The 56,938-nt window shown below is 59.4% G+C and carries 57 protein-coding genes (2 of these 57 only partly in view); 35 read left to right on the plus strand and 22 right to left on the minus strand.

Translation table 11 applies throughout. The features are described 5' to 3' along the window. The 15 genes from nuoG to C5748_RS18930 all read left to right on the plus strand — a co-directional run. On the plus strand, nt 1-1,575 hold the 3' portion of the coding sequence (gene nuoG, locus C5748_RS18860) for an NADH-quinone oxidoreductase subunit NuoG (protein ID WP_105743480.1). The gene continues 507 nt to the left of window position 1, outside the view; the window shows 1,575 of its 2,082 coding nt (coding positions 508-2,082); the start codon falls outside the window, past its left edge; the stop codon is at nt 1,573-1,575. Between the two features lie 24 nt (nt 1,576-1,599). Then, nucleotides 1,600-2,646: an NADH-quinone oxidoreductase subunit NuoH gene (gene nuoH / locus C5748_RS18865; protein WP_105743481.1), complete on the plus strand. Its 1,047-nt coding sequence runs from the start codon at nt 1,600-1,602 to the stop codon at nt 2,644-2,646. A gap of 11 nt (nt 2,647-2,657) precedes the next feature. Next, nucleotides 2,658-3,149: an NADH-quinone oxidoreductase subunit NuoI gene (gene nuoI / locus C5748_RS18870; protein ID WP_105743482.1), complete on the plus strand. Its 492-nt coding sequence runs from the start codon at nt 2,658-2,660 to the stop codon at nt 3,147-3,149. Between the two features lie 211 nt (nt 3,150-3,360). Next, complete coding sequence (locus tag C5748_RS18875; protein WP_105743483.1) at nt 3,361-3,981, plus strand: NADH-quinone oxidoreductase subunit J; 621 nt, start codon at nt 3,361-3,363, stop codon at nt 3,979-3,981. A 13-nt stretch (nt 3,982-3,994) separates the two neighbouring features. Beyond that, nucleotides 3,995-4,303: an NADH-quinone oxidoreductase subunit NuoK gene (gene nuoK, locus C5748_RS18880; RefSeq protein ID WP_105743484.1), complete on the plus strand. Its 309-nt coding sequence runs from the start codon at nt 3,995-3,997 to the stop codon at nt 4,301-4,303. A 7-nt stretch (nt 4,304-4,310) separates the two neighbouring features. Further along, nucleotides 4,311-6,302, plus strand: a complete 1,992-nt coding sequence (nuoL, locus tag C5748_RS18885; protein WP_105743485.1) for an NADH-quinone oxidoreductase subunit L — start codon at nt 4,311-4,313, stop codon at nt 6,300-6,302. Continuing rightward, complete coding sequence (locus C5748_RS18890; protein WP_105743486.1) at nt 6,302-7,810, plus strand: NADH-quinone oxidoreductase subunit M; 1,509 nt, start codon at nt 6,302-6,304, stop codon at nt 7,808-7,810. The genes nuoL and C5748_RS18890 overlap by 1 nt, the downstream gene beginning before the upstream one ends. Nucleotides 7,811-7,825: 15 nt before the next feature. Then, entirely contained in the window at nt 7,826-9,262 is a 1,437-nt protein-coding gene (gene nuoN / locus C5748_RS18895; RefSeq protein ID WP_105743487.1) for an NADH-quinone oxidoreductase subunit NuoN, read from the plus strand. A gap of 19 nt (nt 9,263-9,281) precedes the next feature. After that, nucleotides 9,282-10,082: a biotin--[acetyl-CoA-carboxylase] ligase gene (locus C5748_RS18900; protein WP_105743488.1), complete on the plus strand. Its 801-nt coding sequence runs from the start codon at nt 9,282-9,284 to the stop codon at nt 10,080-10,082. Nucleotides 10,083-10,368: 286 nt separating this feature from the next. Continuing rightward, the gene (locus tag C5748_RS18905) at nt 10,369-12,042 is read left to right on the plus strand and encodes a ribonuclease J (RefSeq protein ID WP_105743489.1); all 1,674 of its coding nucleotides are present in this window, start codon (nt 10,369-10,371) and stop codon (nt 12,040-12,042) included. Nucleotides 12,043-12,133: 91 nt separating this feature from the next. Beyond that, nucleotides 12,134-12,538 carry a methylmalonyl-CoA epimerase gene (gene mce / locus C5748_RS18910; protein ID WP_105743537.1) on the plus strand — a complete coding sequence of 135 codons (405 nt, stop codon included), beginning with the start codon at nt 12,134-12,136 and terminating at the stop codon, nt 12,536-12,538. Nucleotides 12,539-12,540: 2 nt separating this feature from the next. Further along, complete coding sequence (locus tag C5748_RS18915) at nt 12,541-12,810, plus strand: DUF1467 family protein (RefSeq protein WP_105743490.1); 270 nt, start codon at nt 12,541-12,543, stop codon at nt 12,808-12,810. A gap of 608 nt (nt 12,811-13,418) precedes the next feature. Then, on the plus strand, nt 13,419-14,747 hold the full coding sequence (gene proS / locus C5748_RS18920; RefSeq protein WP_105743491.1) for a proline--tRNA ligase: 1,329 nt from the start codon (nt 13,419-13,421) through the stop codon (nt 14,745-14,747). Further along, nucleotides 14,744-16,054, plus strand: a complete 1,311-nt coding sequence (locus C5748_RS18925; RefSeq protein WP_105743492.1) for a lipoprotein-releasing ABC transporter permease subunit — start codon at nt 14,744-14,746, stop codon at nt 16,052-16,054. Before proS ends, C5748_RS18925 begins: the two co-directional genes overlap by 4 nt. Continuing rightward, on the plus strand, nt 16,051-16,749 hold the full coding sequence (locus C5748_RS18930; protein ID WP_199194835.1) for an ABC transporter ATP-binding protein: 699 nt from the start codon (nt 16,051-16,053) through the stop codon (nt 16,747-16,749). The genes C5748_RS18925 and C5748_RS18930 overlap by 4 nt, the downstream gene beginning before the upstream one ends. A gap of 154 nt (nt 16,750-16,903) precedes the next feature. Here the strand turns inward: C5748_RS18930 and C5748_RS18935 are convergent, their stop codons facing one another. Further along, nucleotides 16,904-17,191: a GIY-YIG nuclease family protein gene (locus C5748_RS18935; RefSeq protein ID WP_105743493.1), complete on the minus strand. Its 288-nt coding sequence runs from the start codon at nt 17,189-17,191 to the stop codon at nt 16,904-16,906. Between the two features lie 662 nt (nt 17,192-17,853). Between C5748_RS18935 and dnaE the strand changes: the two genes are divergently transcribed. Further along, nucleotides 17,854-21,324: a DNA polymerase III subunit alpha gene (gene dnaE, locus C5748_RS18940; RefSeq protein ID WP_105743539.1), complete on the plus strand. Its 3,471-nt coding sequence runs from the start codon at nt 17,854-17,856 to the stop codon at nt 21,322-21,324. 50 nt (nt 21,325-21,374) lie between these two features. Here dnaE and C5748_RS18945 read toward each other — a convergent pair whose 3' ends face one another. After that, on the minus strand, nt 21,375-22,703 hold the full coding sequence (locus tag C5748_RS18945; protein WP_245581864.1) for a DNA polymerase IV: 1,329 nt from the start codon (nt 22,701-22,703) through the stop codon (nt 21,375-21,377). Between the two features lie 149 nt (nt 22,704-22,852). Beyond that, nucleotides 22,853-23,149 (minus strand): DUF3572 domain-containing protein, encoded by a 297-nt coding sequence (locus C5748_RS18950; RefSeq protein ID WP_105743494.1) that lies wholly within the window; start codon nt 23,147-23,149, stop codon nt 22,853-22,855. A gap of 247 nt (nt 23,150-23,396) precedes the next feature. Here C5748_RS18950 and C5748_RS18955 point away from each other — a divergent pair, with 247 nt between their 5' ends. Together C5748_RS18955 and C5748_RS18960 are read left to right on the plus strand one after the other, a co-directional pair. Next, complete coding sequence (locus C5748_RS18955; protein ID WP_068881829.1) at nt 23,397-23,768, plus strand: response regulator; 372 nt, start codon at nt 23,397-23,399, stop codon at nt 23,766-23,768. Between the two features lie 18 nt (nt 23,769-23,786). Beyond that, complete coding sequence (locus tag C5748_RS18960; RefSeq protein ID WP_105743495.1) at nt 23,787-25,160, plus strand: PleD family two-component system response regulator; 1,374 nt, start codon at nt 23,787-23,789, stop codon at nt 25,158-25,160. A gap of 485 nt (nt 25,161-25,645) precedes the next feature. Here the strand turns inward: C5748_RS18960 and C5748_RS29525 are convergent, their stop codons facing one another. The 7 genes from C5748_RS29525 to topA all read right to left on the minus strand — a co-directional run bounded on the left by C5748_RS29525 (nt 25,646) and on the right by topA (nt 33,607). Then, nucleotides 25,646-25,810, minus strand: a complete 165-nt coding sequence (locus C5748_RS29525; RefSeq protein WP_158259895.1) for a hypothetical protein — start codon at nt 25,808-25,810, stop codon at nt 25,646-25,648. Between the two features lie 181 nt (nt 25,811-25,991). Then, nucleotides 25,992-26,159 carry a 50S ribosomal protein L33 gene (gene rpmG / locus C5748_RS18970; RefSeq protein WP_105743497.1) on the minus strand — a complete coding sequence of 56 codons (168 nt, stop codon included), beginning with the start codon at nt 26,157-26,159 and terminating at the stop codon, nt 25,992-25,994. 101 nt (nt 26,160-26,260) lie between these two features. Further along, the gene (locus tag C5748_RS18975; RefSeq protein ID WP_105743498.1) at nt 26,261-27,451 is read right to left on the minus strand and encodes an MFS transporter; all 1,191 of its coding nucleotides are present in this window, start codon (nt 27,449-27,451) and stop codon (nt 26,261-26,263) included. Nucleotides 27,452-27,455: 4 nt separating this feature from the next. Further along, nucleotides 27,456-28,187: an NUDIX hydrolase gene (locus C5748_RS18980; protein ID WP_105743541.1), complete on the minus strand. Its 732-nt coding sequence runs from the start codon at nt 28,185-28,187 to the stop codon at nt 27,456-27,458. A gap of 48 nt (nt 28,188-28,235) precedes the next feature. Further along, nucleotides 28,236-28,667, minus strand: coding sequence for a DUF983 domain-containing protein (locus tag C5748_RS18985; protein ID WP_105743499.1), 432 nt, complete (start codon nt 28,665-28,667; stop codon nt 28,236-28,238). Continuing rightward, a complete protein-coding gene (gene rnr, locus C5748_RS18990) occupies nt 28,664-30,973 on the minus strand; it encodes a ribonuclease R (protein ID WP_425350276.1) in 2,310 nt (769 codons plus the stop codon). The genes C5748_RS18985 and rnr overlap by 4 nt, the downstream gene beginning before the upstream one ends. A 12-nt stretch (nt 30,974-30,985) precedes the next feature. Further along, on the minus strand, nt 30,986-33,607 hold the full coding sequence (gene topA / locus C5748_RS18995) for a type I DNA topoisomerase (RefSeq protein ID WP_105743500.1): 2,622 nt from the start codon (nt 33,605-33,607) through the stop codon (nt 30,986-30,988). A 268-nt stretch (nt 33,608-33,875) separates the two neighbouring features. On the opposite strand from topA, the gene C5748_RS19000 reads away from it, so the two are divergent. Then, complete coding sequence (locus tag C5748_RS19000; protein ID WP_105743501.1) at nt 33,876-34,076, plus strand: hypothetical protein; 201 nt, start codon at nt 33,876-33,878, stop codon at nt 34,074-34,076. On the opposite strand, the gene dprA is transcribed toward C5748_RS19000, so the two are convergent. The 4 genes from dprA to C5748_RS19020 all read right to left on the minus strand — a co-directional run bounded on the left by dprA (nt 34,044) and on the right by C5748_RS19020 (nt 38,246). Beyond that, complete coding sequence (gene dprA / locus C5748_RS19005) at nt 34,044-35,231, minus strand: DNA-processing protein DprA (RefSeq protein ID WP_105743502.1); 1,188 nt, start codon at nt 35,229-35,231, stop codon at nt 34,044-34,046. The genes C5748_RS19000 and dprA overlap by 33 nt on opposite strands. Continuing rightward, complete coding sequence (gene plsY / locus C5748_RS19010) at nt 35,228-35,827, minus strand: glycerol-3-phosphate 1-O-acyltransferase PlsY (protein WP_105743543.1); 600 nt, start codon at nt 35,825-35,827, stop codon at nt 35,228-35,230. The genes dprA and plsY overlap by 4 nt, the downstream gene beginning before the upstream one ends. 152 nt (nt 35,828-35,979) lie before the next feature. Further along, nucleotides 35,980-37,266: a dihydroorotase gene (locus C5748_RS19015; RefSeq protein ID WP_105743503.1), complete on the minus strand. Its 1,287-nt coding sequence runs from the start codon at nt 37,264-37,266 to the stop codon at nt 35,980-35,982. Further along, nucleotides 37,263-38,246 (minus strand): aspartate carbamoyltransferase catalytic subunit, encoded by a 984-nt coding sequence (locus tag C5748_RS19020; protein ID WP_105743504.1) that lies wholly within the window; start codon nt 38,244-38,246, stop codon nt 37,263-37,265. The genes C5748_RS19015 and C5748_RS19020 overlap by 4 nt, the downstream gene beginning before the upstream one ends. Nucleotides 38,247-38,462: 216 nt before the next feature. On the opposite strand from C5748_RS19020, the gene C5748_RS19025 reads away from it, so the two are divergent. Together C5748_RS19025 and C5748_RS19030 are read left to right on the plus strand one after the other, a co-directional pair. Continuing rightward, complete coding sequence (locus tag C5748_RS19025; RefSeq protein ID WP_199194836.1) at nt 38,463-40,091, plus strand: acyl-CoA dehydrogenase family protein; 1,629 nt, start codon at nt 38,463-38,465, stop codon at nt 40,089-40,091. A gap of 46 nt (nt 40,092-40,137) precedes the next feature. After that, entirely contained in the window at nt 40,138-40,530 is a 393-nt protein-coding gene (locus tag C5748_RS19030) for a DUF6105 family protein (protein ID WP_342588373.1), read from the plus strand. Here the strand turns inward: C5748_RS19030 and ruvX are convergent. Continuing rightward, a complete protein-coding gene (gene ruvX / locus C5748_RS19035; protein ID WP_105743546.1) occupies nt 40,521-41,006 on the minus strand; it encodes a Holliday junction resolvase RuvX in 486 nt (161 codons plus the stop codon). The two genes, C5748_RS19030 and ruvX, sit on opposite strands and share 10 nt — an antisense overlap. Before the next feature lie 102 nt (nt 41,007-41,108). On the opposite strand from ruvX, the gene C5748_RS19040 reads away from it, so the two are divergent. The 7 genes from C5748_RS19040 to C5748_RS19070 all read left to right on the plus strand — a co-directional run bounded on the left by C5748_RS19040 (nt 41,109) and on the right by C5748_RS19070 (nt 45,851). Then, entirely contained in the window at nt 41,109-41,816 is a 708-nt protein-coding gene (locus tag C5748_RS19040; protein ID WP_105743505.1) for a metal-dependent hydrolase, read from the plus strand. A gap of 147 nt (nt 41,817-41,963) precedes the next feature. Continuing rightward, nucleotides 41,964-42,251: an Asp-tRNA(Asn)/Glu-tRNA(Gln) amidotransferase subunit GatC gene (gene gatC, locus C5748_RS19045; RefSeq protein ID WP_105743506.1), complete on the plus strand. Its 288-nt coding sequence runs from the start codon at nt 41,964-41,966 to the stop codon at nt 42,249-42,251. A gap of 6 nt (nt 42,252-42,257) precedes the next feature. Continuing rightward, a complete protein-coding gene (locus tag C5748_RS19050) occupies nt 42,258-42,737 on the plus strand; it encodes a GNAT family N-acetyltransferase (protein WP_105743507.1) in 480 nt (159 codons plus the stop codon). A 12-nt stretch (nt 42,738-42,749) separates the two neighbouring features. After that, nucleotides 42,750-44,231: an Asp-tRNA(Asn)/Glu-tRNA(Gln) amidotransferase subunit GatA gene (gene gatA, locus C5748_RS19055; RefSeq protein WP_105743547.1), complete on the plus strand. Its 1,482-nt coding sequence runs from the start codon at nt 42,750-42,752 to the stop codon at nt 44,229-44,231. A gap of 124 nt (nt 44,232-44,355) precedes the next feature. Continuing rightward, nucleotides 44,356-44,862: a GNAT family N-acetyltransferase gene (locus C5748_RS19060; RefSeq protein ID WP_158259896.1), complete on the plus strand. Its 507-nt coding sequence runs from the start codon at nt 44,356-44,358 to the stop codon at nt 44,860-44,862. Nucleotides 44,863-44,944: 82 nt separating this feature from the next. Continuing rightward, entirely contained in the window at nt 44,945-45,127 is a 183-nt protein-coding gene (locus C5748_RS19065; protein ID WP_105743509.1) for a hypothetical protein, read from the plus strand. Nucleotides 45,128-45,521: 394 nt separating this feature from the next. After that, nucleotides 45,522-45,851, plus strand: coding sequence for a hypothetical protein (locus C5748_RS19070; RefSeq protein WP_105743510.1), 330 nt, complete (start codon nt 45,522-45,524; stop codon nt 45,849-45,851). 92 nt (nt 45,852-45,943) lie between these two features. Here C5748_RS19070 and C5748_RS19075 read toward each other — a convergent pair whose 3' ends face one another. From C5748_RS19075 to C5748_RS19085, 3 genes are all read right to left on the minus strand, one after another. Then, nucleotides 45,944-46,372 (minus strand): hypothetical protein, encoded by a 429-nt coding sequence (locus C5748_RS19075; protein ID WP_105743511.1) that lies wholly within the window; start codon nt 46,370-46,372, stop codon nt 45,944-45,946. 218 nt (nt 46,373-46,590) lie between these two features. Further along, nucleotides 46,591-48,123 carry an acyl-CoA carboxylase subunit beta gene (locus C5748_RS19080; RefSeq protein WP_105743512.1) on the minus strand — a complete coding sequence of 511 codons (1,533 nt, stop codon included), beginning with the start codon at nt 48,121-48,123 and terminating at the stop codon, nt 46,591-46,593. A gap of 140 nt (nt 48,124-48,263) precedes the next feature. Then, nucleotides 48,264-48,704: a VOC family protein gene (locus C5748_RS19085; protein WP_105743513.1), complete on the minus strand. Its 441-nt coding sequence runs from the start codon at nt 48,702-48,704 to the stop codon at nt 48,264-48,266. A gap of 285 nt (nt 48,705-48,989) precedes the next feature. Between C5748_RS19085 and C5748_RS19090 the strand changes: the two genes are divergently transcribed. From C5748_RS19090 to C5748_RS19110, 5 genes are all read left to right on the plus strand, one after another. After that, nucleotides 48,990-49,571, plus strand: coding sequence for a cold-shock protein (locus tag C5748_RS19090; protein WP_105743514.1), 582 nt, complete (start codon nt 48,990-48,992; stop codon nt 49,569-49,571). Nucleotides 49,572-49,714: 143 nt separating this feature from the next. Further along, nucleotides 49,715-50,194: a DUF192 domain-containing protein gene (locus tag C5748_RS19095; RefSeq protein WP_105743548.1), complete on the plus strand. Its 480-nt coding sequence runs from the start codon at nt 49,715-49,717 to the stop codon at nt 50,192-50,194. Between the two features lie 79 nt (nt 50,195-50,273). Then, nucleotides 50,274-51,005, plus strand: a complete 732-nt coding sequence (locus C5748_RS19100; RefSeq protein ID WP_425350279.1) for an alpha/beta fold hydrolase — start codon at nt 50,274-50,276, stop codon at nt 51,003-51,005. Between the two features lie 123 nt (nt 51,006-51,128). Continuing rightward, nucleotides 51,129-51,953 (plus strand): serine O-acetyltransferase, encoded by an 825-nt coding sequence (gene cysE, locus C5748_RS19105; RefSeq protein WP_105743516.1) that lies wholly within the window; start codon nt 51,129-51,131, stop codon nt 51,951-51,953. 104 nt (nt 51,954-52,057) lie between these two features. After that, entirely contained in the window at nt 52,058-52,267 is a 210-nt protein-coding gene (locus tag C5748_RS19110; protein ID WP_105743517.1) for a DUF3126 family protein, read from the plus strand. A 14-nt stretch (nt 52,268-52,281) separates the two neighbouring features. On the opposite strand, the gene C5748_RS19115 is transcribed toward C5748_RS19110, so the two are convergent. Further along, the gene (locus tag C5748_RS19115; RefSeq protein ID WP_105743518.1) at nt 52,282-53,007 is read right to left on the minus strand and encodes a hypothetical protein; all 726 of its coding nucleotides are present in this window, start codon (nt 53,005-53,007) and stop codon (nt 52,282-52,284) included. Between the two features lie 158 nt (nt 53,008-53,165). On the opposite strand from C5748_RS19115, the gene C5748_RS19120 reads away from it, so the two are divergent. Next, the gene (locus C5748_RS19120; RefSeq protein ID WP_105743519.1) at nt 53,166-53,693 is read left to right on the plus strand and encodes a gamma carbonic anhydrase family protein; all 528 of its coding nucleotides are present in this window, start codon (nt 53,166-53,168) and stop codon (nt 53,691-53,693) included. Nucleotides 53,694-53,793: 100 nt separating this feature from the next. Here the strand turns inward: C5748_RS19120 and C5748_RS19125 are convergent, their stop codons facing one another. The 3 genes from C5748_RS19125 to C5748_RS19135 form a co-directional block, all read right to left on the minus strand. Next, nucleotides 53,794-54,312, minus strand: a complete 519-nt coding sequence (locus tag C5748_RS19125; RefSeq protein ID WP_425350280.1) for a transglutaminase-like cysteine peptidase — start codon at nt 54,310-54,312, stop codon at nt 53,794-53,796. Nucleotides 54,313-54,677: 365 nt separating this feature from the next. Continuing rightward, nucleotides 54,678-55,283 carry a PilZ domain-containing protein gene (locus C5748_RS19130; protein ID WP_105743521.1) on the minus strand — a complete coding sequence of 202 codons (606 nt, stop codon included), beginning with the start codon at nt 55,281-55,283 and terminating at the stop codon, nt 54,678-54,680. Between the two features lie 100 nt (nt 55,284-55,383). Continuing rightward, nucleotides 55,384-56,028: a PAS domain-containing protein gene (locus C5748_RS19135; RefSeq protein ID WP_158259897.1), complete on the minus strand. Its 645-nt coding sequence runs from the start codon at nt 56,026-56,028 to the stop codon at nt 55,384-55,386. 508 nt (nt 56,029-56,536) lie between these two features. On the opposite strand from C5748_RS19135, the gene C5748_RS19145 reads away from it, so the two are divergent. After that, nucleotides 56,537-56,938 carry the 5' portion of a rhomboid family intramembrane serine protease gene (locus C5748_RS19145; protein ID WP_425350277.1) on the plus strand. Its footprint extends 345 nt past the window's final position, so the window shows 402 of its 747 coding nt (coding positions 1-402); it begins with the start codon at nt 56,537-56,539; its stop codon lies beyond the right edge, outside the window.

The following is a 56,938-nucleotide window of genomic DNA, read 5'->3' on the forward strand; positions in this document are numbered from 1 at the left end:
GGCATCTCGGAGCTCGGCCTCATCGGGCGTGGCGAGGATGCCGAGATCACCACCTATCTCGAGCACGCGATGACATCCGAACTTCAGGGCAATGTCATCGATCTTTGCCCGGTCGGCGCTCTGACCTCCAAGCCATACGCCTTCCAGGCTCGCCCGTGGGAACTCTCTAAGACCGAATCCATCGACGTGATGGACGCCGTCGGCTCCAATATCCGCGTCGATACGCGTGGCCGCGAAGTGATGCGCGTACTTCCGCGCGTCAACGAGGCGGTGAACGAGGAATGGATTTCCGACAAGACCCGCTTCATCTGGGACGGCCTGCGCACCCAGCGCCTGGACCGGCCCTATGTCCGCCGCAATGGCCGGCTGCAGGCGACAAGCTGGAATGAGGCCTTCGGCGCGATCAAACAGGCAATTTCCGCCACCTCCGGCGACAAGGTTGGCGCGATCGCCGGCGATCTCGCCAGCGTCGAGGAAATGTATGCGCTTAAAGGCCTTCTCGCCTCGCTCGGCTCCACCAATATCGATTGCCGGCAGGACGGTGTGGCGCTCGATCCGGCGCTTGGCCGCGCATCCTATATCTTCAACCCGACCATCGAAGGCATCGAGGATGCCGATGCGCTGCTGATCATCGGCTCCAACCCGCGCTTCGAGGCATCGGTGCTCAATGCTCGAATCCGCAAGCGCCAGCGTCAGGGCCATTTCCCGATCGGCCTCGTCGGCGAGGAAGCGGATCTGCGTTATGATTATGCCTATCTCGGCGCAGGGCTCGACACGCTACGTGGTCTGGCTGACGGCAAGGGCGAGTTCTATTCGATTCTGGAGAACGCCAAGCACCCGCTGATCCTGATCGGCCAGGGCGCACTCAAGGGCGAAAGCGGCACCGATGCATTGGTTCTCGCCGCAAAGCTCGCAACGAAGGTCGGTGCAGTCAGCGATGACTGGAACGGCTTTGCCGTCCTCCACACGGCTGCGGCGCGCGTCGGTGGCCTCGATATCGGCTTCGTGCCGGGCGAGGGCGGCAAGACGGCGGCGGAAATGATCGGCGGTCTCGACGTGCTGTTCCTGCTCGGCGCCGATGAGCTCGACCTTTCGGCCAAGGGCGATACCTTCACGGTCTATATCGGCACCCATGGCGATGCCGGTGCGCATGCAGCCGACGTCATCCTGCCCGGAGCGGCCTATACCGAAAAGTCCGGCACCTTCGTCAATACCGAAGGCCGCGTGCAGATGACCAGCCGCGCCGGCTTCGCACCGGGCGAGGCCAAGGAGGATTGGGCCATCCTGCGCGCGCTTTCCGACGTGCTGGGACACAAGCTTCCATTCGATTCGCTGGCCGCACTGCGTGCCTTGCTCTATGCGCAGTATCCGCATCTGGCCGCGATCGATGCGATCACGCGGGGCCAGGCGGACGATATTGTCGCAGTTGGGACGAAAAAGGCCAATCCGGGCAAGGGCGCATTTGCTTCCGTGATCAAAGACTTCTATCTGACGAACCCAATTGCGCGGGCATCGGCCGTCATGGCCGAATGTTCCGCGCTGGCCCAGGGCGGCTTCAGGCAGGCAGCCGAATAGGCAGGCAGGGAAAGAAACGAAAAAATGGACGGTATTTTCGCAACATACGTCTTGCCGGCGCTGATTATCGCGTTGAAGTCGGTCGTGCTGCTCGTCGTGCTGCTCATCGTCGTGGCTTATCTGCTCTATGCGGACCGCAAGATCTGGGCGGCCGTGCAGTTGCGCCGCGGTCCGAACGTCGTCGGTCCCTTCGGCCTGTTCCAGGCTTTCGCCGATCTTCTGAAATTCGTCGTCAAAGAGCCGATCATCCCGTCCGGCGCCAACAAGGCGGTGTTCCTGCTGGCGCCGCTCGTCTCCGCCGTCCTGGCGCTGGCGACATGGGCGGTCATCCCGGTCAATGCAGGCTGGGCCATCGCCAACATCAATGTCGGCATCCTCTATATCTTCGCCATCTCCTCGCTTGAGGTTTACGGCGTGATCATGGGCGGCTGGGCGTCGAACTCGAAATATCCGTTCCTCGGCGCGTTGCGCTCGGCGGCGCAGATGGTTTCCTATGAAGTCTCCATCGGCTTCGTCATCGTCACCGTGCTGCTCTGCGTCGGCTCACTCAACCTGACCGATATCGTCCTGTCGCAGAATGCCGGCCTCGGCACGATGATGGGTCTGCCAAGCTCGTTCCTCGACTGGCACTGGCTCGGCCTGTTCCCGATGTTCGTCATCTTCTTCATTTCCGCGCTTGCCGAGACCAACCGCCCGCCCTTCGATCTGGTCGAGGCGGAATCGGAACTCGTCGCCGGTCACATGATCGAATATTCCTCGACGCCGTTCCTGCTGTTCTTCCTCGGTGAATATGTCGCCATCACTCTGATGTGCGCGCTGACCACCATCCTCTTCCTTGGTGGCTGGCTGCCGCCCGTCGACGTGTGGTTCCTCAATTGGGTGCCGGGCGTGATCTGGTTCATGATCAAGCTGTGTTTCTGCTTCTTCATGTTCGCCATGGTAAAGGCTTTCGTGCCGCGCTACCGCTATGACCAGCTGATGCGTCTCGGCTGGAAGGTGTTTCTGCCGATCTCGCTGTTCATGGTGGTCGCCACCGCGACCTTCCTGAAGATCACCGGTCTGACCCCGTAAGGAGATTGAATATGGCTTCCCTCGCTCAAGCCGCCAAATCGCTCCTTCTACAGGAGTTCGTCGGCGCATTCTTCCTTTCGATGCGTCAGTTCTTCTCGCCCAAGGCGACGCTGAACTATCCCTTCGAAAAAGGGCCTGTCAGCCCGCGCTTCCGCGGTGAGCATGCGCTTCGCCGTTATCCGAACGGCGAAGAGCGCTGCATCGCCTGCAAGCTTTGCGAGGCGATCTGCCCGGCGCAGGCCATCACCATCGAGGCCGGTCCGAGCCGCAATGACGGCACCCGCCGCACGGTGCGCTACGACATCGACATGGTGAAGTGCATCTATTGCGGTTTCTGCCAGGAGGCCTGTCCGGTCGACGCCATCGTCGAGGGGCCGAACTTCGAATTCGCGACCGAAACGCGCGAGGAGCTTTATTACGACAAGGACAAGCTTCTGGCCAACGGCGATCGCTGGGAGCGCGAACTTGCGCGCAATATCGTCATGGATGCGCCGTACCGCTGAGGCGGCGGGGCAAATTCGGACAACTGTCATGAAGTCCGGTCATGTTGGCTGGACGGAACGGCGGTGAAAATCGAGCGAACGTCATGAACCGTTGGAGCCTTGAGCCAGGCGGGAATGACGTTGGAAACAACATCCGCGCATATCAGGCGCGGGCAAAAGGAACAGGGCAGGGCATCAGGCCTCTGCCATGGAAGGAAGTCGGGGAACCCCCATGCTGACAGGTCTAGCGGCGGCGTTTTTCTACCTATTCGCCTTTATCATGATCGGGAGTGCCTTCATGGTGATTGCCGCGCGCAATCCCGTGCATTCGGTGCTGTTCCTGATCCTTGCCTTCTTCAACGCAGCCGCTCTGTTCCTGCTGGCGGGCGCCGAGTTCCTGGCATTGATCCTTCTCGTCGTCTATGTCGGCGCAGTGGCGGTGCTGTTCCTCTTCGTCGTCATGATGCTCGATGTCGATTTTGCCGAATTGAAAAGCGGTGCGCTGCAATATGCGCCGATCGGTGCGCTGGTCGGCCTCATCCTGGCGGCGGAGCTGGTCGTCGTGCTGGGCGGATCGGTCTTCGCGCCGCAGCTGGGGCAGACCACGATGCAGCCGATCCCTGATATGGCGACGCGCAGCAACACCGCCGCGCTCGGCGATATTCTCTACACGAACTATGTCTTCTTCTTCCAGATCGCCGGCCTGATCCTTCTGGTCGCAATGATCGGTGCGATCGTGCTGACGCTGCGCCACAAGGAAGGCGTCAAGCGCCAGTCGGTTCCCGAGCAGGTCGCGCGGACGCCGGCGACGGCGATCGAGATCAAGAAGGTCGAAACGGGCAAGGGCATCTGACGGGAAACATATGATGGAAATCGGTATCGCACACTATCTGACCGTTTCGGCCGTTCTGTTCACGCTTGGCATCTTCGGTATTTTTCTCAACCGCAAGAACGTCATCGTCATCTTGATGTCCGTCGAACTGATCCTTCTCTCGGTGAACCTGAATTTCGTCGCCTTCTCCGCGGCGCTGGGTGATCTCGTCGGACAGATCTTCGCGCTTTTCGTTCTCACCGTGGCAGCCGCCGAAGCGGCCATCGGTCTTGCAATTCTCGTTGTTTTCTTCCGCAACCGTGGCTCGATCGCGGTGGAAGACGTCAATGTCATGAAAGGTTGACGGGCAAATGCTCTATTACGCGATCGTCTTCCTTCCGCTTCTGGGCTTTCTGTCTGCCGGACTTCTCGGCAAGCAGCTCGGCGTAAAGGCCTGCGAGTACATCACCTCCGGTTTCCTGGTGATCGCCGCAGCCCTTTCATGGGTGGCCTTCTTTCAGGTGGCGCTCGGCCATGGTGAAACGCTGCGCATTCCGGTCATGCACTGGGTGACATCGGGTGCGCTCTCCTTCGATTGGGCGTTCCGCATCGATACGCTGACCGCCGTGATGCTGGTGGTGGTGAACACCGTCTCCTCGCTGGTCCACATCTATTCGATCGGCTACATGCACCATGATCCGCATCGGCCGCGCTTCTTCGCCTATCTCTCGCTGTTCACCTTCGCCATGCTGATGCTGGTGACGTCGGACAATCTGATACAGATGTTCTTCGGCTGGGAGGGCGTCGGTCTCGCCTCCTACCTGCTGATCGGGTTCTGGTACAAGAAGCCGTCGGCCAATGCCGCCGCGATGAAGGCGTTCATCGTCAACCGTGTCGGCGACTTCGGCTTCCTGCTCGGCATCTTCGGCGTGTTCGTGCTGTTCAATGCCGTCAATTACGATACGATCTTCGCCGCCGCAACCAATTTCCTGCCTGCCGAAGGCAGCGCGGAGGCGGGCCAGACGGTTCTCAATTTCCTCGGCTATTCGCTCGACCGGCAGGGCGCGATCACCATCGTCTGCCTTCTCCTGTTCATGGGCGCGATGGGCAAGTCGGCGCAGTTCCTGCTGCACACCTGGCTTCCCGACGCGATGGAAGGCCCGACGCCGGTTTCCGCACTCATCCATGCCGCCACCATGGTGACGGCGGGCGTGTTCATGGTCGCGCGCATGTCGCCGCTGTTCGAGTTGTCGCAGACCGCGCTCATATTCGTGACGATCATCGGCGCGACGACCGCCTTCTTCGCGGCGACCGTCGGCCTGGTGCAGAACGACATCAAACGCGTCATCGCTTATTCGACCTGCTCGCAGCTGGGCTACATGTTCGTGGCGCTCGGTGTTGGTGCTTACGGTGCCGGCATCTTCCACCTGTTCACCCACGCCTTCTTCAAGGCGCTTCTGTTCCTTGGCGCAGGTTCCGTCATCCATGCCGTCTCCGACGAGCAGGACATGCGCCGCATGGGCGGCCTACGCAAGCTGATCCCCACCACCTACTGGATGATGATCGTCGGCACGGTCGCGCTGACCGGCCTCGGCATTCCCGGCACGTCCATCGGCACGGCAGGCTTCTTCTCCAAGGATGCGATCATCGAATCCTCCTATGCCTCGCACAGCCCGGCGGCGGGATACGCCTTCGTCATGCTGACGGTCGCCGCACTTTTCACCAGCTTCTATTCATGGCGCCTGATTTTCATGACCTTCCACGGCAAGCCGCGCGCCACCGCCGACGTCATGCACCATGTGCATGAATCGCCGCCGGTCATGCTGGTGCCGCTGTTCGTCCTGGCGCTCGGCGCGCTGGTCGCGGGCTTCCTCTTCCACGACTATTTCTTTGGCCATCACTATGTCGAGTTCTGGAAGGGTGCGCTGTTCACCGGACCGCATAACGAGATCCTGGAAGAATATCATCACGTGCCGTTCCTGGTGAAGATCGCGCCGTTCGTCGCGATGGTGGTCGGTTTCATCATCGCCTGGATCTTTTATATCCGCTCGCCGGAAACGCCGAAGCAACTGGCGCGCCGCCATCCCGGCCTCTACCAGTTCCTGCTCAACAAGTGGTATTTCGACGAGCTTTATAATTTCATCTTCGTCCGTCCCACCCTGTGGCTGGGCCGTGTCCTGTGGAAGGACGGCGATGGCAAGATTATCGACGGGCTCGGGCCGGATGGAATTTCCGCCCGCGTCGTCGATGTCACCAACCGGGTCGTCAAGCTGCAGTCCGGATATCTTTATCACTACGCATTCGCGATGCTTATCGGCGTCGCCGCGCTCGTCACTTGGATGATGCTCGGGAGCTCTTTCTGATGACCGACTGGCCCATTCTCTCAACGGTCACGTTTCTGCCGCTCGTTGGCGCGTTCCTGATCCTGCTGATCAAGGACGACAGCGAATCCGCGCGCCGCAACATCCGCAATGTCGCGCTTTTGACCACGGTGTTCGTGTTCATCCTTTCGCTTATCGTCTGGGCCTCGTTCGACAATGCGAATGCCGGTTTCCAGATGGTCGAAAAGCATGACTGGCTCGGATCCGGCATTTCCTACCATATGGGCGTCGACGGCATCTCCATGCTGTTCGTCGTGCTTTCCGCCTTTCTCATGCCGTTCTGCATTCTTGCGAGTTGGGCGTCGGTGAACGTTCGGGTCAAGGAATACATGATCGCGTTCCTGATCCTGGAAACGCTGATTATCGGCGTGTTCTGCGCGCTCGATATCGTGCTCTTCTATGTATTCTTCGAGGCAGGCCTCATCCCGATGTTCATCATCATCGGCGTGTGGGGCGGTAAGCGCCGCGTCTATGCGAGCTTCAAGTTCTTCCTCTATACGCTGCTCGGCTCCGTGCTGATGCTCATCGCCATCATGGCGATGTCCTGGCAGGCCGGCACGACGGATATCACGGAGCTTCTGAGGCATAATTTCCCGGCCTCCATGCAGACATGGCTGTGGCTTGCCTTCTTCGCATCCTTCGCGGTGAAGATGCCGATGTGGCCGGTCCACACATGGCTCCCCGACGCACACGTCGAAGCGCCCACGGCAGGTTCGGTGATCCTGGCGGGCGTGCTCCTGAAGCTTGGCGGCTATGGCTTCCTGCGCTTCTCGCTGCCGATGTTTCCGCTGGCCTCCGCCGAACTGGCGCCGCTCGTCTTCACGCTCTCGGCGGTTGCGATCATCTACACCTCGCTGGTGGCGCTGGTGCAGGAGGATATCAAGAAGCTCATCGCCTATTCCTCCGTCGCCCATATGGGCTTTGTGACGATGGGCATCTTCGCCGCCAACGAGCAGGGCGTGCAGGGCGCCATCTTCCAGATGCTGTCGCACGGCATCGTCTCTGCCGCACTGTTCCTTTGCGTCGGCGTCGTCTATGACCGCATGCACACGCGTGAGATCGCGGCCTATGGCGGCCTCGTCAACAACATGCCGAAATATGCCGTCGCCTTCCTGATCTTCACGATGGCGAACGTCGGTCTGCCAGGCACGTCGGGCTTCATCGGCGAGTTCCTGACCCTTTTCGGTGTGTTCCAGGTCAATAGCTGGGTGGCGTTCTTCGCAGCGTTCGGCGTGATCCTGTCGGCGGCTTACGCGCTGTGGCTCTATCGCCGGGTGATCTTCGGCTCGCTCGACAAGGAAAGCCTGAAGGCGCTGCTCGATCTTTCGCCGCGTGAGAAGGTCATCCTCTATCCGCTCGTGGCCCTCACCATTTTCTTCGGCGTCTATCCGGCCCCGGTCCTCAACGTGACCGCGACCGCCGTGAACGCGCTCGTCAATCAATACAACGCATCGCTGGCCGCAGCCGCCAGCCTTGCGCTGGCGCAGTAAAAGAGGCGAAGGCCGATGCAGACCGATCTGATTGCTCAACTGACGCTCATTGCTCCGGAGCTGTTCCTGGCACTGGGGGCGCTGACGCTTCTCATGGTGGGCGTATTCTCCGGCGAGCGGGCGAGCACGCTGGTGAACGGTCTTGCCGTTGCCGTGCTGATCGGCACGTTGGCGCTCGTGATCGTCTTTCCCGCCAACGGCAAGGCTTTCGGCGATGCGTTCATCAGCGATGGCTTCGGTCGCTTCATGAAGACGCTGACGCTCATCGGCTCGATCGTCACGCTCGTCATGTCCGTCGGCTTTGCCAAAGCCGAGAAATTCGACAGGTTCGAATTTCCGGTGCTGATCCTGCTTGCCACGCTCGGCATGCTGCTGATGGTTTCGGCCAACAATATGCTGACGGTCTATCTCGGCCTCGAATTGCAGTCGCTCTCGCTCTATGTGCTGGCAGCCATCAACCGCGACAGTGTCCGCTCGACGGAAGCCGGCCTCAAATATTTCGTGCTGGGAGCCCTGTCGTCCGGCATGCTGCTCTACGGCATTTCGCTGATCTATGGCTACACCGGCCACATCGGCTTCGAGCAGATCGCCGCATCGCTTTCGGGCGGTGAGCGCCAGCTCGGCCTTGTTTTCGGACTGGTCTTCCTGTTGGCCGGCCTGGCCTTCAAGATTTCCGCCGTGCCTTTCCATATGTGGACGCCCGACGTCTATGAAGGCGCGCCGACGCCGGTGACGGCATTCTTCGCCGCCGCGCCGAAGATGGCGGCGATGGCGCTCCTCGTGCGCGTGGTGATCGGCGCGTTCGAGCCGGTTACCAGGGACTGGCAGCAGGTAATCATCTTCATTTCGATCGCCTCCATGCTGCTTGGCGCATTCGCGGCGATCGGCCAACGCAATATCAAGCGCCTGATGGCCTATTCCTCGATCAGCCATATGGGCTACGCGCTTGTCGGTCTCGCCGCCGGCACTGCGGCCGGCGTGCGCGGCGTCGTGCTCTACATGCTCATCTATCTCGTGATGACGCTCGGGACCTTCGCCTTCATCCTCGCCATGCGCGGCAAGGACGGCAATGTCGAGCAGATCGATGAACTGGCGGGCCTGTCGCGGACCAATCCGGTGATGGCGACGATCATGACCATCTTCATGTTTTCGCTTGCCGGCATTCCGCCGCTCGCAGGCTTCTGGGCAAAATGGTACGTCTTCCTCGCCGCCGTCGAGGCAGGGCTTTATCCGCTTGCCGTGATCGGCATCGTCGCCTCCGTCGTCGGCGCTTTCTATTATCTTCGCCTGATCAAGCTCATGTGGTTCGATGAGCCGGCCGCCGGTTTCGTTCCGGTGGCAGGTGAATTGCGGCTCGTGCTTGGAGTATCGGGCGCATTCGTCCTGTTCTACGTTCTCATTGGCGGGCCGATCGGCGCGATAGCCGAAGCTGCATCGAAATCGTTCTTCTGACATGGCGGATATCTGAGCCATGGTGTTTTCGCTCTCTCCGCTGGCCGGCTTGAGCTCCTATCGCCTGGAGGCTTTCGACACCGTTGGCTCCACCAATGCGGTCGTGCTCGAACGGGCGCAGGCCGGCGATCCGGGAAAGCTCTGGGTCGTCTCGAAGCGCCAGGAAAGCGGGCGTGGACGGCGGGGCCGTGCCTGGGCGACGCCTGTCGGCAATCTTGCCGCGACGCTTCTTCTCGTTGAATCCTATGAGTTGAAGACGGCGGCAACACTCGGTTTTGTGGCGGGGCTGTCGCTCGCCGACGCGCTCGATGCCGTCTTCTCGCAGACCCCTTCGCTTAATTCCGCTCGCATCGGGCTCAAATGGCCGAACGATGTGCTGGTCGACGGCGCAAAGCTCTCGGGCATCCTGCTGGAATCGGCGCTCCTGCCGCAAGGCCGCTTTGCCGTCGCCGTCGGCATCGGCGTCAACATCGTTTCCCATCCTGAAGATCTACCTTATCCCGCCACGTCTCTACAGGCGTTGGGCAGCACCTGCGACGCCGAAACGCTGTTTCTTGCGCTCTCCGATAGCTGGCGGGAAAACAGTGCTCTTTGGAATGAGGGCCGGGGGCTTGGCGAAATCCGCTCGCGATGGCTTGAGCGCGCCGCCGGGCTTGGCGGCGAAGTGTCCGTGCGCGTGGAAGACCGTGTCGTTCGCGGCATATTCGAGACGATCGATGAGGACTGCCGGTTCGTCATCCGTGAGGAGGATGGCGGTCGCGTCCTGATTGCGGCAGGCGACGTGTATTTTGGCTCGGTGGCCTCCGCCAACGCGGTATAACCGGCTTCATACTGACACTTGCGTGCAAGAAGGGCTAGCGTAGCCCGCTAACCCGGTGATAAGCGTTCAGGCAACAAAGTAAGGTCCAGGAAAAGTGCGCAGCAGTTTTCCCGGGGAAAGCAGGCACTGCCTTTTCCGTCTGGACCTGCATGAATTGACAGAGAGCAAGTCCAGGAAAAGTGGGAACCGCTTTTCCGTTCTTGCGTAAGATAAACAGCTGGAGTGGTTCCGAAAAAATCGGGACTGCTCCGCAATGCAAATTTGTGAATATTTGCGAGGAGCCTGAATGCCTCATTCCAAATCCGCGGAACTCGTCTTTCTGCCGCTCGGTGGCGTCGGCGAAATCGGCATGAACCTCGCCCTGTATGGTTACGGGCCAGAAGACGATCGCGAATGGATCGTGGTGGATATGGGCGTAAGCTTCGCCGGACCGGAATTGCCGGGCGCCGATCTGATATTGCCCGATATCCGGTTTCTCGAAGCCGAACGCCACAATCTCCGGGGCATCATCATCACCCATGCGCACGAAGACCACTACGGCGCGCTGCTCGATCTATGGCCGCGCCTCAAGGTGCCGGTCTATGCATCGCCATTTACGGCCGGGCTCCTGGAAGCGAAGCGCCGCGGTGAGCACAACGCGCCGGAAATACCGGTTACGATCTATCGCGCCGGCGAGAAATTCTCCGTCGGCCCCTTCGAGATCGAGGCGATCCCCGTTACCCATTCGATCCCGGAGCCGGTATCCCTTGCGATCACCACGCCGCTCGGCACGGTGATCCACACGGGCGACTGGAAGAGCGACCCGGAACCTTCGTTGGGGCCGCTGCTTGATGAGGATCGTTTCCGCGAATTGGGAGACCAGGGCGTTCTGGCGCTCGTCTGCGATTCCACCAACGCCATGCGGGAAGGGGAATCACCCTCCGAGCGCCAGGTTGGCGAAAGTCTGCGCGAACTCATCGAGAACGCCCGCGGCCGTGTCGCGATCACTACCTTCGCCTCCAATGTCGGGCGCATACGGTCTATCGCCGAAGCCGCGCGGGACGCCGGCCGTCAGGTTCTGGTTCTCGGCCGCTCGATGAAGCGGGCGATCGAGGTTGCGGGCGACCTCGGCTATATGGAGGGACTGCCGGAATTTCTGTCGGAGGAAGATTATGGCTTCATCCCGCGCGAAAACGTGGTGATCGTCCTGACGGGCAGCCAGGGTGAATCGCGCGCGGCGCTGGCCAAGATCGCCCGCGACGAGATGCGCAACGTGGCGCTCGCGCCGGGCGATACGGTGATTTATTCCTCGCGCACCATTCCCGGCAACGAAAAGGCCATCATCGAGACGAAAAATCTTCTGATCGAGCAGGGCATCAAAATCATCACCGACGGCGACACCCTCGTCCATGTCTCCGGTCATCCGCGCCGCAATGAATTGAAGCGCATGTATTCCTGGGTAAGGCCGCAAATCCTGGTTCCGGTGCATGGCGAGGCCGCGCATCTGGTGGCGCAGGGATCGCTCGGCGCCTTATCGGGCATTCCCGAAGTGGCGCAGGTTCGAAATGGCGACATGCTGCGTCTGGCGCCGGGACAGGCAGAAATCATCGACGAGGCGCCTTTTGGCCGTGTCTTCAAGGATGGCAAGCTGATCGGCGATGAGGACGAGGTAGGGATAACCGATCGCCGCAAGCTTTCCTTTGTCGGTCATGTCGCGGTATCCGTGCTTGTCGACGGCCATTATAATATCGTCGGAGATCCCGATCTGGTGCCGATCGGCCTGCCGGAAGCCGACGCTCGGGGCGATCTGATGGAGGATATCCTGTTCGACGCGGCCGTGAGTGCGATTGAAAGCATTCCGCGCGCCCGCCGCAGGGATATCGAAGTTCTGCGGGAAGCGGTACGCCGTGCGGTACGCGCCGCTGCAAACGAATCCTGGGGCAAGAAGCCCATCGTGACGGTATTCCTGACGAAGGTGTAGGAGCAAGTCCAGGAAAAGTGTGAAGCGGTTTTCACGGGAAAAGCAGGAACTGCTTTTCCCGGGGGACTTGCGGCAAAACAAGAGAGAAGTCATGCTCGGTCGCCTCAATCATGTCGCAATCGCAGTGCCCGATCTTGGCAGCGCGAGCGCGCTTTACCGCACCGCGCTCGGCGTTGAGCCGACAAAGCCGCAGGCTCTGCCGGAGCATGGGGTCACGGTTGCATTCGTCAATGTCGGGAATACCAAGATCGAGCTGCTCGAACCTTTGGGAGAGGACTCGCCAATCCTGGCATTTCTGGATAAAAATCCGGCCGGCGGCATGCACCATCTCTGCTATGAGGTGGAGGATATAATAGCCGCGCGGGACCGCCTGAGAGAGCAGGGCGCGCGCATTTTGGGCGACGGTGAACCGAAGATCGGTGCGCATGGAAAGCCGGTGCTGTTTCTGCATCCGAAGGATTTTAACGGCACGCTCATTGAACTGGAACAGGTGTAATCATGTCCGTAGCGTCGGGAATAGCGATCTATTTCATTATCTGGTGGACGATGCTTTTCGCGCTTTTGCCGGTCGGAGTACGCACGCAAGCTGAGGAAAATGACATCACGCTTGGCACCACCGCCAGCGCGCCTGCCCAGCCGCGCATCTGGCTCGCGTTCTTTCGCACCACCATCGTTTCCACGATTATTTTCGCGACCTACTATTACGTCACGCAAATTCTCGGCTTTGGCCTGGACGATATTCCGCATTTCTTTCCTGATCTGAAGTAAACCGGATCGCCGTGCCGCCCTGCAGAACGGGTAAAGAGCGTCTCATCACTTTGAAATCCTGCGTGATTTTCTCCATAAAACCACTTCCGGTTTAAGGCGTTTCCGCCACAGGATATTCATTTGGCTGAGCATGGCTTGAGGGGAGTGCCTGAAATGCGGATTCCAGATATTCCGCTGCCGCAAGTTGCCTGCTTCCGGTCTTAGAAAATCGTGATTATCACCTGAATTTGCAAAAAAAAAGCAAGGCTTGCGCCTTGCAGTTGAATACGCGTCCGATCTCATATCCGTATAGTCGGCGGCTGCGGATTATCGCGCCGAGATCGCATCCTCCCAAGACTTTGACCGCGCAGGAAAGCAATTTTATAGCTGCTTTCTCTTTATGATTAAAAAAATAGCGGAGTGCTCATGGAATGTCACGCAAATTTTTTCAATTTTTCACATTGTGATGAATCGCAATGCAATGCCTCATCCATTTTGCCGGCTGACATTTGAAGTACAAGCTTTCAGCCGGGTTTCCAACCGCATGAGAAGCCGCTAAGAAACCCGTGGCTTTGCTCATGTTTTCGCCTGATTCTGCAAGCACTCAGGTCTCTTTGTTTGGTGGTCCCATGCGTCTTTCGCGTTACTTTTTGCCTATCCTCAAGGAAAATCCCAAAGAGGCGGAAATCGTCTCGCATCGGCTGATGCTGCGTTCAGGCATGATCCGCCAGCAAACGGCGGGAATTTATTCATGGTTGCCGCTCGGCCTGAAGGTTCTCAACAAGGTCAACGCAATCATTCGGGAAGAGCAGAACCGGGCAGGCGGCATCGAATTGCTCATGCCGACCGTCCAGCCCGCCGATCTGTGGCGCGAGAGCGGCCGTTATGACGATTACGGCAAGGAAATGCTGCGCATCAAGGATCGCCAGGACCGCGACATGCTATTCGGGCCGACCAACGAGGAAATGATCACCGACATTTTCCGTTCTTACGTGCGTTCCTACAAGAACCTGCCGCTCAATCTCTACCATATCCAGTGGAAGTTCCGCGACGAAGTCCGCCCGCGATTCGGCGTCATGCGCTCGCGCGAATTCCTGATGAAGGACGCCTATTCCTTCGACTTGGATTATGAGGGCGCCAAGGCTTCCTATAACCGGATGTTCGTCGCGTATCTGCGCACCTTCTCCCGCATCGGCCTGCAGGCGATCCCGATGCGGGCCGATACCGGCCCCATCGGCGGCGATCTCAGCCATGAGTTCATCATCCTGGCAGATACAGGCGAAAGCCAGGTATTTTGCGATCGCGCCTATCTCGATCTCGCCGTCCCCGGCGCGGACACGGATTTCCGAAATGATGCGGAGATATCCGGCGTCGTCGACCGTTGGACCAAGCTTTATGCTGCAACCGACGAAATGCACGACGAGGCCGCGTGGGACAAGATCGGGGATGCAGACCGGCTTGCCGCCAGAGGCATCGAGGTTGGCCATATCTTCCATTTCGGTACCAAATATTCCGAGCCCATGGGTGCCAAGGTCACCGGTCCGGACGGCAAGGATCATCTGGTTTCCATGGGATCCTACGGCATCGGTCCGTCGCGCCTCGTCGCCGCGACCATCGAGGCATCGCACGACGAAAACGGCATCATCTGGCCAAAGTCGATCGCGCCATTCGGCGCCGGCATCGTCAATATGAAGCCGGGTGATGCCGGTTGCGACGGCGTTTCGGAAAAGCTTTATGAGGCGCTGACCAATGCCGGGCTCGACCCGCTGCTCGACGACACCGACGAACGGCCCGGCGCGAAGTTCGCGACGATGGATCTGATCGGCCTGCCGGTTCAGATCATCGTCGGGCCGCGCGGCGTCGCGGCGGGTGAAGTCGAGATAAAGGACAGGGCGACGGGCACGCGCGAAACGCTTCCCCTCGATGCGGTGATCAATCGACTGGTGGGTTCGGTATGAGCGAAGCGACGGCTGCGGCCAGGCAGGGTGCCAAACAGGGTGCAAGACAAGGTTCCGGGCCCTTTTCCGCTTTCGAGCGGATGATCGCGTGGCGCTATCTTCGTTCACGTCGCCGCGACTCGTTCATCTCTGTCATCGCCGGCTTCTCCTTCACCGGCATCATGCTGGGCGTGGCGACGCTCATCATCGTCATGGCGGTGATGAACGGCTTCCGCGCCGAACTGCTTACCCGCATTCTAGGCATCAACGGCCATATCATCATGCAGCCGACGGAGCGGCCATTCGATGACTATGCCGATCTGATCAAGCGTATAGATGCCATTCCGGGCGTGTCCTATGCCATTCCGGTGGTCGAGGGGCAGGCCCTGGTGCAGGGCAATGCCGGTCCCGGCACGTTTGGCCTGGTGCGCGGCCTGCGCAGCGAGGATATCGCCAAGCTGAAGCTCGTGGCCGACAATGTGAAGCAGGGGACGTTCCAGGGCTTCGATGATAGCGGCGGCGTTGCCATCGGCACCCGCATGGCGCAAAATCTCGGGCTTTCGGTGGGCGATAATTTGACGATCATATCACCGGAGGGTGATGTCACGCCGTTCGGCGTCAATCCGCGCGTCAAATCCTATAAGGTCGTGGCGATTTTCGAGATCGGCATGTCGGAATACGATGCCTCGATCATCATCATGCCGCTCAGCCAGGCGCAGCTCTTCTTCAATCAGGAGGGTAAGGTCCAGTCGATCGAGGTTTTCGTCGACAACCCTGACAATGTCGATGCGCTGAAGAAGCCCATCGAGGAGGCGGCCGGACGCCCGCTGATGCTGACCGACTGGCGCCAGCGCAACCAGACCTTCTTTTCCGCCCTCGAGGTCGAGCGCAACGTGATGTTCATGATCCTGACGCTGATCGTGCTCGTCGCGGCCCTCAACATCATTTCCGGCCTGATCATGCTGGTCAAGGACAAGGGCCGTGACATCGCCATCCTGCGCACCATGGGCGCGACACGCAACGCCATCCTGCGCATCTTCCTGATGACCGGCGCTGCGATCGGCACGGCCGGCACGCTCGCAGGCGTCGTGCTCGGGGTCGTGGTCTGCCTCAATGTCGAGCGCATCCGCGAATTCTTTTCCTGGCTTTCGGGCACCACGCTTTTCAACCCGGAGCTCTATTTCCTGAGCCAGCTTCCGGCCGAGATGAACCCCGGCGAGACGATCTCCGTCATCGTGATGGCGTTGGTGCTGTCCTTCCTTGCGACACTCTTTCCGGCATGGCGCGCCGCCAGGCTCGATCCGGTCGAAGCCCTGAGGTATGAATGATGGCTGGAAAACCGGCTCTCGATCCCATTTTGAAACTCACCGGTGTCGGCCGCGCTTATCATGAAGCAGGGCGTGCGCTGGTCATCCTGAATGATGCCGATTTTTCGCTCGGTCGAGGCGAGATGGTGGCGCTCGTGGCGCCGTCGGGCGCGGGAAAATCGACGCTTCTGCACACCGCTGGACTGCTCGAACGCCCTGACACCGGCGATGTCGTCCTCGACGGACGGGACTGCAGCGCGCTTTCCGATGACGAACGCACCGCCATCCGCCGCAACGATGTCGGCTTTGTCTATCAGTTCCATCATCTTCTGCCGGAATTCACAGCACTCGAGAATGTGATGATACCCCAGATGCTACGCGGGCTGACGTCGGCCGCCGCCGCCGAGCGGGCGCAGCAGCTTCTCGATTACATGAAGGTCGGCCCGCGCGCCACGCATCGCCCGTCGGAGCTTTCCGGCGGCGAGCAACAACGCGTGGCGATCGCCCGCGCCGTCGCCAATGCCCCCCTGGTGCTTCTCGCCGACGAGCCGACCGGCAATCTCGATCCGGTAACGGCTTCTTACGTGTTCGAGGCGCTGGAGGCGCTGGTGAGGCAATCAGGCCTTTCCGCGCTGATCGCGACCCATAATCACGAACTGGCCGGCCGCATGGACCGCCGTGTGACGCTGAAGGATGGCAAGGTCGCCAACGTCTGAATTGCCGGGAGATTCGTGCCTGCCTGGTGACTGTTCCACTGGCTGGGTTCCGCCGGGGCGACCAAGCTCCTTCCGCTCCTCAGCCATGGGTCCTCGGGTCAAGCCCGAGGATAAGATCCGGAATGGCAAGAACGGCCAAACGGCGCAAAGCTTTCTACCACCCAATCCCGCGATAAAGCTCCGCCCAGTCCGGGTTGATGCTTTCGATGAGGTCGATTTTCCACCGCCGGTTCCAGCGTTTCAATGTCCGCTCGCGCCTGATGGCGTCGCGGATGTCGTCGTGCTCCTCGTACCAAACGAGACGGGCACAGCCATATTCCGAGGTGAATCCGGGTGTGATGCCGTTCTTGTGTTCCCATACCCGATGCGAAAGGTCGTTGGTGACGCCGATATAGATCGTCCCGCCCTTCTTGCTCGCCATCATATAGACATATCGGCTCATTGCATGATGGTCGGTCGAAGATGTCCTGCCGTCAAGCCTGGGTTGGATGGGGTGGATGGGCGTCCGGCGTTCCGGAATGGATCATCGGATCAAGTCCGATGATGACGAAGGGGTGTTTGCTACGAGGGTGACAGGCGAGATGGCATTCGCTTGCGACCAGCACCAGCGCTTAATTGCAGCAACATAAAACCCGTCATCATCGGACTTGATCCGATGATCCATTCCGGAACAGCAAAACCAACCACAACCATCGCCAGACGGAGGCCGTGGCAGCCATCTCGTTGTGCTTCAAATCCCCGTTAACCCATCGCAAACCATAAGCGAAAAACAGCGGGGGAAAACTTGGTTGACATTGGAACAGAAATAGAACAAAAAATAAACAGATGAGAACAAAGAGGAGTTTTAGCCATGACCGATCTTGTCCACGACGTTTTGTCCTTCGTTTCAGTCAGCCTGTTCATCGCCACTTTCGCCATCTGGGTCAGCGCGATCTGAGGTTTCCCATCCGGTAGACTTGTTGACCGCCGATCATCAGGCGCGGCTTTATCTGGACATGCCGCGCGTGATCCCTAAGACTGCTATGAAGGCGGCCGAGAGTCGTCTCATGCACAGTCGGGGAATGAACATTGGCGGACGGTATAGCGCAAGCGGGCAGGGTTGAGCTGAAAGCGGCTTCCGGAAACACCGGTCCGCGCTTCATCCACCTTAGGGTTCATTCCGCTTATTCGCTGTTGGAAGGCGCCCTGCAGGTCGGCAAGATCGTCAGCCACGCGGTCGGTGATAACGCGCCGGCGATAGCGATGACCGACACCAACAATCTTTTCGGGGCGCTGGAGTTCGCCCAGAAAGCCGTCAAGGATGGCGTTCAACCGATCGTCGGCTGCCAACTCGACATGAGTTTCGGTGATAGCGGCGACGACAGCCGCAACGCCAGCAGGCGCGATGCGCTGGGTCTCGCGCCGATCGTGCTGATAGCCGCTACCGAGGAAGGCTATACCAATCTGGTGCGGCTTGTGAGCCGCGCCTATCTACAAACGCCATCAGGCGATCCCGTGCATATCGACGCCGGCTGGCTGGAAGGGCATTCTGAAGGCATCATTGCGCTGACCGGCGGGGCGCTCGGGCCGATTGGCCGGGCGCTTGCCGCCGAGCGGTCGGATCGTGCGCAGCAGCGCCTCCAGTACCTTCAATCACTGTTCGGCGACCGCCTTTATATCGAATTGCAACGTCCGGCCGGCTATGATCGCATGATTGAGGCGCGGATGGTCGAGCTTGCTTATGCAAATGCTCTGCCGCTGGTGGCGACCAATGAAGCCTTCTTCCTGAGGAGTGCCGATTACGAAGCGCATGATGCGCTGCTCGCCATCGCGGATGGACAGTTGCTTTCCTCCGACGAGCGCCGTCGCTTGACGCCGGATCATTATCTGAAGAGCCAAGCCGAGATGGCGGCACTCTTCGCCGATCTGCCCGAGGCGCTGGAGAATACCGTCGAGATCGCGCGACGTTGCTGCTGGTATCCGGAAACCCGTAAACCCATCCTGCCGCGCTTCACCGGCGACGCGGGTGCCCCCGAGGCGGCCCTGCAGGCGGAAGCCGACGAACTGGCACGCCAGGCGCGCGAAGGTCTCGAGCAGCGCATCGCAACTTTGGGGATGGCGGACGGTTATGCGCGCGAGCAATATGTCGAGCGGCTGGAATACGAGATATCGATCATCCAGCGGATGGGATTTCCCGGTTACTTCCTGATCGTTTCCGACTTCATCAAATGGGCGAAAGCGCAAGGGATACCCGTAGGCCCTGGCCGCGGGTCGGGCGCGGGCTCGCTCGTCGCCTATGCCCTGACCATCACCGACGTCGATCCCTTGCGCTTTTCGCTGCTGTTCGAGCGCTTTCTCAATCCCGACCGTGTGTCGATGCCGGATTTCGACATCGATTTCTGTCAGGACCGGCGCGACGAGGTCATCCGCTATGTGCAGGCCAAATACGGCCGCGACCAGGTGGCGCAGATCATCACCTTCGGTACGCTGCAGGCCCGCGCCGTGCTGCGCGATGTCGGTCGCGTCCTCGAAATGCCCTATGGCCAGGTGGATCGGCTCTGTAAGCTCGTGCCGCAGAACCCGGCCAATCCGGTAACGCTGGGGCAGGCGATCGAGGGCGAGCCGAAGATTGCCGAGGAGCGCGAGAAGGAACCCGTTGTCGGGCGTCTCCTCGATATCGGCCTGAAGCTCGAAGGGCTCTATCGTCACGCCTCGACCCACGCGGCGGGTATCGTCATCGGCGACCGGCCGCTGTCGGAACTGGTGCCGATGTACCGTGATCCGCGTTCGGACATGCCGGTCACCCAATACAACATGAAATGGGTCGAGCAGGCGGGGCTGGTCAAGTTCGACTTTCTCGGCCTCAAGACGCTGACCGTCCTGCAGATGGCGGTAGGGCTCGTCAGCCGCAAGAGTGTCGAGATCGATCTCTCCAACCTGCCGCTCGATGACGAGCCGACCTATCAGATGCTGTCGCGCGGCGAGACGGTCGGCGTGTTCCAGGTGGAAAGCGCGGGCATGCGCAAGGCGCTGATCGGTATGCGCCCGGACCGCATCGAGGATGTCATCGCGCTGGTAGCGCTTTATCGCCCGGGTCCGATGGAGAACATCCCGACCTATAACGCCCGCAAGCATGGTGAGGAGGAGATTGCCTCGATCCATCCCAAAATCGATCATCTGGTGAAGGAGACGCAGGGCGTCATCGTCTATCAGGAACAGGTGATGCAGATTGCACAGGAGCTTGCCGGCTATTCGCTCGGAGAAGCGGATCTCTTGCGCCGAGCCATGGGCAAGAAGATCCGCGAGGAAATGGACAAGCAGCGCATCCGCTTCGTCGAGGGCGCCATTGAGCGCGGCGTCGGCAAGGCGCAGGCGAACATGATCTTCGATCTGCTCGCGAAATTCGCCGATTACGGCTTCAACAAGTCGCACGCCGCCGCCTATGCCATCGTTTCCTACCAGACCGCTTATCTCAAGGCCCATTATCCGGTCGAGTTCCTCGCCGCGTCCATGACCTACGATATGTCCAATACGGACAAGCTCAACGACTTCCGTCGTGAAGCGGGCCGTCTCGGCATCGAAGTCGTACAGCCCTCGGTCCTGACCTCCTTCCGGGCGTTCGAAGTGGGTGAGAACCGGATTTTCTATTCGCTTGCCGCGATCAAGGGCGTTGGCGAAGCCGCGGTCGACCATATCGTCGAGAAACGGCAGGAAAAGCCCTATGAAAGCCTTGAGGATTTCTGCGAGCGTATCGATCCGCGCATCGTCAACCGCCGTGTTTTCGAAAGCCTGATCAACGCCGGCGCGTTCGATTGTTTCAAGCGGGACCGGGCGTCGATGATCGCCGGCCTCGACCGCATCATGGGCCATGCACAGCGCACGCAGGAAGATGCCGTCAGCGGTCAGGCGGATATTTTCGGCCTGGGCGGCGGTCCGAAGGAAAAGCTGCAGCTTCCCGCCGCAGCACCCTGGCTTCCCTCCGAAAAACTGCACCGTGAATTTCAGGCGGTCGGCTTCTATCTCTCGGCCCATCCGCTGGATGAATACCGTTCGGTCCTGCAAAAGATGCGCGTGCAGAGCTGGGCCGACTTCTCCATCGCCGTAAAGCGCGGCGCAAGCGCCGGGCGTCTCGCCGGTACGGTGACGAGCCGTCAGGAACGCAAGACGCGCACCGGCAACAAGATGGGCATCGTGCAGCTTTCCGACGCGACCGGGCAATTCGAGGCGGTGCTGTTCTCCGAAGGGCTCGCGCAATATCGCGACCTGCTCGAGTCAGGTAAATCGGTGGTGATTACGGTTGCGGCGGAGGACCGGCCCGAAGGCATCAGCCTGCGCATCCAGACCGTCCAGTCGCTGGAGGACGAGGCGTGCCGCATCCAGAAGGCATTGCGACTCTATTTGCGCTCGAGCGAGGCGTTGAAGCAGATCGTGCCGCATCTGACGACGCGCGGCGACGGCCAGGTCAGCCTCATCGTCATCAAGGAGAACGGCCTGCGCGAGGTGGAGATCGAACTTCCCGACCGCTACCGCGTCAGCCCGCAGATCGCCAGCGCCATGAAGGCGATCAAGGGCGTGGTCGATGTCGAGCTGCTTTAGGGCCTGAGCGATTCATCGCTGAAGAAGTGGGGTGGACCACAAGCGCCTACTCAGCCTTTCCCATTCCCCGGCGGACGTTCAGTGCGCCCCGTGCCGAAGGTATAGCCGGTTTCCACGGCCTTGTTGCCATATTTGGTTCGAAGCCTGTCGATCGCGCCTTCGGCGACCGCGCGCTTCGTCGCCTGATTGTCGACCAGATCGGGCGGGTCGGCTTTATCAGCATCCTCCAGATCGCTGACGCCGATGCCGATGAGGCGGAACTTCGTGCCGTCGAGCTCCTTTTCCAGAAGCTGCAATCCGGTGCGGAATATGCGGTCGGCAAGCTGTGACGGATCGGAAAGCTGCCGGTTGCGGGTTCTGCTTTTGAAATCTTGGCTCTTGAGCTTCAAGACGACGGTACGCCCGGCAATGCCGCCGGCTTTCAGCCGCCGCGACACCTTTTCCGAAAGCGAGCGCAAAATCGGCACGAGATCATTGGCAGAGGACAAATCCGTGTTGAAAGTGGTCTCGGACGACACGCTTTTCATCTCGCCTTCCGGCTCGACCCGCCGCACATCCATGCCGCGCGACAGCCGATAGAGCCTTTGCCCCATCGTGCCATAGACCCTCATCAGCGCTGCTTCCTCCATCTCCTGCAATTGTCCGATGGTGCGGATGCCATCGGCTTGCAGCGTCGCTGCGAAGGCCTTGCCGACGCCCCAGATCAGCGTCACCGATTTATCCCGCAGAAACGACAGCGCCTCCTTTTCGCCGATGATGGAGAAACCGCGTGGCTTTTCGAAATCGGAAGCGACTTTCGCCAGGAATTTGCAATAGGAGAGGCCGATGGAAATGGTGATGCCGATTTCGTCCTCGATGCGTCTGGCAAAGCGTGCCAGCACGCGGGCAGGCGGATCGCGGTGCAGCCTTTCCGTGCCTTTCAGATCGAGGAAGGCCTCGTCGATCGAAATCGGCTCGACCATCGGCGTCAGTTCCAGCATCAATTGCCGGATTTCTCGGCCGACCCGGACATATTTCTCCATATCAGGCTTGATGACGACCGCTTGCGGACAGGCTTCCAGCGCCTTGAACATCGGCATTGCCGAACGCACGCCATGGATTCGCGCGATATAGCAGGCCGTCGAGACGACACCGCGCTTGCCGCCGCCGATGATCAGCGGCTTGTCCCGCAGATCGGGATTATCGCGCTTTTCCACCGCCGCATAAAAGGCGTCGCAGTCGATATGCGCCAGCGACAGGCTGTAGAGCTCGTCATGATGCAGGAGCCGCGGGCTGCCGCAGGCATGGCAACGCCGCACCGCGGAATGTTGCAGCGTCAGGCAGTCTCGGCAGAATCCCGCGAGCGGATGATTGACAGAGCCCATGTGCACAGCGAACATAAGAGGAACATTTTGAATCATAGGGGAGCGACGCCATGGCGGCAAGTCAGATGCACGATCATGCACCATAGAAATCACCACAGCGCTGCTCAATCCGCAGCGCTGGCCATCAAAATCCGCCTAACGCTGATGCGGCTTGTCCTGTGAAGTCAGACCTGCCGATCGTATGAGTGGTCGCCGCCCGGCAAGGCATGAAGGGCACTTTGCAGTTCAGCGGGGTTGCTGCCGGTTTCCTCGCAGAAGCGTAACAGTGTGGGCTCATGCGCCAGGTAGAATTGCAGAACGCCGGCAAGGAACCCCGGCTCGCGCGCCGCGGTTCTGATGTCGCCAGCCTGAATGCCCGTCAGGGAAAGGAACCGCGGAAGTAGTTCATTGTCCTGCGCCAGGAAAGTCAGCGCCTGCACCGCCAGCGCCTGGGCTTGATCAGTCGTCATATCGGTTTTCATGGAGCGTTCCCGGCACTTGGGCGTTGGACATAGGGCATGGATGAAAGCGTCGAACTTTTAGGACTATGCAATCCGATCTGCAACTTTATAGTAGGCGCGGGAACATTGGCCGGTTCATTTGCCTTTCGTCAATCAAATCGACTTAGGATGCCAATAATCGGTTGGGCGGCATAAGCGAGATTATTGCCGTGCGCACGATGAACGGCAAGAGTTGCCATATGCGAGAAAGTTTCGCGGAAAGTTTTCAATGACGAAAAAAGTGATGATCGTTGAAGACAACGAGCTGAATATGAAGCTTTTCCGGGATCTCATAGAGGCAAGCGGATACGAGACCATTCGCACGCGCAACGGTCTGGAGGCGCTGGATCTCGCCCGGCAACACAAACCTGATCTGATCCTCATGGATATCCAGCTTCCCGAAGTTTCCGGGCTCGAGGTCACGAAATGGCTGAAGGAAGATGATGAACTGCATCGAATTCCAGTTATCGCGGTGACCGCATTCGCCATGAAGGGCGACGAGGAACGTATCCGTCAGGGCGGCTGTGAAGCCTATATCTCGAAACCCATCTCTGTTCCGCGGTTCATCGAAACCATTAAATCCTATCTTGGCGATGCCTGAAAGGTTGGGGGACCTTCTGTGACTGCTCGCATTCTTGTCGTCGATGACATTCATGCCAACGTGAAGCTGCTCGAAACGCGGCTTCTTGCGGAATATTACGATGTGGTTGCCGCTCTGAGCGGCCAGGAAGCGCTGGAGATCTGCCATAGCAGCAATGTCGATATCGTCCTTCTCGATGTCATGATGCCTGAAATGGACGGGTTCGAGGTCTGCCGCCGCCTCAAGGCCGATCCGAAGACGACCAATATTCCGGTCGTGATGGTGACTGCTCTCGACCGGCCGGAAGATCGCGTCCGCGGACTGGAGGCGGGTGCCGACGATTTTCTCACCAAACCGGTCAACGATCTGCAACTGTTGTCGCGGGTAAAGAGCCTGGCGCGGCTGAAGAACCTTTCGGACGAGCTTTTCCTTCGCGCGGCCACGGCGCGCGAGGCCGATATAGAGGGCCTGCTGCTAAGCCGCACGGAGGATATCAAGACACGGGCGAAGCTCCTCATCGTCGATGAAAATGAGGCGGCTGCATCGCGGCTGCGTGATCTGCTTTCAAGAGACAATGAGGTCGATATCGTTACCGAGCCTTCCGCTGCGCTGATCAGTGTCGTGGAGGGCGATTACGACTGCGTGATCGTCGCCACCGGCTTCACCACATATGATCCGTTGCGCTTGTGCTCGCAAATGCGGGCCATCGAGCGCACACGCCTGCTCCCGATCATTCTCATCGCAGAACATGATGAGGCCAGTCTCGTCGCCCGTGGGCTTGATTTGGGGGTGAACGACTATTTGATGCGCCCGCTGGATCGCAATGAACTGCTCGCCCGTGTACGGACCCAGGTCAAGCGCAAGCGCTATAACGACCTCCTGAGAAAGAGCCTGAGCCAGACGATCGAAATGGCGGTGACTGACAGTCTGACAGGACTGCATAACCGTCGCTATCTCGACAGCCATATGTCCATGCTGTTCACGCGTTCGATTTCGCGTGAGCGCCCTTTATCCGTGCTGATGACCGACATGGATCATTTCAAGTTGATCAATGACACCCATGGTCATGATGCAGGCGACGACGTCCTGCGCGATTTCGCCGGACGTCTGCATCGCAATATCCGCGGCATCGATCTGGCTTGCCGCTATGGCGGCGAGGAATTCGTTGTGGTCTTGCCGGATACCGATGCGCAGATGGCGGCGGTTGTTGCCGAGCGCATCCGCGAAACGGTCGCCTCCACGCCTTTTCTCATTCATAATGGCACGGCAAGTGTCGATGTCACGATCAGTGTCGGGCTGGCCTGCCTCCAACCCCGCAATGACAGCGTCGAGAAGCTTTTCAAGCGCGCCGACATAGCCCTTTATAAGGCAAAGAAAAACGGCCGCAATCGTGTGGTCGGGGCGGTCGCGTAGCTGCATAAATTCGTATATGCGCAGATATGCATTTACCAAAATATCCAATCTCTTGCCGGACAGTTAAGATTTAGTTGCATTTCTCTTCCAATTGCGCAAATTTCTTGGGAGCAAGAACGCGTGGCTGGCTTGGGGGCAGGCCATGCGCATAAATGCCCCATGATGCTCAGGTCCGCCGCATCTCCTGGGTCCGTGGGGTCGGTCGGTCGGCGTTGGCACACAGTGGAATCCTCGTACCGCTGCCTATTCGTCGACCGACCCCCTTTTCTTTTTGATTTCAATAGCTTGTTCTTTGTCGTTCGCATCCGCGGACAAAACAAAACGCCGCCCAGGAAGGGCGGCGCTGGTCAATGCTCATATCGGCAATTCGAGTTCTTGATCGCACAATCAACCATCCCATCACCGAAATCCCGGTAATGCGTTGCCGGTTCTTCACCGGTAGGCGACTATGCCAGGCCGCTAAAGAAGACCTATTCGGTCTTGATCTATTTTTTCACAGTCGACTGCGTATCTGCCGGCGTGCTCGTCGAAATGCTCGCCGTGGTCATTTTCTTGTCAACGGATGCCGATGTCGAATGGGCTGCGCAATCCGCTGCGGCGGCTGATACGGAAAGGCCAAAAGCGGCGGCAAGTACGAGAATTGTTTTCATCGTCTGTCTCCAGGCTTTGTTGGTACCAATTCAGGCTACCCGCAAACCCCGCATCCACCAAATCAACTTTTTGCGTCCATTTTCGCCGGACCGCCACAGGTTTAAAAAACAACGAAAAACACTGGCTGCAAACAAAAACGCCGCCCAGAAGGACGGCGTTCGTAAATCGCTGAAACCAGGATTACTTGATCTTGGTTTCCTTGAACTCGACGTGCTTTTTTGCAACCGGGTCGTATTTACGCTTCGTCATCTTGTCCGTCATCGTGCGGCTGTTCTTCGACGTGACGTAGAAGAAACCGGTGTCTGCGGTCGACAAAAGCTTGATCTTGATGGTCGTAGCCTTAGCCATTTTAAAGTACCTGCTCTTTTCTGATTGAAACCGCCAACGATTCCGGCGATTTCATCCGGCAGCGGAAATTCGGCGCGACACTACGGCTGCGGGCCAAAAAGTCAAGCCCGCTTCTTGTGCCCAAGCAGCCTGAACGCCGCGACAAGCATATAAAGTGCGAAAAATGTCCCGAGAATGACGGCAAAACCTTTCGGTCCCATCGCGTCCATGCCAATGCCGACGGCCTGGGGCCCCGCCAGCATCCCCAATGCATAGCAGAAAACGAAGGCGGCATTGGCGGAAGCGAGTTCGCGCCCGGTGAGCCGGGAGCCGAGATGCGCCAGGCCGACCGTGTAAAGCCCCGCCACCACGCCGCCCCAGACGAAGAGAAGCCCCGCCACCAGATACCAGTTGCCGATGATGAAAGGCAGAAGAATCATGCCGAAGAGGCCGATGAGGGCGCATATCAAAAGTAGATTGCGGCGATCGCCAACCCTGTCACTGATGATCCCAAGGGGTATCTGCAACAAGACATTGCCGAGGCCGATCATCGTCAGGAGCAGGGCGGCTTCGCTTTCCCCATAACCGATGCGGGTTCCGAAGACGGGGAAGAGCGCGAAACCACCAGTCTCGACCGCGCCGAACACGAAGACGGCGGCGGTCGCCGTAGGAACCGCGAAGATATAGGGGATGAACGGCACGTGGTCGCCATCGTCGAAATCGGGGCTGTCCTTCCAGGCCAGAAGTACTGGAATGGCCGCGAGATTGATGATGATGAAGCCGACGCCGAATGGCAGCATTCCGGCACTGCCGATCTGCGAGAATATCCACGGGCCAAGCGCAAATCCGAGCGAGAGCGTGGTGGCATAGATGCCGAGCACGAGCCCGCGTTTTTCCGGCGGGGCGGACGCATTGATCCAGTATTCCGAGAGCACGAATAGCACGGTGAGCGCGAAATGCAGCGCGATGCGCAACGCGAACCATGCCCATAATGCCTGAAAGAAATGAAACCCGAGAAAGGCGAAGCCGCCAAGGAGCAGCATGGCGAGAATTGTCCGCACCACGCCGAAACGTGCGGCAATCGGGGCCGCGAGAGGGGCCGCGGCGATCGAGGCAAGACCCGCGACAGCCGTATTGGCGCCGATGAGACTGGCTGAATAGCCGCGGCTTTCCAGAAGCACGCTCAGAAGCGGAATACCGAGACCGATCGCCATGCCGACGGCGCTGATCGTGGCGATGGCCGCGGCGAGCGAGCGCCAGGGCGCCCCGGATTGCTCTTCGCCCGAGTCGTCGCTTGAGGAGAGGGACGTCATGTCTTCAGATGATCTCACGGACATAGCGGCCATACCGCATTGCATATTGAACGACCGGAAGGCCAGGGGGCAGAGCAGGGCCGTCCTGCAATTGCGCTTCGATTTCCTTGAGGATAGTCAGCGTAATCGAAGGCACGTCGAGAGAACAGGCGTCAGTGAAGGAAAGCCAGCGCAATTCTTCCAGTTCGCCGGAAGGGCCGGTGCCCTCGGGCAGTTGAGCGGCGATGGCGTCGCGGAAAGCGATGAAGAAGCGGGTGTCGAAACGCCTCACATTTCCCGGTGGTGTGATGGCGCGTGCGACATAGCGGAGAACCGAGAGATCGGGCGTCAGGCTGCGGGCCGCAAATGCCTCCCAGTCTGGGTGGGCAGAACTTGGCTTCTGACCGCTCGCTGTCGACTTACCGAGGAAAAGCCCGGCCTCTTCATAAGTCTCGCGGATCGCGCAAAGGGCAAGCGCCCTTGCACGCCGCCGCGTGGCGCGGGCACCCATGCCGGCGAGGAGTTTTTGCTCGTCCTGGCTGACGAGCTCGGCGGCTGCGGCGATGCCGCCATCGGCTGGATCGGCCCGTCCGCCCGGAAAGACGAATTTCCCCGGCATGAAGACGTGGCCCATATTCCTGCGTCCCATCAGAACGCGAAAATCCTTGTCCTCGCGATCGATCAGGATCAGCGACGCCGCATCGCGTGGGCGCAAGGGAAACCGGTCGGAATTCGGCTTCACCTGCATTTCCTGCATCTGCTGCGGGGGGCTTTCGGGCGGCATTCCGGCTTTCGGACTATGTTACTACACGTGGTCTTCTTCGCCGCCGAACCCATGCATGTAATATGCCCATTGCAGCCCGATGGTGGCGCCCTTGAGCGGCTGCAGGAACAAAAGCGACAGGATGACGGTAACCGGCCCCCAGATCGCCATATGCGCCCACAGTGGTATATCGACGGCGGTTTCGACGCCCATGAACGCGCCGACGACGATATGACCGACGACGAAGATCGTCAGATAGGCCGGCAGGTCATCCGCGCGCTGGTGATGGAACTCCTCGCCGCATACCGCGCAGGCATCGACGGGTTTGACGAAGGCCCGGAACAGCTTGCCTTCGCCGCAATGCGGACAGCGGCCGCAAAACCCGCGCCACATGGCCTGCAAAAGCGGGCGGACGGGACGCGCAACCGCCGGGGCTGCGCCAAATATCTGCGGATTTTCGATTGACTGGTTCATGAACGTCCTCTCCGCTTAGCGCGGGGAATGCCCGATGGCTTTCCCCGCCCGCCACGCATCGCGCGGCTTGATTTATGGTGCGAACGCATCGATGCGGGCATCGGACGCGGTTCGGAAACCATCTCGAAGCGAAGCGATCCGGCTATCGGAAGCGCTTCGATCAATTTGACATCGACGATATCGCCGAGGCGATAGCCTTTTCCGCTGCGTTCACCGGCAAGTGCATGGTTCGCTTCGTCGTATAGATAATACTCGTTCCCCAGCGTTGAAATGGGAATGAAGCCGTCTGCGCCATATGTCGCAAGCGCGACGAAGAGCCCGGATTTCGTGACACCGGAAATCCTGCCCTGGAATTCGCTGTCGATCTGCGTCGCCAGATGATGGGCGATCAGGCGATCGACGGTGTCGCGTTCCGCCACCATCGCCCGCCGTTCCGTGGCCGAAATGAGTGCTGCGATCTCTTCGAGCCGCGCCTCCTCGTCAGGCGTGATCCCGCCTGGACCAAAGCCGAGAGCGCCGATCAGCGCGCGATGCACGATCAGATCCGCATAACGGCGGATCGGCGAGGTGAAATGCGCATAGCGGCTCAGATTGAGGCCGAAATGGCCGATATTGTCAGGGCTGTATGCGGCCTGGCTCTGCGAGCGCAGCACCACCTGGTTGACCAGATCCTGATGGTCGCTGCCTTCGACGCGCTTCAGGATCTGGTTGAACTGGCCGGGTTTGAGTTGAGCCCCCTTGGCCAGGCTGATATCCAGCGTGCGCAGGAATTCGCGCAATGATTCCTGCTTGGCCATCGACGGCGCATCATGGGTGCGGAAGATCAGCGACTGGCGCTTGCGCTCCAGCGTTTCCGCCGCTGCGACATTCGCCTGGATCATGAACTCCTCGATGAGCTTGTGCGCATCCAGGCGCGGCGGAATGACGACCTTGTCCACCTTGCCCTCAGGCGTGAGCAGGATCTTCTTTTCCGGCAGGTCGAGTTCCAGGGGTTCGCGCTCGTTGCGACCGCGCCTGAGCGTCGCATAGGCGTCCCACAGCGGCTTCAGTACCGCATCGAGGATCGGGCCGGTCTTGTCGTCGGGCGCACCGTCTATCGCCGCCTGTGCCTGTGGATAGGCAAGACGCGCGGCAGAGCGCATCATCACCCGGTGGAAGCTGTGCGAGCGCTTGCGCCCTTCGGCGGTGAAGATCATCCGGACGGCGAGGGCGGGGCGATCGACGAGCTCTTTCAGGGAGCAGAGATCGTTGGAGATCCGTTCGGGGAGCATCGGCACGACACGGTCGGGGAAATAGACGGAATTGCCCCGCTTCAGGGCCTCGCGGTCAAGCGCGGAGCCGGGCAGCACATAGGCCGCGACATCGGCAATGGCCACCGTGACGATATGACCGCCGGGATTGGAGGGATCGCTGTCCGGTTCGGCAAAAACCGCATCGTCATAATCCTTGGCATCGGCCGGATCGATGGTGACGAGCGGCAGGCTGCGCCAGTCCTCGCGATGCGCCATGGTGGCGGGCTTGGCCTCTTCCGCCTCCCGCAGCACCTCCTCCGGAAATATATGCGGGATCTCATGCGCATGGATGGCGATCATCGACAGCGCCTTTTCACTGTCGATCGAGCCAACGATCTGCCGCACGCTGGCATGGGCAAGACCGTGGCGCCCGGCGCGGGTGATCTCGACCTCGACCAGATCGCCGGGTTTAGCCTCGTTCAGCTGACCGCTGTCGACGACCAGCTCCGCCTGACGGCGTTCGACCGGCTCTATGCGCCACTCGCCGTCGCTGGTGCGGCGCAGCACGCCGAGCACCGCATCGCTCCGATGCTCCAGGCGCTTCATGATGCGTGCGGTATAGGCCGGCCCGGTCTTCTCTGGCGATGGAAAGATCTTGGCCAGAACCCGGTCGCCAATACCTGGCGCTGGGCCCGTGGCGCCGCGCGAGGGACGGATGAGAACCTCAGGCGCTTTTTCGCCCGTCGCTTCCCATTCGGCTGGCCTGGCGATCAATCCGCCACCCGCCTCGCGACCCGTAATGTCTAGGACGGCGACGTGCGGCAGCGCCCCCTTCCTCGCCAGTCGCTTGGCGCGTTTTTCGATCAGCCCTTCATCGGCAAGATCGCGCAGCATGTCTTTCAGGAAAATCCTGTTATCACCCTTCAGGTTGAAAGCCTTGGCTATGTCGCGCTTGCCGGCGCGATCGGGGTTCTCATTGATGAAGGTCAGGATATCGTCACGCGTCGGCAGATGCGTTTGGCGATCTTGGCTTGTCCGGCCAGGCTTGGGTGGTTTCGAAATCTGGCGCGCCAATCCCTTAATTCCTTATTCTGTTTTTGCGGTCTTCTTCGCCGTCTTGGTCGGGGCTTTCTTCGCCGGTGCCTTGGTGGTCTTGGTTGCTGTTTTGGCAGTCTTGGCGCGGGCCGGCTTCTTGGCCGAAGCGCCGCCCTTTTCCGCTATCAGCGCCAGCGCGTCCTCAAGCGTCACGCTGGCAGGCTCCTTGCCCTTCGGCAGCGTGGCGTTGATCTTGCCCCAATTGACATAGGGACCGTAGCGGCCGTCGCGTACCGTGATCGGGCCGCCATCGGGATGGTCGCCCAATGTCGCCAGCGCCGCGGGCGTGGAGCGCGTGCGCCCGCCCTTCGCCTGCTTGTCGGCAAGAACGGTCACGGCGCGGTTGATGCCGATCGAGAATACCTCCTCGGCATTCTCCACATTGGCGAATGTACCGTCATGCGTCACATAGGGACCATAGCGTCCGATACCAGCGGAAATCATCTTGCCGGTTTCCGGATGTTTTCCGATGTCGCGCGGCAAGGACAAGAGCGCCAGCGCCTTTTCATGATCGATCGTCTCGATCGACCATCCCTTGGGCAGGCTGGCGCGCTTCGCCTCCTTGCCTTCGCCCCGCTGGATATAGGGGCCGAAGCGGCCATTGCGCGCGGTGATCTCCTCGTCCGTATAGGGATCCTTGCCAAGCATTTTCGGCTCGTCGGCCGCCGATCCTTTGCCGCTGCCATTGGCATCGCCGCCGAGCTGGCGCGTGAATTTGCACTCCGGATAGTTCGAGCAGCCGACAAAAGCCCCGAATTTCCCGAGCTTCAGGGATAGCGTGCCGGTGCCGCAGGTGGGGCAGCTGCGCGGGTCGCTGCCATCCTCGCGCGGCGGGAAGGCGAGCGGGCTTAATTCCTCATTCAGCGCGTCGAGGACGTTGGTGACGCGCAATTCCTTGATGTTGCCGACGGCAGCGGAAAAATCGTTCCAGAAATCGCGCAGAACGTCTTTCCACAAGAGCTTGCCGTCCGAGATCAGGTCGAGCTTTTCCTCGAGATCCGCCGTGAAATCATATTCCACGTAACGGTCGAAGAAGCTTTCCAGAAATGCGATGACTAGGCGTCCCTTGGCTTCTGGAATGAGCTTGCGCTTGTCGATGGCCACATATTCGCGGTCGCGCAATGTGCTGAGCGTCGCGGTATAGGTGGAGGGCCGGCCGATGCCGAGTTCTTCCATCTTCTTGATGAGGGTTGCTTCGGAATAGCGCGGCGGCGGCTCCGTTGAATGTTGGGTGGCGTTGATCTTTTCGCGCGCAAGCGCTTCTCCGGCACGGACTTCCGGCAGGCGCGCGCCGTCCTCGTCGTCATCCTCGTCCTCCCGATGCTCGGTATAGGCGGCGATGAAGCCGTCGAATCGGGTGACGGAGCCGGTGGCGCGGAGCTGTGCCGTCTGCGCCCCGTTCGTTGCTTCGATCTCCACGGTCGTGCGCTCGATATCGGCAGACTGCATCTGGCTGGCGATCGCGCGTTTCCAGATCAGATCGTAGAGTTTTGCCTGGTCGTCCTCGAGATAACGGCGCATTTCCTTCGGATGACGGTCGAAATCCGTCGGGCGAATCGCCTCGTGCGCTTCCTGGGCATTTTTCGCCTTTGACGCATAGAAGCGCGGCTTCTCCGGCACATAATTGGCGCCGAAACCGCTGCCGATGGCGCTACGCGCGGCTTGTATGGCGTCAGGATCCATCTGCACGCCGTCGGTTCGCATATAGGTGATGAGGCCGGCTGTTTCGCCGCCGATATCGATGCCTTCGTAGAGACGCTGGGCGATCTGCATGGTGCGCGACGCGGAAAAACCGAGCTTGGCTGACGCCGCCTGCTGCAGGGTCGATGTCGTGAAGGGAGGGCCGGGATTGCGCTTTGTCGGCTTGGCCTCGACCGATGCCGCCTTGAACGCCGCCCCCTCCAGCATGGTGCGGATGGTGCCGGCCTGTTCGGCATTCCTGATATCGAGCTTGCCGAGCTTCTTGCCGTCGAAAACGGTCAGTCGTGCTTCGAAGCCATCGTCGCGCGGCGTCTTCAGAAGCGCTGCGATATTCCAATATTCCTCACGGACGAAGCGTTCGATCTCCGCCTCGCGGTCGCAGACGAGGCGCAGCGCAACCGATTGGACACGGCCCGCAGAGCGTGCGCCAGGCAGCTTACGCCAGAGCACGGGCGACAGCGTGAAGCCGACGAGGTAGTCGAGAGCGCGGCGCGCCAGATATGCATCGACAAGCGGCGCATCGATTTCACGCGGCTGGGCCATGGCATCCAGCACGGCCTTTTTCGTGATGGCGTTGAAAGCGACGCGTTGGACCGATTTCGAGCCGATCACCTTCTTCTGGCGCAGCACTTCAAGAACGTGCCATGAAATCGCTTCGCCTTCGCGATCGGGATCGGTTGCGAGAATGAGGCCGTCGCTTTCCTTCACCGCCTTGGCGATCTCGCTGAGGCGCTTGGAGGACGGCGTATCGACTTCCCATGACATGGCGAAATCTTCATCCGGACGAACCGAACCGTCCTTGGCAGGAAGATCGCGGACATGACCGAACGAGGCCAGGACCTTATAGTCCGAACCAAGATATTTATTGATTGTTTTTGCCTTGGCAGGCGATTCGACAACGACGAGTTTCATACTTTGACCCTAGTTTTCGGGCCCCTGTCGCTACACAAAAGCACATTCGATGGGGGTAAATTTGTTTCCCAAATGAACAGCCCATCTCGTTTGGTCAAGGGCAACGCGATATTTTTCGTGAAATACAACTTTTAGTTGCTTTTTATTGAAATGAAAGTGAAAGTAGTATTACTGATACATCATCAGCCGGTGAATGGCTGGATTTTGAAATCAATATTGGCATGTTGAAAATCATCATATTGCAATAGCAACTCTTTTCAGGTCTGCAATGAACGAGACAGATGTAAAACGCATTGAAGTCCTTTCATATGTCCAGCAAATGCTTGGAGAACTGCGCTGGATGGCCCATTCCATAGACTATCCGATGCTCGGATATTTCATCGAAATGGCCTACATCGAAAGCGAGGACGCGATCCGGAGCGAACGCGAAGCAAACTCAGACAGGCAGAAGCGAGACGGCGCCGCCTGAATGACGCGCTATGCGGCCGGCAAGATCGAGTTCGAGCAGAACCAGGAAAACCTGTGACGGGTGTAGGCCTGTATGACGGATGAGAGCATCCGGCTCGGTCGGCACGGGACTCAACGCGTCGATGATGCGATCCCGCTCCGGGTCGCTCAAAAGCGTCATCGGAGAAACTGTCGCCTCATCGAGCATATTGTCTCGTCCATCTGGCCCATCCGGCATGTTCAGCGGTAATTCGCCGACAGATGCTCCGCCTATCATGGGGCCGATCAGGGGGGTGAGTGCTTCTACGATGTCGTTGGCTTCGGTGACCAGGATTGCGCCATTCTTGAGAAGCCTGTTCGTTCCGGCCGAACGAGGATCGAGCGGCGAACCCGGGACGGCGAACAAAAGCCGCCCCATTTCACCCGCCAGCCGGGCGCTGATCAGCGAACCGGATCGGTCGGCCGCTTCGATGACGACAAGCCCAAGCGAGATACCGGCGATGATGCGGTTGCGGCGAGGGAAATCGCGGGCGCGAGGCTCCCAGCCCATCGGCATTTCGCTGATCAGCACGCCGTTCTTTTCCGGAATGGCATTGTAGAGATGCATGTTCTCAGGCGGATAGGGCTTGTCCAACCCGCCTGCGAGAACGGCGATGGTGCCGGTATCGAGGCTTGCCTCGTGGGCCGCGGCATCGATCCCGCGCGCCAGCCCGGATACGATCGCATAGCCGGCAGCGCCAAGCTCCCTGACCAGCCTGTGGGTGAAACGGCTGCCGGCAAGCGAGGAATTACGCGCGCCGACGATGGCGACAGGCGGGATATTGAAGAGATTGGCATCGCCCTTGATCGCGACAAGCGGCGGAGAGGTTTCATGATGGCGCAGATAGGGCGGATAGCCCGGTTCACCCATTCCGATGAAGCGCCCGCCGATTTTATCGATAAGCTCCATTTCGCGTTCGGCATCTTCGATCGAGGCCACGCGGATCGGTCGGTTTCCACCGCCGCGACGCATCAGTTCGGGCAACATTTGCAGCGCATCGCCGGCGGAGCCGAAATGCGAGATCAGATCGCGAAAGGTGACGGGGCCGACATTTTCGCTGCGTATCAGGCGCAGCCAATTCAGCCTCTGGCGATCGGACAGGCGAATTCCCTTTGGCGAATCCGCGGAACCGGTCATCCCTTGGCCCCGATCTTTCCTTCGGTGCCGCTCAGGAGACGGGAGATATTGGCTCGGTGCTTGATGAAGACGATGACGGTCATGACGACGAACAGAAGCGCAGTATCATGAAGACCGAAAAGATAGAGCGCGACCGGCACGGCTATGGCCGCGACGAGCGCTGAAAGCGAGGAATAGCGTGTCGCGAAAGCCACGGCCAGCCAGACCAGCGCGAAGACCAGCGCACCTTTCCAGGCAAGGCCGATGAGAACGCCGAGATAGGTGGCCACGCCCTTGCCGCCCTTGAAGCCGATCCAGATGGGGTAGAGATGGCCGAGAAATGCGCCGAAGCCGGCGGCAAGCGCGAATTCCGGTCCCCAGCGCCCGGCAATGAGAACGGTGGCGGCGCCTTTCAGCATGTCGAGAAGCAGCGTCGCCGCCGCGAGCTTCTTATTGCCCGTGCGCAGCACATTGGTGGCGCCTATATTGCCCGAGCCGATGGCGCGGACGTCGCCAAGGCCGGCAAGGCGGGTCAGGACGAGACCGAAAGGTATCGATCCCAGGAGATAGCCGAATATGAGTGCGGCAAGCAGAGCGGGCAGCCCCGCCTGCAGGATGGTCGGATCGATCACTATGCCTCTCCCCCTCGGCTCTAATGCTACTGCATAATTCCTTAAATCGGAATCGATTTGAGGATAAAATTATGCAGCATTTAAAAGTGTTAGAGCGTCCTTTGCGCGTCCAATTGGACGCCCGGCGCTCTACCGGCTCAGATGTTGAAGACGGTCTTTCCCGCCACCATAGTCTGCGTTACGCGGCCTTGGAAGCGTGCGCCCTCGAAACAGCTGTTCTTGGAGCGCGAATGCAAATCCTCCTCCTTCACGATCCAGGGCTCGTCGAGATCGACGATCGCCAGATCGGCGGGCGCTCCCGGCTTCAGCGTTCCCGCATCGAGGCCGAAAATCTTCGCAGGCTTGGTCGACAGCACCTCGATGATGCGAACGAGCGGCAGGCTTTCATTGTGATAAAGGCGCAGCGCCGCTGCCAGCAATGTTTCAAGACCGATTGCGCCGGCTTCGGCATCGGCGAAGGGCAGCCGCTTGGTGTCGACATCCTGCGGGTCATGTGCGGAGACGACGAGATCGATCACGCCTGTTCGTACTGCCTCGACCATCGCCAGCCGGTCCTCTTCCGTCCGCAATGGCGGCGATAGCCGGAAGAAGGTGCGGAATTCGCCGATGTCGTTTTCATTGAGCGAAAGATGATTGATTGAAATTCCTGCCGTTACCGGCACCCCCTGATCCTTGGCGCGCAGGATCGCATCGGCCGACATCGCCGTGGAGATCTGCGCGGCATGGTATTTGCTGCGCGTCAGCGCCGCCAGCCGCAGATCGCGTTCGAGCGGAATGATCTCCGCCTCGCGCGGAATGCCCGGCAGACCGAGCCAGCTTGCGAAAAGTCCCTCGTTCATCACCCCGTTCGCGGCGAGATAGGGATCGTGGGTCTCATGGGCGACGACCACGCCGAAATCGTGCGCGTAAGTCAGCGCCCGGCGCATCAAAAGCGTGTTGGCGATCGTCTTGCGGCCTTCGGTGATGGCGACGGCACCCGCTTCGCGCAGGAGACCGACCTCGGTCATCTCTTCACCGCGCAATCCCTTGGTGATCGCAGCCGCCGGATGGACATTGACGATCGCGGTGTCGCGGGCCGTGCGCTTGACGAATTCGACAAGCGCCACATCGTCGATGACAGGATCGGTATCGGGCATCATGACAATGGAGGTGACGCCGCCCGCCGCCGCCGCCTGGCTTGCCGAGGCGATGGTTTCGCGATGCTCCGCGCCGGGTTCCCCGATGAAGACGCGGGAATCGACCAGTCCCGGAATGATCGTCTTGCCGCTCAGGTCATACCGCTGCGCGCCCTCCGGCACACCCTGGTTGCGCGCATTCGCGCCGGCGGCGAGGATATTGCCGCCCTTGACGATGACGGTTCCGATCTCGTCGAGGCCGCGTGACGGATCGACGATGCGGGCGTTCTCGAAAATGATCGCGCTCATGCCCATCCTCCCGCTGTGGGACCGGACTGATCCTCATTGCGGCGCGGATCGAGCAGCGCCTCCATGATAGCCATGCGGACCGCCACGCCCATCTCGACCTGCTGCTGGATGACGCTTTGCGGACCGTCGGCGACATCGGAGGCGATCTCGACGCCGCGGTTCATCGGGCCGGGATGCATGACCAGTGCATCGGGCTTGGCTATCTTCAGTTTCTCGCGGTCAAGGCCGTAATAGCGGAAATATTCGCGCACCGAAGGCACGAAGGACCCGGCCATGCGTTCGCGTTGCAGGCGCAGCATCATCACGACATCGGCGTCCTTCAGCCCTTCTTCCATGGTATTGAAGACCTCGACCCCCATCTGGGCGATCCCCTGGGGAAGCAATGTCGAGGGCGCGACCACCCTGACGCGTGCGCCGAGCGCATTGAGAGCCAAGATGTTGGAGCGCGCCACGCGCGAGTGGAGCACATCGCCGCAGATCGCCACGATCAGCCGTTCGACCTTGCCCTTGGCGCGGCGGATCGTCAGCGCGTCGAGCAGCGCCTGGGTCGGGTGCTCATGTGCGCCGTCGCCCGCATTGACCACCGAGCAGCCGACCTTCTGCGCCAGAAGTGCCGCCGCACCCGCCGAAGCATGGCGGATGACGAGGATGTCGGGGCGCATGGCATTGAGCGTCATCGCCGTGTCGATGAGCGTCTCGCCCTTCTTCACCGATGAATTGCCGACCGACATGTTCATCACATCCGCGCCGAGCCGCTTGCCGGCCAGTTCGAAGGAGGATTGCGTGCGCGTCGATGATTCGAAGAAAAGGTTGATCTGGGTTCGCCCGCGTAAGCTGGTCTTTTTCTTCTCGGACTGGCGCGAAATCGCCACTTCCTGATCTGCGAGATCGAGAAGGCAGACGATATCCTGGGGCGAAAGGCCCTTGATGCCAAGCAGATGGCGGTGAGGGAAGATGGGGGAGGCGGGGTTTGATGTCATATCAAGAACCCCCTATAGGCCCGATGCGCAGGCCTCGCAAGCGGCGTATGCCGGCAAGATCCGGCTTTGGTGAAGAAATCGGTGGAGTTTGCGAGGCACGTTGCAAGAACGGGCTGCAGGAAGGCGAAAAATTTAGCAAATCCGGTTAGGAGGACTTACATTCATGCAGAATCGTCCTGCTATCGAACAGGGCAGCAAATCAAATGGAAACTGTCATTGAAAACGCATGAGGTCACCAATCAGACGCCGCCGATGACCGGCATCAATGCTTATCTCTGTGATCCGCTGCTGATGCAGATCGCCGCCCGGTTTCCAAAGGCGCTGCACAGCGATCTGGAGCAGGCGGGCCGCTTCGTCACGTCGGCCGAGGCGCAGGACTTGGCGCGTCTGGCCAATACGGAGTTGCCGAAATTGCGGACGCACGACCGGCAAGGCAGGCGTCTCGATCAGGTCGAGTACCATCCCGCCTATCATGCCTTGATGCGGCGTTCGATCGGTCAGGGCCTCCATTCCTCGGTATGGGAGGATGGGCAGACGGAAGCCGGACGCCGCCATCAGACGCGCGCCGCGCGGTTTTTCCTGGCGGCGCAGCTCGAGTGCGGCCATCTCTGCCCCATCACCATGACCAACGCATCGCTCGCGGCCCTCATGGCAAGCCCCAATCTCTATCGGGAATGGGCGCCGCTCGTTCTCACGCGCAAATATGATCCGAGCCAAAAGCCACCCGCCAAAAAGGCTGGTCTGACCCTCGGCATGGGCATGACCGAGAAGCAGGGCGGCACGGATGTACGTGCCAACACGACACGCGCCGAACGGGCCGGAAACGGCTTTTACCGCATCACCGGTCATAAATGGTTCCTTTCCGCGCCGATGTCGGATGCGTTCCTGGTGCTGGCGCAGGCAGCCGAGGGGTCTTCCTGCTTTCTCGTTCCGCGCATCCTGCCGGATGGCACCGCCAATGGCTTCCGCTTCCAGCGCCTGAAGGATAAGCTCGGCAACCGCTCCAACGCTTCATCGGAGGTGGAGTTCGAGGATGCGCTCGGACAGATGGTCGGCCAGCCGGGAGAGGGCGTCAAGACGATCATCGACATGGTGACGCTGACGAGGCTCGATTGCGCGATCGCTTCAGCCGGCCTGATGCGGGCCGGGCTGGCGGAAGCCGTGCATCATGCGCGCCATCGCCAGGTCTTTGGCGCACCTCTTCTCGACCAGCCGCTGATGCAGCGCGTCCTGGCCGACATGGCGCTCGATGTCGCGGGCGCGACGGCCCTTTCGCTGCGCCTGGCGCGGGCTTTCGACATGGCGGCAAGCGACCGCGGCGAGGCGGCTTTCGCCCGTGTGATGACGCCTGTCGTCAAATATTGGGTGGCAAAGATTGCGCCCTCGCTTCTCTATGAGGCGATGGAGTGCCTGGGCGGCAACGGCTATATCGAGGAAGGCAATCTCGCGCGCTATTACAGGGAAGCCCCCGTCAATGCCATATGGGAAGGCTCCGGCAATGTCATGGCGCTCGATGTGCGGCGCGTCCTAGTGCGCGCGCCGAAGCTTTTCGACGAGGTGCTCGCCTGGATTTCCAATCAATTGGGTCGAGGCGGACAGGGGACGGTGGATGTGCTGCGCGCCGCCATGAACGTGGCCGAGTCCGACGAGGGCGCCGCCCGTATCCTGACGGAACAGCTTGCGCTTGCCGCCGCCGGCGCCGAACTCCGCCAGCTTGGCGCGGACGATATTGCCGATGCGTTCATCGAAACCCGTCTCGCCGGGCAGTGGCGCACCACCTACGGCATGATCGACGCCCGCCACAACGCCAAAGCCATCATCAACTCGCTCTATCCTGCACCTTAAAATGGCCGGATAGTCGCATATCACTGCGGGCGGTTAACCCTAACAAATGGTTTCGATTGCCGTTCCGGCATCGACCGATCAAGGTGCCTTTGAAAGGATCCGCCCCCATGATTCCCGACCCGAACGCCTTGCCGAAGAGGAGACGAACGCCATGCGCTATCTCCTGATCTTCTGGGCAGGCCCGCTCGGTCTCTTCTGGGGATGGTATTTCCTGTCACTCAACGATATCAGTTTCGGCACGGCTTTTTTCAGCCGCCAGATGAACGATCTGGTCTTTGCGGTCTATGGCGATGTGCTGGGCATCGATCCTCAGACAATCCCGCCACTGGCTGCGCGGGCATGTGTGATCGATACACTGATCCTGTTCGCCATCATCGCCTTTCGCCGGCGGCGCGAAATCCTTGCCCGGTTTCAGGCGTGGCGGGAGCGCTATTCCTGATCTTCCTGTTGCCGAAGACTGTTCAGCCTGTCGAGCGCGCCTTGCAGGATGAAGGCGGCTGCAGCGGAATCGATCCGTTCCGCCCGCTTCTGCCGCGAGACATCCATGCCGATCAGCACCCGCTCTGCCGCGACGGTCGAAAGGCGCTCATCCCAGTAGACGAATGGCAGATCGGTCAGTTTTTCCATGTTGCGGACGAAAGCACGCGTCGCCTGCACGCGTGGTCCCTCGCTGCCATCCATGTTGACGGGCAGGCCGATGACGACCGCGCCGGTGTTTTCCGCCGTCAGCGCGGCCAGAAGCGTCTGCGCATCGATGGTGAATTTGGTCCGCCTTATCACCGGGCGGGGATTGGCGAAGGAAAGGCCGCGATCGGAAACGGCAAGGCCGATCGTCTTCGTACCGAGATCCAGCCCGGCAATGGTCTGGCCGGGCGCCAGAACGTTCTCGACAGAATCGATAGCCAGAACCGTCAATGCCTGCACTTCCTGTTTTGCGATCATGCGCTCTTGAATTGAGCCTTTCGCGCGTCATAACTGTCTGCACACGATATGGCGATACCTCAAGGAGCGAATTTCATGAAGATTACCTGGCTCGGCCATTCGGCCTTCCGCATCGACACATCGGATGCGGCGATCCTGATCGACCCCTTTCTGACCGGCAATCCGGGCGCAAAGGATATCGATCTCAAGACAGCCATCGAGGGGGTGACCCATATCGCACTGACCCATGGCCATGGCGACCATGTCGGCGACACGGTAAAAATCGCCAAGGAGACGGGCGCCACCGTGATAGCCAATGCCGATCTCGCCACCTGGCTGGCCCATCAGGGCGTCGAAAAGGTCGATCCGGGCAATACCGGCGGCACATTGTTCCACAATGCGTTTTCCGTCACTTTCGTCAATGCGCTGCATTCCTCCGCCATTCTTACTGAAGACGGCGTTTCGCATTCGCTCGGAAGCGCCAATGGCCTCGTATTCCATTTCGAGGATGAGCCGACGCTTTATCACATGGGCGACACGGACATTTTTTCGGACATGGCGCTGATCGACGAGCTGCACCGTCCGGAGATCGGCATCGTCCCCATCGGTGACCGTTTCACCATGGGAGGCGCGGTGGCGGCGCTAGCCTGCCAGCGTTATCTGAAATTCTCCACCGTTATCCCCTGCCACTATGGTTCCTTCCCGATTATCGACCAGACGGCGGATAAATTCGTCGCCGCGATGGAGGGCACGAGCAGTACCAAGATCGAGGTGCCGAAGGCCGGAGGAACAGTTTCGGTCTGAATACATTCTGAGGAGAAAACCGCACCGGGTAAACATGCAATTAATTGCATTTCTAATGCCTGCCCGGTATAGCCCCACGAGCTAAAGCCCAAACAAACCAGCAGTCTGGCGGTGCGCCTTGCGCCGGTCGGATTTCGGAGAACCAAGATGTCAGTTGATCTTTCAACCGTGAAGCGTGTGGCGCATCTCGCCCGCATCGCCGTCAGCGAGGAAGACGCGGAACGCATGACCGGCGAACTCAATGCTATTCTGGGCTTCGTTGAGCAGCTCAATGAGGTGGATGTGAGCGGCGTCGAGCCGATGACCTCCGTGACCCCGATCGCCATGCGCCTGCGTGAGGATGTGGTGTCGGACGGCAGCAAGGCGGCGGACATCGTTGCCAACGCCCCGCTCACCGAGGAGAATTTCTTCGTGGTTCCGAAGGTCGTGGAGTAAGCGGCCATGGCTGTTGCAGTGTCTGTGGAAACGCCGCTCCAGGACGATGTGCGCGGGCTGGTAGACAAGCTCAACGCCCATCTTCTGCCGCTGTCTCCGATCGAGTTCCAATTCAAGATGACCGTCGAGGAGATGGCCGGTCCTGAAACAACCGTGTTTATCGCGCGTGACGAAAACGGACGCGCGGTCGGCTGCGGCGCGCTGAAGGTCCATTCGCGGGAGGTTGGCGAGGTCAAGCGCATGTACACGCTGCCGGAAGTGCGCGGCCTGCGGGTCGGAACGGCGCTTCTCGAAGCGATCACGCGGCTTGCTCAGCGCAAGAGGCTTTCACGCCTGGTTCTCGAAACGGGTACCGGCTCCGGCTTCGCGTCCGCGTGGCGCCTTTACGAGCGCGCCGGCTTCACCCGCTGCAGGGTCGTGCTGGATTATCCCGACTCCGAACACGGTGCTTTTTTCGAAAAGCGCCTTTCTCCCTTGGCGCACTGACAGGATTTGATGATGACCGATCTGACCGCACTCACGATCTCCGAGGCGCGCGACCAGCTTAAAAGCAAGGTTTTCACCGCTTCGGAGCTGACTGATGCCTATCTGAAAGCCATCGAGGCGGCGAACGGTGCGCTGAACGCCTATGTCGCGGTGACGCATGAGAAGGCGCGGGAAATGGCCAGGGCTTCCGACGCACGGCTGGCGAAGGGCGAGGCGGGGGCGCTCGAGGGTATTCCGCTGGGCATCAAGGACCTCTTCGCCACCGAAGGCGTGCATACGCAGGCCTGTTCGCACATCCTCGATAATTTCAAGCCGCGCTATGAATCGACCGTAACGGCCAATCTATGGGCGGAAGGCGCAGTGATGCTCGGCAAGCTCAACATGGACGAGTTCGCCATGGGGTCATCCAATGAGACGTCTTTTTACGGCCCGGTCAAGAACCCGTGGCGCGCCAAGGGCTCGAATGCCGATTTGGTGCCCGGCGGTTCGTCGGGCGGTTCTGCCGCAGCCGTTGCCGCCCGGCTTTGCGCCGGCGCGACGGCGACCGATACCGGCGGTTCGATCCGCCAGCCTGCGGCATTCACCGGTACGGTCGGCATCAAGCCGACCTATGGCCGCGTCTCGCGCTGGGGTGTCGTCGCCTTCGCCTCCTCGCTCGATCAGGCAGGGCCGATCGCGCGCGACGTGCGCGACAGCGCCATCCTTCTGAAATCTATGGCGTCGGTCGATCTGAAGGATACGACCTGCGTCGACTTGGCCGTGCCGGATTACGAAGCTGCCATTGGTAAATCAATCAAGGGCATGAAGATCGGTATTCCCAAGGAATACCGCGTCGATGGAATGCCGGAAGAGATCGAAAGGCTCTGGCAGCAGGGTATCGCCTGGCTGAAGGACGCCGGCGCCGAAATCGTCGATATCTCGCTGCCGCACACCAAATACGCGCTGCCCGCCTATTATATCGTCGCGCCCGCCGAAGCGTCGTCCAATCTGGCGCGCTACGACGGCGTGCGCTACGGCCTGCGCGTGCCGGGCAAGGACATCGCCGAGATGTACGAAAAGACCCGTGCCGAAGGTTTCGGCCGCGAGGTCAAGCGTCGCATCATGATCGGCACCTATGTTCTCTCCGCCGGTTATTACGATGCCTATTATCTCAGGGCGCAGAAGGTTCGCACACTCATCAAGAAGGATTTCGAAGATGTCTTCCATGCGGGCGTCGATGCGATCCTGACGCCTGCTACACCGTCGGCTGCCTTCGGCGTTGCCGATGAAGACCTCGCGGCCGATCCTGTGAAGATGTATCTGAACGATATCTTCACGGTCACGGTGAACATGGCCGGCCTGCCCGGCATCGCGGTTCCTGCCGGGCTCAGCGGGCAGGGGCTGCCGCTCGGTCTGCAACTGATCGGACGGCCGTTTGGCGAAGAGACGCTTTTCCAGACGGCACATATCATCGAACAGGCCGCGGGCCGTTTCACGCCGCCAAGCTGGTGGTAGAGCATGATCCCGAAAAGTTGCAGACTTTTCGGATAAGATCATGCGGCTATAAAATGAGAGCATGATCCCGAACCAAAGGTCAGCGACAGCAAAAAGTTGCAGGCTTCCAGGTAAGATCATGCGCATGAAAGAAGATACAAAAATGCAGATCCGGCGGGCCGAAGCGGGTTATAGCGCGGCGATCGCATCCGTCGGATACCGCGCCTGGGCCTCCACGATCTTTGGTTTCGAACCGGAGCAGCCAGGAGTGCGTAAACGCGTGGAGAACGTGTTCCATGTTTTTGCCGATGAGTTCCCTTCCCGGATATTGCTGGCCGAATCCGCCGGCATCATCTGCGGCTGGGGCGCTCGCGATACGGGTACCGATTACATTTCCGATCTGTGGATCGATCCCGCTTGGCAGCGACAAGGCATCGGTCTTGCACTGATGGATGCGCTTTTGGCCGAGATCGTGCTCCTGGGCTATGCAAGCGCGCACATCGATACCCACGCCCGCAATCTTCCCGCCATCCGCCTCTACGAGCGATGCGGCTTTTATGTCGTATGGCGGGGACTGGAATGGTCCGACAGCCTTGGCCGGGAAGTCGGGAAGGTCAGGATGGAAGCGTCGTTGAACGAAAGGTTCCATTAAGGCCATTTGCATCAAGGAGGATTGTCTCTCATCATCTTTGACCTATTCTCATTTTGATCAGGCAAGCAGAAAGGGAAAAGACGTGTGGATCGAACTGACTGACGTCAATGGCGAGCGCATCACGATCAATTTTGATCATGTCGTATCGTATAATGCTTATGGCACCGGCGCACATATCGTGACCACGACTCCCGATCTGACGTTCTTCGTCAAGGAGGACATCGATACGATCCAGCAGAGGATCGGCATCAAGCCGACCGGCTGAAACGGCGCATCGTGCTTCCCGAAACCGATTCCGGTTTTGGGTCGATGCGGTGGCTGGACCACAGTGCGAAAAGGCCGCTTTCCCGGCCTTTCTGGAAATTACCCTCGACTCAGGGTAGTTTCATGTAGTGCCCGTTGTTCCGAATGCTCCATCGAGCCGATCGGGTGAGGCTAAAGAGTCAGTTGAAGTTATTGCGATCATTTCCGGGCGGGTGGGATGACAACAACCCTATCCGTGATGAGGTATTGGCATGCTCAACACAGACAAGACAGCTCTTCGGTTCTCATTTGAAATACCGCCCTTGCAGGCGAAACGCGTTATATTTCGATTACGGCAGCTGTCATTGCGGCGAAAACGAATACCCGATGGAGCCGATAACGAACAATTGAATGGCATGGGCTTCCTGCGGGCGCTTGTTTCACTTCCGGCATTGACGGCTCTGTTGCTTCTCCCGGCAATGCAATTTCAAGCCGAGGCGCATGACGCGCCTACCGGCTGGTCCTATCCCTATCAATGCTGTCACGATCTGGATTGCCGTCCGGTCAGCGCCAGATCGGTTGCCGAGCGCCCCGAGGGATATGTCATTACCGGGACGGGAGAGGTGGTCGGCTACCGCGACGTCCGCATCCGCCAGTCGCCTGACGGGCTGTTCCACTGGTGTTCGGTTTCAGGGAAATCGAATTCGCGGACCATCTGCCTGTTTGTTCCGCCACGATCATTCTGAGAAGCTTCGTGATATGCCTCACATCAAACGTTGCGGCTCGCCATCGGCGAGCCGCTAAAATCATGTATCGTCCTGTCTGTGAGCACCGTCTATCAGACGAATGAACCCCGCAACCTGGCGAGCATGCCGGGTCCGTCGATCGCGCCTCTGACGTGACGGGCGGCGGTCGCTGCCGAAACCGTTGCGCCATAATGGCAATAACAAACGATTTCGTGCATTTGCCGGTCCGTTATTTCAAAGAAACGCTTTGCTTCGCCATAGCTGTCGTCTTTCATGCCTTCGGCACGGAAAACGGCGTCTTCAAATGCAACCGAGATCGGAGAGCCGGCGCTACGCATCGTCTCCCGTGTCTCGACCGGTTGATATTCTGTACCGGGAAGCGTTGCCAGAAGCCTGCCCGGCTCTTTTTCAAGGAGCTCGGCCCAACGTTCGAGACGTTCGGTCCTGGTCATGACCGGACGGGCAATGTCGGGATTGGCTTTGGCAATGACTTGCATTTGCTCAAGCGTCTTGTGCTGCATAGTCACCTCCTGTTTCAGGATACGTGGTGCACAGCCCCCTTCGTCTCGCCCATAAAGAAGGGTACTCCAAGCTACCGACAAGTCCAGCATAAACAACATTCCGGCCGGTCACATTTTTTATGAACGGCTTCTTCATATTTGCGGAGCCAGCGCGGGGCAGGGTAGGCAGGAGCGATCGCGGCGGAAAGGCCGTTGCAGCCAAGCACGACTGAGGAGGGTCAGAGCGGAATATTGTCGTGCTTCTTCCAGGGGTTCTCCAGATCCTTGTTCCGCAGCATCCTCAGCGCCCGCGCGACGCGTCTGCGTGTCGAGTGTGGCATGATCACCTCGTCGACATAGCCGCGCTCGGCGGCAACGAAGGGCGACAGGAACCGGTCTTCATAGCGCTCGGTATGGGCGGTGATCTTTTCCGCATCGCCGATATCCTTGCGATAGATGATCTCGACGGCACCCTTGGCGCCCATCACGGCGATCTGCGCCGAGGGCCAGGCATAGTTGATGTCGCCGCGCAGATGTTTGGAGGCCATCACATCATAGGCGCCACCATAAGCCTTGCGCGTGATGATGGTGATTTTCGGCACCGTCGCCTCGGCATAAGCGAAAAGCAGCTTGGCGCCATGCTTGATGAGGCCGCCATATTCCTGTGCGGTTCCCGGCAGGAAGCCCGGCACGTCGACGAATGTCACGATCGGAATGTTGAAGCAGTCGCAGAAGCGCACGAACCGGCCGGCCTTGCGCGAGGCATCGCTATCGAGAACGCCTGCCAGCACCATCGGCTGGTTGGCAACGATGCCGACGGTTCGCCCTTCGATGCGGCCGAAGCCGCAGACGATATTCTTCGCGAAACTTTCCTGGATTTCGAAAAAGTCGCCTTCATCGACCGTCTTCCGGATCAATTCCTTGATGTCGTATGGCTTGTTGGCATTATCCGGCACCAGCCGGTCGAGCGAAAGATCCTGCTCCTCCGTGGATTGATAAAAGGCGACTTCCGGGATTTCCGACGTGTTCGAGGCCGGCAGGAAATCGATCAGCCGGCGCATCTGCAGGAGCGCCTCGACATCATTGTCATAAGCGCCATCGGCGATGGAGGATTTGGTCGTGTGGACCACTGCGCCGCCGAGCTGCTCCGCCGTGACACTCTCATTGGTGACGGTCTTGACCACCTCGGGGCCGGTCACGAACATGTAGGAGGTGTCGCGCACCATGAAGATGAAATCGGTCATGGCCGGCGAATAGACATCGCCGCCGGCGCACGGCCCCATGATCACCGAAATCTGCGGAATGACGCCGGAAGCGAGCACATTGCGCTGGAATATCTCCGCATAGCCGCCGAGCGCCGCCACACCTTCCTGGATGCGCGCACCGCCCGCATCGTAAAACCCGATCACCGGCGCCCGGTTGCGCAGCGCCATGTCCTGTATCTTCTGTACCTTTTCGGCGTGCGCTTCGGAAAGCGAACCGCCGAAAACGGTGAAATCCTTGGCGAAGACGAAGACGGTGCGTCCGTTGACCGTGCCCCAGCCGGTGACGACGCCGTCACCGGCGAACTTGGTTTTCTCCATGCCGAAATCGGTCGAGCGATGCTCGACGAACATGTCGAACTCCTCGAACGAGCCTTCGTCGAGAAAGACGTCGATGCGCTCGCGCGCCGTCAGCTTCCCCTTGCCGTGCTGCGCATCTATGCGGATCTGTCCGCCACCCTGCCTTGCGATTTCACGGCGGCGCTCCAGTTCGCTCAACACGTCTTTCATGGATTGGGCTCCTCTGGGGTAGGGGAATAGGGGAGTAAGGCAATAGCAGTGGAAGCTTATCGCTTCGCGGCCGCTTCCGCGACCCAATTTCTCCAACTGCCCTATTCCCCTATTCCCTTACTCCCCTACTGCCATAATCTTTACCAGCTTCCGGTATTCGGCATCGATACCCAGGGCTCCTGGGGTTCGAGGCTTCCGCCCTTCTGGATGAGCTCGATGGAAATGCCGTCGGGCGAGCGGACGAAGGCCATGTGGCCGTCGCGCGGCGGGCGGTTGATCGTCACGCCCTTGTCCTGCAGCTTTTGGCAGGTCGCATAGATATCGTCCACGAGATAGGCGAGGTGGCCAAAATTGCGGCCGCCTGTATATTCCTCCGGTTCCCAATTATAAGTCAGTTCAAGCTCCGGCGCGCGTTCGGAAACGGCGCGACCCTTGTCCTCCGGAGCCGCCAGGAAGATCAGCGTGAAGCGGCCCTTCTCGTTTTCTATGCGGCGGATTTCCTCCAGGCCAAACTTGTTGACGTAGAAATCCAGCGCTTCATCTATGTCGCGGACTCGGACCATGGTGTGCAGATAGCGCATGTCGGTTCCTGTTTCTGTTGGCAAACGTTTGCGGTTGAAATTTGAACGCGCCGAGGCAACTCGGCTGCGGCATTTTTTGATATGGTGGGGTTATTGAAATCGGCAAGCCTGTCAATGGCCTATCCCCATTCTTTAGCCTTTGAAAGTTGCTCGCGAAAAATAAAGTCTGTGGTAACTGGCCAATAAACGGAAGTAGGGACTTGCCCCTTTGCGCTATGGCAGTGTTATTCTCAAGTTGAGAATCAGTTTAGATTTGACCGAGGGTGAAAGGAGGGGACTGGCGCTATGGCAGACAAATCTGTGTCGAAGGACCAGTTCCTTGGCAGCGCCTCTTCTGAGGAGATTGTCGAGCTTATAGAGGTATCCGGTTCGATCAAATGGTTTGATGTCGCCAAGGGGTATGGCTTCATCGTGCCTGATCAGCCCGGACTTTCAGATATTCTGCTGCATGTCACATCCCTGCGCAGGGATGGTTTCCAGACCGCACTCGAAGGTGCACGGGTCGTCTGCGAGGTCAAGCACGGCGAGCGCGGGCTGCAATGCTTCCGCGTCGTCTCCATGGATAGCTCCACTGCCGTTCATCCCGCGCAGATGCCGCCGCAGCGGACCCACGTCAATGTCACGCCGTCGAGCGGGCTCGAACGCGTCATCGTCAAATGGTTCAACCGCACCAAGGGATTCGGTTTCCTGACGCGCGGTGAGGGCACGGAAGATATCTTCATCCACATGGAAACGCTGCGGCGTTTCGGTCTGACTGAACTACGGCCCGGCCAGGTGGTTCTCGTGCGCTATGGCAATGGTGAGAAAGGCCTGATGGCGGCGGAAGTTCATCCCGATATCGGAACGCAGTTTCCGGCGTCGCATTGACTTTGATGAAGGCACGGCGGCGAAAGATTTGCCGCTGTCCCGATATCCCAGGAGCATTGACATCCAAGGGGCATTGACGCGTGCGGATCGATAGGCGAAAGCTTCCGATCTGTTTTGCACGCGCCATCCCCGGGTCTTTGCCGATGCCAAATTTCCTCACCATCTTCCTGCTGCTCTTTCTCGTTTTCCCTGCTCGGGCTGAGATGGCTGCGCCGATGCGGCTGCCTGTGGACGACCATCAGCTCGTTTTCGAGACTGCGAAGGGCAAGGTCTCCCTGGATGCCGAAATAGCCGATACCGATGCGGAGCGGATGCGCGGGCTGATGAACAGGACCGATCTTCCCGAGAATCGCGCCATGCTTTTCGTCTTCGATCAGACGCGCATGGTGATGATGTGGATGAAGAATACGCCGCTGCCGCTCGACATGCTGTTCGTCACCCGCGACGGCGCCATCGCCACGATACGCGAAAATACCGAGCCGTTCTCGGAAGCGGTCATATCTTCGATCGTGCCGGTCAGCTTCGTCATCGAATTGCGCGCCGGAGCGGCAAAGCGGCTGGGCCTCGCCATGGGTGACATGGTGCGCCATCCCTCGATATGTGGGCAGTGCACGGCACAATAGCACGATCTTCAATCGCAATTTTCCAGAAGGGGCCTGAGTAGTGAGCACGCCTGAAGTTCAATATTTCGAGCATGACGGCATGCGTCTTGCCTATCGCGAAGAGGGCGAGGGCGATCCTGTCCTGCTCATCCATGGTTTTGCCTCGTCCTCCTATGTCAACTGGGTATCTCCCGGCTGGTTCCAGACACTGACGGAAGCGGGATATCGCGTCATCGCCATAGACGATCGCGGTCATGGCCAATCGGCAAAGAGCCATGATTCTGCCGATTACACGCCAAGCCTGATGGCCGGCGATGCGGCAGCACTTCTCGATCATCTCGGCATCGAGAAGGCCCATGTCATGGGCTACTCCATGGGCGCCCGTATCGCAGCGTTCATGGCGCTGGAGCATCCGCATCGCGTCCGCAGCCTGGTCTTCGGCGGCCTGGGCATCGGCATGGTCGATGGGGCCGGCGACTGGGACCCGATCCATGACGCGCTCCTTACCGACGATCCGGCAACGATTACCCATCCGCGCGGCTTGATGTTCCGCAAATTCGCCGACCAGACGAAAAGCGACCGCCTCGCACTTGCCGCCTGCGTGATCACCTCGAAGGAGACCTTGAGTGCGGATGCGATCCGCCGTATCACCCAGCCAACGCTGGTCGCGGTCGGAACGAAGGACGATATCGGTGGAAATCCCCACGATCTGGCGGCCCTGCTGCCGCATGGCCAGTCGTTGGATATTCCGGGCCGGGATCACATGCTCGCAGTGGGCGATAAGGTGTTCAAGCGGGCGGTTCTGGAATTCCTGAGCGAAAACCCCATTTGAACCCTCACCATAGCTTGACCGGATTGAAGGCTGCGTTTCAGCAAATTGACGTGTCAAGCAATGCGATTTGCTCTATGTTGCTCCAAAAGAGCAAGAACAACGGCGAAAGCTGGGAGTTTTGAAATGCCCGCACAGAATACCGCCAAGATGGTGAACGTCATCGATCAGGTGGATCCGATCTGGGATGCCATCCGTGTCGAGGCCGAAGAAGCCGCGTTGCGCGATCCGCTGCTGACCGCCTTCCTCTATTCTACGGTTCTCAATCAGGACAGCCTCGAAGCAGCAGTGGGCTACCGTATCGCCGAAAGGCTGGGACATGTGGATATCGACGCGGGCATTCTGTACCAGACATTCGCCGAGATGCACCGGGCACAGCCGGAATGGTCGCAGGTTCTTCGCGTCGATGTCCAGGCGGTCTATGATCGTGATCCGGCATGCAGCCGGTTTCTCGATCCTATCCTCTATCTGAAGGGCTTTCACGCCATCCAGACGCACCGTCTGGCGCACTGGCTCTGGAAGGAAGGCCGCCAGGATTTCGCCTATTATCTGCAGAGCCGCTCCTCCTCCGTGTTTCAGACGGATATTCATCCGGCCGCGCAACTGGGCGGTGGAATATTCCTAGACCATGCGACCGGGCTGGTCATCGGCGAGACGGCAATCATCGAGGATAATGTGTCGATATTGCACGGTGTCACGCTTGGCGGAACAGGCAAGGCGGGCGGCGATCGTCATCCGAAGATCAGGCATGGTGTGCTGATCGGCGCGGGCGCCAAGATCCTTGGCAATATCGAGGTCGGGCATTGCTCGAAGGTGGCATCGGGTTCGGTGGTGGTGAAGCCGGTGCCGAGCAATGTGACGGTTGCCGGTGTTCCCGCGCGCATCGTGGGTGAAAGCGGCTGCGCGGAGCCGTCGCGCGCCATGGACCAGCGCATAAACAGCCTCGACTGATAAGATCGCCGCTATCAAAAGCGGTGACAAATTTCTTGCGGGCTTTACATAGTCGGATGCACCGTGCAACAACCCGCGTCCCAACATTGCATAGGAGAATTCGTTTGAAACCTGAAGAACTGAGAAAACTCGACGCCTATTTCAAACGAACTTTCAAGAATCCGGGCCTTGAAGTGAAGGCTCGTCCGCGTAAGGATGATTCGTGCGAGCTTTATCTCAACGACGAATTCCTTGGTCTCATCTACAAAGATGACGAAGACGGCGAACTGTCCTATAATTTCTCAATGGCAATTCTGGATATCGATCTCCAGTAATTTGAAAAGGCCGGTCATCTGGCGTCTGCCAGATGACCGGCCGCGAAGGATTTGACGGCTTCGTCAAGTGCGCGCCACTGATCCAGCAGGTCGCGCGGAAATCTGTAGAGAAGATGTAGCCCCTCACCAATCTGGATATCGCGTTCGCAGGCGCTGATCGTTTCCTTCGCAACGCTCTCCTCAAGACAGCGCGCGACGAAATCGGGGCGGTCACCTCCGGTTGGAGAAACCGCCAGTTCCTCATTGATATAGCCGCTCGCCTGACGAAAGCTGTAGAGCATCAATCCCGCCGGACCGGGCTTTCCCGGCTGTTCGATCAGTGTGGAATAGATCGGCAGATAGCGACCCGACATATCGCGCGACATGGTTCTGGCCTCGATTGAGAGGAACAGAATCTGCCGCTCTGGCGTGATGAGATTGAAATCATTGCGCGTCTTGGCGCTGTAGCCCGCCATTTCCGGCCATTTGAGGTAGAGATCGACACGATTGGCCACGCCGTCGCGGCGCTGCGTATGGAATCGAATCATATTCGATGGAATCGATAGCACGTCATTGCCTATGACGATTTCGCGGACCGTCGTGTCATCGGTATGGCCACCCTTGGCGATGGTCGAACCGAAATATCGCCCGCCGAGATTGATGGCTGCCGAAAGGACGGCAAGGCCGAAGAATACATAGAACACGCGCGCGAAAAAGCGGCTTTCGGTGATCGCGATTCCCGTTTGTGCCGCGCTTTGCATAGCCTGCTCTGATCCGCCCGTCCAACCATCCCAATCCCGACCCTATTATTGGCTTTTATGGTTAATACCCCGTGAATTGCCGGGCGGCGAACTTGCGGGTCCGTTGTCCCTCGGCCATCCTCTCCCGTACAGAAAAACGCTCAAAACGGGAGAGCCCCATGTCCATCTATGCGTTGGACGGTCACCAGCCGGAATTCGATGATCGCCAAACGAACTGGATCGCGCCCGACGCAACGCTGATCGGCAGGATCAGGCTGGGGAAGGGCGCCGGCATATGGTTCGGGGCGGTGTTGCGCGGCGACAATGAACCGATCGTGATCGGCTGCAACACCAATGTTCAGGAGCACACCGTGATGCATACCGATATGGGCTATCCGCTGACGATCGGCGAAGGCTGCACGATCGGTCATCGCGCCATGCTCCACGGCTGCACGATCGGAGACAATAGCCTCATCGGCATCGGCGCTATCGTGCTCAATGGCGCGCGGATAGGAAAGAACTCGCTGGTAGGTGCGGGAGCGCTGGTGACGGAGGGCAAGGAATTCCCCGACAATTCATTGATCATCGGGGCTCCGGCCCGTGTCGCGCGCTCGCTGGATGAAAAGGCCGTCGAGCGGCTGAAGGCCTCGGCGCTTCATTATGTCGATAATGGCATCAGGTTCATGCGCGGCCTGGAGATTGTTTGATACGACGGACGGAGCCGGCCCGTGGGAGGAGCCGGCTCCTGAAACCCGGTCATGGGGACGGGTGGGGGACTCGACCGGGTTGCCGCATAAGGCTTGCGCCTTATTCGCGAATGCTGCCCACCAGGATCTGGCGGTCGTCGTCTATCGAAACCCAGACGCCGGTGTTGCGGGTCGATTGACGCTTGAGAAATTGATATTCGGTCTGGTTCCAGACCAGGACGCGCGGCTCCAGGTTGTCGAGAACGAAATCGCCGCGATCGGTGCGCATCGCCAGCACGGCATGGCCGTCGCCATTGGTCTGGCGCACGACGGTGATCAGCAAGGCATTGACTGGAACACCCGCCTGCTGCAGCAGCTTGCGCTTGAGCAGGGCATAATCTTCGCAATCGCCGTATTTCGTCGGATAAGACCAGACTTCCGGCTTGCCCCACATATCCATGTCGGTGCGCGCTTCGATGCTGGTGTTGACCTGATTGTTGATCTCGATGACCTTGCGCCACAGCTCTTGTGTCAAAGCGACCGGCTTGTCCGATCTGCTGACGATAGCGCATTCATCGGCATAGCGTTGGCAGAACTCATAATGGCCGATCGGCTGTGTGGTGCGCCCGCCCGAATTCATCCATGGGGATGGTGAGCCAATTTGCGTTGCCTGAACTGCCACTGTTCCGATCAGAAGAAAGAGGCCTGCCAAAACTGCTTTGCATGTCATCGTGTCGTCTCCGAGTTGAAGCAACAATGACATGCATAGTTTTAGGTCGCGCCAATAATGGAGCGAAAATGAAACTAAAAAACAGAGAAAACAAGTATGAAATTCATTTCAAATTTTATGCATTGAAGTAAATAACTGTAAAGATTGCTGAAGCTTCGGTTTATTGAACCGAATTCACTGCTGGGATGGACGCATATCAGCGAACTGCCCGAGAGGTTTCGGCGGTCCGGATTCAGGAGAAGCGAATAGCGGGATTGGTGCGGGACGTATTGTGGTCAGCGGAAGAGCTGATCGAGCGTCATGCGCTGTTGTACATTGGCGAATTCGATGGCGATGCCATCGTCGAAATGACGCACCACGGTTCCCCGCATCGTGCCGAGCGTAACCGACGTATGGAGCGCCGGTCGTACATCGATTTCGACGGCTGCGCCGGAAAGCGAAAGATCGATGATCCGGCAGCGATATTGTCGTCCGTCTGATATGACAAGAATATTGTTGGGATTGCGCGGCGTGATGCGTTCGTGGCGGCGGTCTTCCGGCAGATCGAGCTCGTGCTTGTTGGCAAGCCATGTCAACTGGGCGGCAAGCTTGTCCTTCTTGCGCTCCGAGGCGGTGAGGGACATGGAGAATCCGTCGGGGGTCTGCCGGAGAACGGCGCCTTCGATACGGCCGACATGATCGATATAGGCGATGATGCGCTCGCCGATTCGCCCGTTTCCCTTGCCGCGGAGAAGCGCGCTGCCCGGCGACATCTCAAGCACGATGCAAATATGCTCGGAACGATTCTCGAGCATGTAACGGCCATGGAGATTCACTTTCACCGAATGAAAGTTGTCATGCGGAATATCGCTTCCGATGTGAGTGTCTGCGATATTCTGCATTTTTCCCTGCTTTAACGTTGGCTGACGCGCAAACCGTTTATATCGGCGAGATCGTAAACGACATGAGTTAACATCGGGTAATGCAGCCGCCGTACCGCGTTCAGATTTTGCCGCCATCGAGGACGGTAAGATGGCGGATTTGGCGCGGACCGGATGCGTCGAAAAAGCACTGCGTCTCATAAGCGCGTGATACGGAGCGCAATGAAGAACCTGAAGCAACGGCCACCGCCGGGGTTTCGGCCTGCAATTGCGCACGCTTCGGGTCGAGCAGGCTGATCGAGAGCACGCTGCTTTCGACGATTCTATCCGCACCCAGCCAATAGGCGGGATCGAGCGCGATCATGGATCCTATCAGCCTGGCTTCGGAGGCGGCGCCGGCAAGCGGCAGCAGCAGGGTTTCAAAAGTCGAGCGGCGTCCCGAGAGGCTTTTAGCCTCATGGTCGATCACCGCCGCAGCCTTGCTTTCGAATACTGTGTGCAGGAGTTGATCGATGGCCGCACGGTCCTCCTCGCTCCACAGCGAAAGAAAGCTCGAATTTCTGAGTTCGCCGCCATGTATGGTGCACAGCCGCGTTCCCGCCAGGCGAAAACGTGTCTCCGCATTTTCCGGGCTCTCGAGGATAAATATATCCGGCAGCCGCCTGCGAATCGCAGCGGGCTCGATCTCGGTTCTTTCCGGGGCAGGGCGCTTCTCACGGATGCGATTCCAGTAAGCGAGAAGCTCTGCTGTTCCATCATGCTTCATCTGTGACGTCTCGTTTCCGGATAATGTGCTGTTTTGGCACATAAATTGGCTTCAATTCATCTCTGACGAAGCACGTAGCAGAAAGCGTGCCATTCCTGCGGCTACGGGACCACCTTAACCTTTTGTTCATCCACTGCGCCGGGCAGTTAAGGTTAACAAATGGTTTCTATTGCATGAAGGCCCGATCTGTGTGCAGGATAGGACATCAGAAGAAGCCTTTGTCTTTAAAGCGCTTTCTGGGTTCAAAATGATTTTGGTTACGGGTGGGAGCTCGGCCAGGCCGTTCAGGGGTAAAAGCCTGGGCGGCCTTTTCTTTTACCAAAGCCTCTCATATCTAAAGCAGGTCCAGGAAAAGTGGGAACCGGTTTTCCTGGGAAAAGCAGGAATTGCTCTCCCATCGGACGTGCGTAAAAACAAAGAATGAGAGCGGTTCTCCGATTCCATCAAAACAGGAACCGTTCTAAGGTCCTGTCTTCACGGTGGGCGCGAGCGGATGTGAACGAATCGCGTGGCCGCAACATTTCCGGAGAACGATTTGAACCGCGCACGGACATCCGAACCCGTTTTCAACATCCCTGGAATCATTCTGGTTCTGACCGGTATCTGCATCGTGGCGTTCCTCGCACAGAATTATGTGCTCGACGACCAGCAGAACCTCTGGGTCATGATCAATTTCGCCTTTTGGCCGGTGCGTTTTTCACAAGGCGGCGGCTTCGACGATCCGGCGGCGTGGATGACGGCCATAACCTATTCTTTCATGCACGGCGGTTTCGCCCATATCGCCGTCAACCTGGTCTGGCTTGCCGCCTTCGGCTCGCCGCTGGCAGGGCGGATCGGCACGACCAGGATGATCATATTCTGGATCGCCACCGCCATTGCCGCGGCATTCACCCATTATGCGCTTCATCCG

The sequence above is a fragment of the Phyllobacterium phragmitis genome (assembly GCF_002980495.1).
In the GTDB taxonomy this organism is placed as follows: Bacteria; Pseudomonadota; Alphaproteobacteria; order Rhizobiales; family Rhizobiaceae; genus Paramesorhizobium; species Paramesorhizobium phragmitis.

Coding starts and splice junctions, on each gene's coding strand:
- rpmG (WP_105743497.1), bottom strand. CDS start 26,159: ATGGCTAAGGCTACGACCATCAAGATCAAGCTTTTGTCGACCGCAGAC.
- C5748_RS18930 (WP_199194835.1), top strand. CDS start 16,051: ATGATGGCTGGAAAACCGGCTCTCGATCCCATTTTGAAACTCACCGGT.
- C5748_RS19085 (WP_105743513.1), bottom strand. CDS start 48,704: ATGCGCTATCTGCACACCATGGTCCGAGTCCGCGACATAGATGAAGCG.
- C5748_RS18945 (WP_245581864.1), bottom strand. CDS start 22,703: ATGTTCGCTGTGCACATGGGCTCTGTCAATCATCCGCTCGCGGGATTC.
- C5748_RS29525 (WP_158259895.1), bottom strand. CDS start 25,810: ATGAAAACAATTCTCGTACTTGCCGCCGCTTTTGGCCTTTCCGTATCA.
- C5748_RS18925 (WP_105743492.1), top strand. CDS start 14,744: ATGAGCGAAGCGACGGCTGCGGCCAGGCAGGGTGCCAAACAGGGTGCA.
- C5748_RS19020 (WP_105743504.1), bottom strand. CDS start 38,246: ATGACATCAAACCCCGCCTCCCCCATCTTCCCTCACCGCCATCTGCTT.
- C5748_RS19075 (WP_105743511.1), bottom strand. CDS start 46,372: ATGCAGCACAAGACGCTTGAGCAAATGCAAGTCATTGCCAAAGCCAAT.
- C5748_RS19095 (WP_105743548.1), top strand. CDS start 49,715: ATGCCAAATTTCCTCACCATCTTCCTGCTGCTCTTTCTCGTTTTCCCT.
- nuoL (WP_105743485.1), top strand. CDS start 4,311: ATGCTCTATTACGCGATCGTCTTCCTTCCGCTTCTGGGCTTTCTGTCT.
- C5748_RS18890 (WP_105743486.1), top strand. CDS start 6,302: ATGACCGACTGGCCCATTCTCTCAACGGTCACGTTTCTGCCGCTCGTT.
- C5748_RS18955 (WP_068881829.1), top strand. CDS start 23,397: ATGACGAAAAAAGTGATGATCGTTGAAGACAACGAGCTGAATATGAAG.
- C5748_RS19030 (WP_342588373.1), top strand. CDS start 40,138: ATGGTTTCGATTGCCGTTCCGGCATCGACCGATCAAGGTGCCTTTGAA.
- C5748_RS19135 (WP_158259897.1), bottom strand. CDS start 56,028: ATGAAGCATGATGGAACAGCAGAGCTTCTCGCTTACTGGAATCGCATC.
- nuoI (WP_105743482.1), top strand. CDS start 2,658: ATGGCTTCCCTCGCTCAAGCCGCCAAATCGCTCCTTCTACAGGAGTTC.
- C5748_RS19060 (WP_158259896.1), top strand. CDS start 44,356: ATGAAAGAAGATACAAAAATGCAGATCCGGCGGGCCGAAGCGGGTTAT.
- C5748_RS19015 (WP_105743503.1), bottom strand. CDS start 37,266: ATGAGCGCGATCATTTTCGAGAACGCCCGCATCGTCGATCCGTCACGC.
- C5748_RS18875 (WP_105743483.1), top strand. CDS start 3,361: ATGCTGACAGGTCTAGCGGCGGCGTTTTTCTACCTATTCGCCTTTATC.
- topA (WP_105743500.1), bottom strand. CDS start 33,607: ATGAAACTCGTCGTTGTCGAATCGCCTGCCAAGGCAAAAACAATCAAT.
- C5748_RS19080 (WP_105743512.1), bottom strand. CDS start 48,123: ATGAAAGACGTGTTGAGCGAACTGGAGCGCCGCCGTGAAATCGCAAGG.
- nuoN (WP_105743487.1), top strand. CDS start 7,826: ATGCAGACCGATCTGATTGCTCAACTGACGCTCATTGCTCCGGAGCTG.
- C5748_RS19130 (WP_105743521.1), bottom strand. CDS start 55,283: ATGCAGAATATCGCAGACACTCACATCGGAAGCGATATTCCGCATGAC.
- nuoH (WP_105743481.1), top strand. CDS start 1,600: ATGGACGGTATTTTCGCAACATACGTCTTGCCGGCGCTGATTATCGCG.
- gatA (WP_105743547.1), top strand. CDS start 42,750: ATGACCGATCTGACCGCACTCACGATCTCCGAGGCGCGCGACCAGCTT.
- C5748_RS18980 (WP_105743541.1), bottom strand. CDS start 28,187: ATGCAGGAAATGCAGGTGAAGCCGAATTCCGACCGGTTTCCCTTGCGC.
- proS (WP_105743491.1), top strand. CDS start 13,419: ATGCGTCTTTCGCGTTACTTTTTGCCTATCCTCAAGGAAAATCCCAAA.
- C5748_RS18915 (WP_105743490.1), top strand. CDS start 12,541: ATGTCCGTAGCGTCGGGAATAGCGATCTATTTCATTATCTGGTGGACG.
- C5748_RS19125 (WP_425350280.1), bottom strand. CDS start 54,312: ATGAATTCGGGCGGGCGCACCACACAGCCGATCGGCCATTATGAGTTC.
- cysE (WP_105743516.1), top strand. CDS start 51,129: ATGCCCGCACAGAATACCGCCAAGATGGTGAACGTCATCGATCAGGTG.
- C5748_RS19120 (WP_105743519.1), top strand. CDS start 53,166: ATGTCCATCTATGCGTTGGACGGTCACCAGCCGGAATTCGATGATCGC.
- C5748_RS18935 (WP_105743493.1), bottom strand. CDS start 17,191: ATGAGCCGATATGTCTATATGATGGCGAGCAAGAAGGGCGGGACGATC.
- C5748_RS18985 (WP_105743499.1), bottom strand. CDS start 28,667: ATGAACCAGTCAATCGAAAATCCGCAGATATTTGGCGCAGCCCCGGCG.
- C5748_RS19100 (WP_425350279.1), top strand. CDS start 50,274: ATGCGTCTTGCCTATCGCGAAGAGGGCGAGGGCGATCCTGTCCTGCTC.
- C5748_RS19070 (WP_105743510.1), top strand. CDS start 45,522: ATGGGCTTCCTGCGGGCGCTTGTTTCACTTCCGGCATTGACGGCTCTG.
- nuoK (WP_105743484.1), top strand. CDS start 3,995: ATGGAAATCGGTATCGCACACTATCTGACCGTTTCGGCCGTTCTGTTC.
- C5748_RS19115 (WP_105743518.1), bottom strand. CDS start 53,007: ATGCAAAGCGCGGCACAAACGGGAATCGCGATCACCGAAAGCCGCTTT.
- C5748_RS19090 (WP_105743514.1), top strand. CDS start 48,990: ATGGCAGACAAATCTGTGTCGAAGGACCAGTTCCTTGGCAGCGCCTCT.
- mce (WP_105743537.1), top strand. CDS start 12,134: ATGCTCGGTCGCCTCAATCATGTCGCAATCGCAGTGCCCGATCTTGGC.
- C5748_RS18900 (WP_105743488.1), top strand. CDS start 9,282: ATGGTGTTTTCGCTCTCTCCGCTGGCCGGCTTGAGCTCCTATCGCCTG.
- C5748_RS18905 (WP_105743489.1), top strand. CDS start 10,369: ATGCCTCATTCCAAATCCGCGGAACTCGTCTTTCTGCCGCTCGGTGGC.
- dprA (WP_105743502.1), bottom strand. CDS start 35,231: ATGACCGGTTCCGCGGATTCGCCAAAGGGAATTCGCCTGTCCGATCGC.
- C5748_RS18975 (WP_105743498.1), bottom strand. CDS start 27,451: ATGACGTCCCTCTCCTCAAGCGACGACTCGGGCGAAGAGCAATCCGGG.
- C5748_RS19000 (WP_105743501.1), top strand. CDS start 33,876: ATGAACGAGACAGATGTAAAACGCATTGAAGTCCTTTCATATGTCCAG.
- C5748_RS19050 (WP_105743507.1), top strand. CDS start 42,258: ATGGCTGTTGCAGTGTCTGTGGAAACGCCGCTCCAGGACGATGTGCGC.
- C5748_RS19040 (WP_105743505.1), top strand. CDS start 41,109: ATGAAGATTACCTGGCTCGGCCATTCGGCCTTCCGCATCGACACATCG.
- C5748_RS18950 (WP_105743494.1), bottom strand. CDS start 23,149: ATGAAAACCGATATGACGACTGATCAAGCCCAGGCGCTGGCGGTGCAG.
- gatC (WP_105743506.1), top strand. CDS start 41,964: ATGTCAGTTGATCTTTCAACCGTGAAGCGTGTGGCGCATCTCGCCCGC.